This window comes from Microbulbifer rhizosphaerae (genome assembly GCF_014191725.1).
Classification (GTDB): domain Bacteria; phylum Pseudomonadota; class Gammaproteobacteria; order Pseudomonadales; family Cellvibrionaceae; genus Microbulbifer; species Microbulbifer rhizosphaerae.
In genome coordinates, this window is record NZ_JACHWZ010000028.1 from 1 (window position 1) to 55,703 (window position 55,703).

A 55,703-nucleotide genomic window follows, 5' to 3' on the forward strand; every position below is an offset into this window, starting at 1 on the left:
GTGCTGTCAAATCGGAGTTGTTGCATTATCTCGATGCCATGAAATCTGCGGCCTAGTCGCGGAAGTGTCAAAATTTATGCAATGATTGGGTTAATTCAGAATCTGCACGCCCAAATCGCGGCAGTTGGGATTGGAATAATGAGTACTCTTACTATAAAAATAAGCCAAACCGATTTGAAATATCTTTATGGAGAGGCGGTATTTTAGGAGCGCTTTGTTATGGACAAACCTCGAAGCAAGGAACAAGAGTTAGAATGAACCTAATCGAGTCTATTCCTGTTCGCCCAACCCCATTGGGTATGAGTGCATTGCCAATTTTGTCATATGCTGCTGCAGTATTTGCAGATATTATAGGCGCAGATGAGCTTTGGGTCTTAGATCCCGATCCATACTTAGAGAAGCTTTACATGAATGAAGGTTTTAGCTCAAGAACCATATATCACGGCAAGCGTGTAGGTCAAAGGAGAATACTATGATTCCTGATCCAAATACGAAAGAAGGCCGGGAAGAGATTGCGCGTAGAGCAAAGAAAAGAAAAGAAGAGGCCTCCGAAGCCAAAAGGCGCGCTAAAGATAACCCTGACGCTGAGCCTTCAGGGAAGTTAACAAATCCAAATCATACTGATAGAGTCAGAGACAGGAAATCCGATGATTAATAATCCATCAAATGGCAAAGAGAATTTGAAGCAGCAGGTCAAACAAAATAAGGAAAAAATAAAACAGAAAGCAAAGAATATAGAAAAGGCACTAAAGGAAAAAAGCACCAGAAATTCGTAGGCGTAGCCTCAGAGCTTGGTTCCGAGTTAATTAATTGTTGTACATTTTTTGCCATGCCCAGAATGAAAGAACGCAGCTTACGTAGAAAAGATATTAATATCGGTAAGGCCGAGGAATCAACCTGGATTAAATTGGTACTTGGAAGAAAGCTTTACGCACACCGTAAAATGGTAGGTGCGTCAATTTTGAGCTTTTTTGTTTCACTCTTAATGTTTCTAAATGTTATTGGTAATGGATATATAGAGGCCAAAGGTGCAAAAATTGGAGGCTTAGTAGTCTATGGTATCGTTGGTTTCTTCACGATAATTTTCGTATTTTTAGTTGTGGGAACATTCAAGGAATGGAAGGGGCCAGGAAATGTATAACCAGGCTAGGCAGCACACTCCGGCGCTACGCTCTCATGTAAGGGATTTAGTAAAACACTACGCATCAGAAATGGCTGACAGTGAAGTTTTGTCAATTTTAGAAAATGGATTGAAAAACGAAGAAGAGGCTAAGCATTTAGGTCATTTCATTTGGAAAATGATAGATCAAATGGCCGAAGATAAAGAAAACAGTAAAGTTGTTCTTGGAGGCATAAATAATACCTCCATGCTCCCAGATGTCTCATATGAAATGGATATTTTTATGGCCGAATCTGGTTACAGTAAAGTATGGGAAGAGATTTCAGACAACGCATAAGTTTAATCCAGCTCACTTCAGGGAAGCCAAAGCAATGAACATATTAATAGCTGAAGACACCCCAACTATCCAGGTATTTAATTGCACTCTACTGAGTAGCTGGGGATTCAATTTTGATATGGCATCAGACGGAGCAGAGGCTATCGGTTATGCATATAAGAATAAAGGAAAGTACGATCTCTGCTTAATGGACATTGAAATGCCAAAGATGAATGGAATAGAAGCCGCACGAATCATTCGAAGGGAGCTTCCCTACTTTCCGATAGCTGCAATCACAGCCGATCCCAGCTATCGGAGCGAGTGCCTTGCCGCAGGTATGGACGAATTTGTCCAAAAGCCTTGCACTCCTAACCGGTTATTCGCGACAATTAGAGACTTATCTATCAAGCCACTGCTGGTAAAGTTCGGCGAAGAAGACATTTCAATTGTAGAGGCCATGCCAATGAATCCTAAAGAATTACAAGAGCTGAGAGAACTCAAGAAACAAGGCCTTACCAAGTTGAAACTTTTAGGGCTCAACCATGCCTTTATCGTGCACAGAAATATTCAAAACAAAATTTCCCACGATTTAATCGGCGAGGGAAAGGAACTCTCGGAATTTATAGACCGTTCACCCTCAGAACCTGGTCGCTGCCAGCTCTATAAGGCCAATCTACATGTGACAAAAGATCTGCTTCTGCCAGAGGAGCTGGAAGAGGAAATGCATAGGGAGAATGAAATAGCAGTAAGATTCAATGGCGCTACAGAAAGATATACGCCTGATGATTAGTCCTTTTAACAAAATCACACCATAGATGAATATAAATCAGCATGAGAGATAAAATTGAATTTGATCTGCTAAGCAATGCAATTGACTCCATCGATCATGCAATTGATTTACTAGCATATGATCAAGACCTAGATCGACCAACTGTTAGTAAAAGAGCAATTATCTCATTAGCACATGCAATAGAATTGCTTTTAAAAGAGCGATTGAGACAAATTCATCCATCATTAATTTGGGAAAACGTAGATCGTTACCCTGATTTAGATGCGAGAACAGTAACAGCAGAATCTGCTCTGCGTAGACTGAAACAAATCGGAGGATTGGATTTTCCCGAAAAGGATGAGCAGCTATTAAGATCTATAAGAAAGACTAGAAATGCAATTGAACATTATAAGTGGTCAATTTCAAGCGAAGAAGCTGAATATATTACAGGTGCCTCTCTAAATTTCGCTACCGGATTTTTGAAGGAGTATTTAGGTAAGGACGTGCTTGGATACGCTGAGCGTGAAGGTGGATTACTACAAGACTTAATGGATAGAAATCGCAGCTTTGCTCTGTCTTACGAAAAACGAAGGTCTGAAGGAAAATCTTCTAAAGAAGAACGTTGTTGCGGTTTTTGCAAAGCATTATTGAAGACGGAGGATTGCGGTGCCTGCCCAAAGTGTGGGCACTGGAATTACTTCGGTTATGGAGGTTTTAGATCTAGCTTCGATGATGATATACCATTTTAGTTCTAATAAGCAGGCCAGGCGATGGGTATTGCACATTTTACAGATAAATTAAAAGATAGTAGCGCACCATTATAAGGTTAAACTATTCGGCGTTCGGTATTATTACGTATCCCCCTGTACACTCTAACCATTCGCTCACTACGTTGTGAAACAGCCTCTAGACTGGATCTACAATCGCATAACGCCCAAAGCACCCGACCAGCAAGCGTTTAACGGCCTGTCTTTGAGGCGATTGTTGCTCGCTGTGTAGGTGTGCTTTTGCTTACTATAAATTTTTCTTGACCAAAGATTCATACTCAGGGTAATTACTCCTTGGAGAACGCATAGAAATGTAGGCTTCTTTGAGATTTTCGGCGGCTTGATCGTAGGACAACAATAACTCTTGAATTTCTGCCTTGTCTCTAACTGTTTCTGACTCAAGAAGCCCCTCAAAGTGCTCAATTTGTTTTTGAACAGATTGTATGCAAATTAAAATTGTTGATAACTTTAAATCAGCCATTACTCAACTTCCTTTTTTGGGATTCTGCATTTTTCGCTAGCGCATCTAGAAGCTGGATAAACTGGTATTTAGGCATATCATAGTTAGGGCTGATAGAATAATGGGTAGCGTTAAACCTTTTGTTGTAGCTATCTTTTGTGATAATTAGTCCGTCTGGTATTTCCGTGCCCTCTGGTATTTCAAAGTATGTCCAGCTCGCCTCCCCAAATGCCCCTGGACGGTCAAACAAGGATGTTCCCTGCCCCAAAACGGATTTCACTATTTCAATGCCGCTTTGTAACTTTACAACTTCAACATCTGGAGCTCGTAAGACCCCCGCTCTTACTTCCCGCTCTTCAAAATCTGGATAAAAAGGGTTTCTGCTTTTCGAACTTTTATGAAGTGAGCGCCAAAGATATAGCTTCAAACTACCTATATAAATTCGATCCAGTTGGCCTTTCGATATTAGTAATTTTTCAATAGTTTTCATTTTTGTACTTTCCTTAGTGTTAGCGGTTATCTTTGTGACGCCTCAGTCAGCGGGCGCGGTAGCATTCCACCGCAGTGAATCGTTAGATTCATTCTTAAAAATACTCGGGGATGATCTTAATGCTAGAAACGCCAACTGCTCCATATCATTTGAAGGTTCAGTCGAAAAATGACGATAGTATTTCATGTATTTAGACCATTCTTGAATGAATCTGCTTCCACCATGAACTAGCTCGTTTCTCAAATCGAACAACCATGAAATCTTTTCTTCCCAATGACCAGCCTGAGGCAACAACGAAACCCCACATTTAATGGAGTCTTCTACCGCGCCTCTCCTGCCAAACAGTGCGTCTAGGGCTACAAAATAGTGAATATATGAGTCTATATCATCAGTATTCATCCCTTTGTTTATAAAATGTGCACATTTACTAATTCGATTCTTCTGCTCGGCCGGAAGGCCGGCCTCCAGTGTATACCAATTTAATATCTCTTTGACCTCCCTTTCCCCTAGAACATTATCGTTGGCATAATACGGTAGTAGTTCACCGATTTCAGACATGGCAATAGTACTAATACCGGATGATTTATTTGGTATTTGAAGTGAGACGGAATAGGGTTTCGCTGCTACTTTAGTGCGGGAACTACCGCTAGTAATGGAGTAAATTACAGACAGCAATTTCCTTAATTTTAAAGATGACGTGAATTTGCTCCCCTGCTGGGTACCATATACTCTCGCTATCAAATAGTAGTCATAAGTCTGATTGGTAAATGCTGTGGTTCTACCATCACTAAAGCTACCACTTTCTTGATTCAGTTCTCTCAAAAGGTATCCCTGCTCTTCAAGGCTTTTCCAAGTATGTTGATCCCTCTTATTTACTACATTGATTTCTTCTGAATCTACAGAAAATGACTCACCTACCAATCTTGGCACGGTATAAATAACACACCAATCAGAAATGGCAGACCTGATATTACTCAGGAAAAAGTTAAGAATATACTGAGCATACTCCGTAATATCGCCATCTTTTCTACACTCAAACAAAGAACTTTTTCTGGAAAAAAAAACATCATCTCCACGAAATACTTTTTCATCCATACATATTTCATGAAGAGTGGATCTAACAATATCCTGTATTGTTTTGTGATCGCACTCTGCAAACTCTTCAAGCTCATTAGTGATTATAAAAGAAATATTCTCGACCAACTTAAAAGTAGTTTTTGTATACCACCATGAGATCCCAAACCCGCCACCAAGCATGAATGAATCTCTTTTTCCAGCAAAGAATTGCTCCATCCCGTAGTTGCCGTCACCAGGATTTCTCAAGTGAATATTTTTTGTTAGAGCAATTACTTGATCCAATAACTTCTTCATAAATATTTATCTGCAGTAGCAACGTGGGAATCTAATTCCGAGCTTAAGGCAGCGAATTGTTAGATTTTTCTTTCGATATATTTGATGGACTCATCAAGCTCAGCTTGCAGCCGAGATCTCTTTTCTTCTGGCCCATACTCTGTCCACGACTCCTTTAACCCTTTTAGTATCCTAAGAGAAACAGGAAAGTAAGATTTATAGTTTCTTAGCTCAAAAATTATTGCTATTTGACGATCTAGCATCATTGGCTGGCTTGGATCTTCCCTCTGTACAAGAGATTTTATTAATCCATGATACGTCTCGAACTGCCGATGTTTAATCTCTTGCTTCTTAGCCCAAAGATATTGAATCGCAGCCCAAGCAATAGGAACAACGGCTATTAACAGCGCAAGCTGGTCTTTATTTTTCCCAAGCCAACTCCAAAATTCCATGAATCATCCTTCAATAGTTTTATTCATGAGCCACTGGCTCATTATCACCAAGCGCTTGTACACTGGCGCACAATTCCACAGGGAAAATTTTTCTATTAAAATCAAATAGATAATCAATATTTCTTCTTCGTATTCAAAGTAAAGCGAGCCATGCGCTCTGTAATTCTTATCAGCCTTTGGCTCAAAGTCTCAGCGTTACCCCCTTTAAAGTCAATCACTGAGCAGGGGCTTGCCGATGAACAAGAGCCATTGGCTTCTGAAATACAGCCTTCAGGTCAGCCCAGTCTCTGCGGGGAAGCAGCGCCCCCGAAACAGATCAGGGCTCAAGCACCATCAGTTCGATCTTCTCAAACACGGTGGGGTGGCTTTCCGCCTGAATCGCGATATAGCCTTCCCTGAGTAGAAGGTCTTCGCCGGTGATCAGCTTCTTTGCATCGGCATCTTTGGGATCGAGTTGCGGCTTTTCGTACTCCATCATCACCTCGCCGTCGACGATATGGCGGATGACGTCGCCGCCGCACACTTCCATTTCGGCGGTGACCAGTTGATCGCCGTGGAAGGTTTTCTTGACGGTGGCGGGGATGCAGTGGTCGGTGATGAGTTTGCCGTCCATGACGATGTTGGTGCCGGGCGTGCAGGCGTTGAGTGAGGCGCGTTCGTTTTCACCGTCGCCGCCGAGCAGTTGCACTTCAATGGAGACGGGGAAATTCTGGTTGATGTCCATGGTGTTCGGCGGTTGGCTGTGGAGCATCATGCCGTTGTTGCGCAGCGCCCAGGGCGGGCCGTTCTCGACCTGCTCACCGACGATGCGGTACTGCACGCGCAGGCGGTAATGGGAGAATTTGTCCTTGTAGAAGAGATGGCCGAACTCGCTGTCGAATTTGTCCCATTCGTCGTAGGAGACCACGAGCGCACCGTTTTCGACGCGGAAGGTGTTTCGGTAGTTTTCGCCCAGTTCGTGCCCGCGGAACTTGGGTGTCCAGCCGTCCAGGTCCTTGCCGTTGAATAGTTGTATCCAGGTCCCGTTGGCGGCCGCCGGTTGATCGGGTTCTGCACCTGCACAAGGGGTAACCATGGAGACGGCGAGGGTGGCGGTCGCGATGAAGAGGGTGAAAGGTTTGAGCATAGGGATGTTTCCTTGTCGGAATGCCGCTATTCGGGCTTCCGACCTGTATGATTTTTGAACAAAATTCTCGACATGGCGCTGGCAATCCCTTATAGTGCGCGCCCCGCTGTACGTCTCCACTATGGCGAAGTCGGGTAACTACTCACCCACAGGGAACCCGCACCGGTTTAAGGGAACCACCTTGTAGGAGCCTGCTTGCAGGCGAACAAGGACAGAGCTCCGTAGCCTTTCGCCTGCAAGCAGGCTCCTACAAGGGGTGAGTAGTTACGAAGTTGGTTTAACGCCGCCCTTTTTGCAAGCTCCCAGGAATACGCTCTTGATCTCCACCGCGAACATTACCATGCAGTTCGGCGCTAAGCCGCTGTTTGAAAACATCTCCGCAAAGTTCGGTAATGGCAACCGTTACGGCCTTATCGGGGCGAATGGCTGCGGCAAGTCGACGTTTATGAAGATCCTCAGCGGCGCTTTGGCCCCCTCTGCCGGCAATGTCTCGATTGCGCCCGGGTGTACTGTGGGGACATTGAGCCAGGATCAGTTTGCTTTCGAGGAGTACAGTGTTGTTGATGCTGTGATCATGGGAGACACGGCCCTTTGGGCCGTAAAGCAGGAGCGTGACCGCATATACTCGCTTCCCGAAATGAGTGAAGACGACGGGATGCGCGTCGCTGAGCTGGAAGTCCAGTTTGCGGAGATGGACGGCTATAGCGCAGAGAGCCGTGCGGGCGAGATTCTGTTGGAAGCCGGAATAGACGGAGCGCTGCATTTTGGCTTGATGAAGCAGGTTGCGCCCGGTTGGAAGCTGCGAGTATTGCTGGCACAGGCGCTGTTTGCCGATCCCGATATCCTGCTGCTGGACGAGCCGACCAACAACCTGGATATCCACACCATCCACTGGCTGGCGGAAATCCTGAACCAGCGCAAAAGCACCATGATCATCATTTCCCATGATCGCCACTTCCTGAACTCTGTTTGCACGCACATGGCCGATATCGATTATGGTGAATTGCGTATCTTCCCCGGCAACTATGAGGATTTTGTCGCGGCTTCGACGCTGATTCAGGAACAATTGCACTCGGAGAACGCCAAGAAGAGTGCGGAGCTGGAAGAGCTGCAGAGTTTTGTTAACCGATTCTCCGCGAATGCGTCCAAGGCCAAACAGGCAAGTTCCCGTGCCAAGAAGATGGAAAAGATCAAGCTGGACGAAGTAAAGCCGTCCAGCCGGGTTTCCCCGTACATTACCTTTAAACAGTGCAAGAAGTTACACCGACAGGCGCTGGTTCTGGAGGGCGTATCCCACGGCTTTGAAGAGGGGCCTCTGTTTAACGGCGGAGAGATGATTCTGGAAGCCGGTGCGCGACTGGCGGTAATCGGTGAGAACGGCGTCGGCAAAACCACATTCCTGCGCTGCCTGGTCAACGAGATCCAGGCCAATAGCGGTGAAATCAAGTGGTCTGAAAATGCGGCTGTGGGTTACTGCCCGCAGGACAGCAGCGCGGATTTTGACTGCGATCTCACCATATTCGAGTGGATGTCGCAGTGGCGCACCCCCAAGCACGATGACCTGGCGGTGCGGGGGATTCTGGGCCGGCTGTTATTTACCGCGGATGATGCCAACAAGAAGGCAAAGGTTTGTTCCGGTGGTGAGAAAAACCGCCTGCTGTTCGGCAAGTTGATGATGATGGACACCAATGTGCTGGTTATGGATGAACCGACCAACCATTTGGATATGGAAGCGATTGAAGCGCTGAACAATGCCCTGGCGAAATACGAGGGCACATTGATTTTCGTGAGCCACGACCGCCAGTTTGTGTCGTCATTGGCGACCAGGGTTGTTGAAATCAAGGATCAGACACTGATCGATTTTCAGGGAACCTACGACGAATATCTGGCGAGCCAGTCGCAGCCTGGTTTACAGGTTGCCTGACGTGCTGAATGATGACGAGACCGGCTGCGCCGCCGAGGTGGCGCAGCCATACTGAAATGAATTGTTCGACTAGAGCTTCCTCACTCCCGCACTCCGATCCCGAATCGCCTTGAATTCCGAACCCTCCTTCCACTCCGGCCAGCGGGTCGAGCTGCCCAGGTCACTCATAATCATGCGAATCGCGGAGATATCCTGCACGGCGCCGGTGAGGTCCCAGTTCGGGTCCCAGGCGTCGCAGGTTTTGTGATAGCAGTTGCTCACATAGTCGGCGATCCATTTTTCTCCGGCTTCGCGGCCGCCCTCCACCAGGTCCGCGCCGCCGGCGATGCCCATGATCAGCAGCACCGGTACGCCCTGCCGGGCCATGGAGAAGTGGTCCGCGCGGTAGAAGAGGCCGTTTTCGGGCAGGGATTCCGGGGTGACCGTGCGGCCCTGGCTGCGGGCGGCGCGGGCCAGGTCGTCTTCCAGTTCACTCTGGCCTTCGCCGACCAGTATCACATCCCGTGCGGCGCCGGCGGTCTGGAGGATATCCAGGGTGAAGTTGGCAACCGTTTTCTCCAGGGGGTAGAGCGGGTTAGCCGCATAGGCCTGGGAGCCGAGCAGGCCGCTTTCCTCGCCGGTCCACACGGCGAACAGCACGCTCCTGTCCAGCGCCGGTCCGGCTTTCAACACCCGCGCCAGTTCCAGTACGCCGGCGGTGCCCAGCGCGTCGTCGTTGGCACCGGGACGCACGGTGCGGCCTTGGGCGTCGGGTTCGCCCGTGCCATAGGCGTCCCAGTGGGAGGAGGCCATCAGGATTTCATCCGGGCGCTCGCTGCCGGGAAGGATGGCCAGTACGTTGCGGCTCTCGATGTTTTCGACGGTTGTGGCGAGATCCGCGTTGAAAGTGATTCCTTCCAGATCGAAGGCTTCAAATTCGGGGGAGCGGGCCTCGACGCGCAGCTTGTCCAGATCCAGGCCGGCGCGCTTGAGCAGGCGGGCAGCGGCATCGTTATGCAACCAGCCTTGCAGGGAGACGAGCGGGGTGCTCTCTCCGCTTTGCGCCAGCGCGTAGTTTTCCCCCGGCGATGAGGAGGCCACACTCCAGGGATAGCCAGCCGCTTCCGTCTCGTGGATAACCAGCGCCGCGAGAGCACCGCGCCGCGCGGCCTCCTCGAATTTATAGGCCCAGCGCCCGTAATAGGTCATGCGCCGGTCGCCAAACCGGCCCGCCGCCGGCTCGCCCGGGCCCGCGGCGAAATCGGGATCGTTGACCAGGAACAGGGCGACCTTGCTCTTGAGGTCGATATTGCCGAAGTCGTTCCAGTCCCGTTCCGGGGCGTCCACACCAAAGCCGACGAAAGCGATGGGCGCATCGGCGATCTCGATGCGATCGAGATTGCGCAGGGTGCTGACTTCGATATCCGCACCCTGTGCCAGCGGGAGACGTTCGCCACCGGTACTCAGGAACATGGGGGCGGGTGTATTGATCTGGGTGTGGACCATGGGCACGGTCTGGGTCCAACTGCCGTTTTCACCGCCGGGTTCCAGGCCCAGTGATTTGAACTCTTCGATCAGGTAGGCGACGGTTTTCTCTTCGCCTGGCGTACCGGGCGCCCGGCCGCCGAACTCCTCGGAAGCGAGTACTTTCACGATGTTGGAGAGGCGCTCGGGATCGATTTGCACTGTGTTCTCTTCAGGCTTTGAGCACGCGGCCACCGCCAGGATGGACAGGAACAGGCAAACTGCTCGGTAGATCATTATGGCTCTCATTTTTTGCGGAGGGGATAAAGGTGGTTCGGGCAACCATACCATTAGCTGCAACGTCGCGTGAAACACTCCAGAGCCGCCGTAGGGTGCGCCGTGCGCACCGAACATGGCCGGAGATCGCGGCGATGCCGGCTGGTGCGCACGGCGCACCCTACGTGCTGATGTGATCGGTATGTGCCATTGGCAGAGCCCCGATCGCGGCCAGACGCTCAGGCGTTATGAAACCGCTATCAGTCTTTTTACACGCCGAGTGATGGGCACCACATACATGCGCCTTTCAAAGCATTAATGTGCCAATGCACCGCAGTGGTGCACCTCGCCCCCGGGCCGGCGAATGGTAGAACCTGCAAATATGGCGCACCGTTGTCGCGGGATGGCACAGAACTTGCCTCAATATTTGTGGGCATCGCACTTGCATTAGCGCTGTCCAACACAAAAATCAGTTTCCATGGACAACGGCGTCCTCCAACCCTGCTGCACAGCCAGCGGGGCGGGAGACGCTGTTTTTTGTGCGCCGGGAAAAATACCCGGCCACTGGCGGTATCGATTGGAAACTTCCAGCTATTCGGAATTTGGGGGCAACACTATGGCTTACCTATTACCATCGGAATTCGCGACCAAAATGGTCGACGCCGGTGAAGCAAAAATCTTCATGTCCACGCGGGATACCCTGATCAGGGCTTATATGGCGGGGGCTATCCTGGCGCTGGCGGCGGTGTTCGCAGTCACCATCACCGTGACCACCGGCAGCCCGCTGCTGGGCGCGGTACTGTTTCCGGTCGGCTTCTGCATGCTGTACCTGATGGGCTTCGACCTGCTTACCGGTGTGTTCGTGCTGGTGCCGCTGGCCTGGCTGGACCGGCGGCCCGGGGTCACCATCAAGGGTATTCTCAGGAACTGGGGCCTGGTTTTCCTGGGCAACTTTGCCGGGGCGCTGACAGTGGCCTTGATGATGGCCTTCGTGTTCACCTACGGTTTCTCGGTGGAGCCCGGTGTTGTTGGGCAGAAGATCGCCGGTATCGGCGAGGCGCGCACGCTGGGTTACGCGCAGTACGGTGCCGCCGGCTGGTTCACCATTTTTATTCGCGGCATGCTGTGTAACTGGATGGTGTCCATGGGTGTGGTGGGCGCGATGATTTCCACCAACGTGAGCGGCAAGGTGCTGGCCATGTGGATGCCGATCATGCTGTTCTTCTTCATGACCTTCGAGCACTCGGTGGTGAACATGTTCCTGTTCCCCTCGGCCATGCTGATGGGCGGCGGTTTCTCGATCATGGATTATTTCCTCTGGAACGAGATCCCCACCGCGCTCGGCAACCTGGTGGGCGGCCTCGCCTTTACCGGCCTGACCCTGTACAGCACCCACGTGCGCACCGCGCCTAAGCGCAACCTGGGCGGCGACAGCGCGAAGCCGGCGCTGGCCAGCTGATCGAAATGAACGCAGCACAACCCCGGCCGGCAACCGCCGCCGGGGCAAACGTCCGCGAGTCCACTGGCCAGCTCAGGGTTTCCATCGGCCAGTGCACCAGCGAGGGGCGCAAGCCCCTCAACCAGGACTTTCACGGCGCCGTGGTGCCCGGACAGCCGCAGCTGTCACTGAAAGGCGTGGCTCTGGCCATGGCGGACGGTATCAGCAGCAGCGACGTCAGCCACGTCGCCAGCGAGACCGCGGTCAAGAGTTTCCTCGAGGACTACTACAGCACCTCCGAGGCCTGGTCGGTGCGCACCGCCGCCACCCGGGTGATCGCGGCCACCAATGCCTGGCTCGACGCGCAGACCCGGCAGAGCCACTACCGCTTCGAGCGGGACAAAGGCTATGTCTGCACTTTCAGTGCGCTGGTATTGCGGGGCGATACGGCGCACCTGTTCCACCTGGGCGATACCCGTGTCTACCGCCTGCAGGGCGAGACGCTGGAACAGCTGACCAACGATCACCGCCTTTGGGTCTCCGCCGAGGAGAGCTATCTCAGCCGGGCGCTGGGCGTTGACGCCCATATGGAACCGGACTACCAAAATTTTCCGCTGCGCGAGGGACAGCTCTTTATCCTCGCCACCGACGGCGTGTACGAACATGTGCGCGCGGAATTCATCATCGAACAATTGCGCAAGTCCGCCGGCAACCTGGATGCGGCGGCCCGGACTATCGTCGATGCGGCCATTGCCAACGGCAGCGGCGACAACCTGTCGATCCAGATTGTGCGCGTGGAGGAATTACCCGGCCGGGAGACGCTGGCACTGCTGCAGCAGGCGGACACGCTGCCGCTGCCGCCGCCACTGCGCCCCGACGACGAGTTGGACGGCTATCGCATACTGCGCGGGATTCACGCCTCCAGCCGCAGCCACGCCTACCTGGCCGAGGACACACAGACAAATACCCGCGTGTTGCTCAAAACCCCTTCCATCGACAGGAGCGGCGATCCGGCCTACCTGGAACGTTTCCTGATGGAGGAATGGATAGCCCGGCGGGTCAGCAGCGTGCACCTGCTCAGGGCGGCGCCCGCGGACCGGGAGCGCCGTTATCTCTACACCGCCACCGAATACATCGAGGGCCAGACACTCGCCCAGTGGCTGCGCGACAACCCGAAACCGGACCTGGAAAGCGTGCGCGGCATTATCGAGCAGATCGCCCGCGGCCTGCAGGCCATGCACCGCATGGAAATGCTGCACCAGGACCTGAAGCCCGACAACATAATGATCGACCGCGGCGGCACGGTGAAAATCATCGACTACGGTGCCACGCGGATCGGCGGCCTGGGTGAACTGGCCGGCGCCAGCGGCGGCGACCAGTTGCAGGGCACCGCCCTCTACGCCGCGCCCGAATACTTTATCGGCGAGACTCCCTCGGCCCACTCGGATTTGTTTTCCCTCGGGGTGCTCACTTACCACATGCTGTCCGGGCGTTTTCCTTACGGTCCCGACGTTCCCCGCGCGCGCAGCCGCGCCGCCCAGCGGCGGCTCTCTTATCGCAGCGTGCTGGACGAAGACAGCGAGATCCCCGCCTGGGTGGATACCACCCTCAAAAAAGCCGTGCACCCGGACCCGCTGAAACGCTACCAACATCTGTCGGAGTTCCTCTACGACCTCCGCCACCCGAATAAGGCCTTCCTCGCCAACAGCCGACCACCGCTGATAGAGCGCAACCCGGTGGCCTTCTGGCGGGGCCTGGCCCTGTTGCAGTTCCTCGCCATCCTGGCGCTCCTCTACCAACTCCAATAATTTCTTCCAAGGAGAAGATCATGATCAACAGCCGCGAAGATGTAACCCGGATGATCCAGTCCGCCAAAGTCCGCAAGGGCATCACCTGGACTCAAGTGGCCGACGCCGTCGGCCTGTCGAAGGAATGGACCACCGCCGCCTGCCTGGGCCAGATGACCTTCGACGAGCAGCAGGCCAAAATCGTGGGTGAGATTTTCGATCTGCCGGAAGAAGCCCTGGCCTGGCTCCAGGCAGTCCCCTACAAAGGCTCACTGCCCACGGCGGTTCCCACCGATCCGCTGATCTACCGCTGGTACGAGGTGGTAAATGTCTACGGCAGCACCATCAAGGAACTGATCCACGAGGAGTTCGGCGATGGGATTATGAGCGCTATCGACTTTTCGCTGGATATCGAGCGGGAGGAGGACCCCAAGGGGGACAGGGTGAAGGTCGTGTTGTCTGGGAAGTTTTTGCCTTATAAGGCGTATTGAAAGCGCCTGCAAAGCGTCTGACAATTCCTTTACCACAGGGTGCGCACGGCGCACCCTGTGATCGCATGTCCTGCATTGGGCATTCAGGTACAATTGGAAAATGTACAATAGCCTGATAAAGATCAATCTTATCGCACGCCTGGGATTGGCGTTTGTCTTTTTCTACCACGGCCTGATGCCGAAGATACTCTGGTTAAGTCCAATCGAGAAGGAGCTGGTCGATCTTCACAACCTGGGTATTCCCGCCGCGATACTTTCCCCGCTTGCAGGGCTTTCGGAAATCCTTCTGGCCCTGGCAATTGTCTTCTACAGAAAGTCACTTCTTCCAGTCTATGCCGGGGCGGCGCTGTTGGTTGCGCTATTGCTGGATGTGGCGCTGGTAAAACCGGGGCTTTTAATCGAGGCCTTCAATCCGGTATCGATAAATATCGTCACCCTGGTGCTGTGTTATCTGGTTGTGATAACTCACCGGGAAATTGAATTTGGTGGGAAAGGGGCCAGTGGCCATCAGGGCTTGAGTTGAATGGCACGGAGATAAGCCGCTTCTTTCTGTAGGATGGGCAAAGCGTAGCGTGCCCATCTTCCGGGCTTGATGGGCTTAGGGCCATTGGGGCTTGAGTTGTTCGCCTGCAAGCAGGCTCCTACGGGGAGGAGCCTCCCGAAGGGGGAGGCCACGGTCATTAGCAGTTACTGCACAACCTTTTTCGCCCCGGCTTTCGGCTTCAGCTCCGCCAGCATCATCTTCATCTGCTGGTACTCGTCCTCGTTGGTCAGCTCCAACAGCAGCGGCTGGGCCACACGGGCGAAGTACTCGGCGTCTTTCTGCTCGTACAGCTCCATCGCCAACCACTGGGAAATTTCCACTTGGCGCGGGGCGCGCATGTAGGCCTGCTCAAGCATTTGGGTGTATTTCTCCCGCGGGTAATCGAGCATTTCCATGGCCATGGCCAGGCCGTACCAATGGAAGGCGTTGTCCGATTCGTTGTTGACCAGGAATGTGAATTTGTCGCGCGCCTTTTTCAGCCGCTGGCGATCGCGCGCCGGGCCGGGTTTGAACATCTCGCGGTTGACGCCCAGCCAGGCGTCGGTGCTCTGGTACCAGAATTTGTCGCGCTCGGACACGGGAACCGTAGCCAGCAGGCGCTCGGCGCGGTCGAAATTTCCCAGCCTGGTTTCCGCCTCCGCCTGCACCGAGATCAGTTCCGGGCTGGCTATGTTCTTAGCGCGGGCGTATTGCACCAGCGAGTGCAGCTCTCCCAGGTTATAACCGGAGAGCACCAGGAAGCGACCCACTTCCACCATTGCGCGCTGCGGCAGAAGCCGGTGTACCTTCGGGTAGACCTCGCGGAAATCCGCCGGCACCGCGCCGCCGGCCAGGCCGAACTTGCCTTCCTCGAACAATCTTCTGTATTCGCGATCTATCTCCGCCAGAGTCATCCCGAGAGCGCGTTCCAGCGACTTCACCGGGTCGGCGCCATTGTTGTAGGCCTTCACATACTCCTTGAATTCCTCCGCCTTGCCGCTCTCCATGATCACCCAGTGGGCCAGCATCCAACCGCTGGCGTAAACGCGGCCTTTCTCCTCGTCCGGAATATTCTGCACGGTAGCGCGCAGCAGTTGCTCCAGGGGGAGCGGCTCGGTGTAGAGCAGGGTCATGGCCCGCTCTTCCGGGATTCCACCAATCTCATAGTGGCCCTGGGCGGGGAAGTCCATGGTGGACATGAACTCGGCAAAGCCCTCGCTATACCAGTAGGGGTAGTGAATGGTGGTGCGGTTGTAGCTGAGGAAGTGGGTGTACTCGTGGAAGAGGAACTCCCGCGCCGCCAGCTGGCGCTCGCCGCTGCGGCCGTCCAGATTCACCAGGGCGTAGCTGCCCTGGGCGGTTGTGTCGTACAAGCCGTTGGTGAGTTCCCCCAACTCCGCGCCCACCAGGCTGCCGTAGGTCTGGCGATCGGCGGCGGCGTAAATGGTGAGCTTTTGGCCCGCTTTACTTCCAGGCATCAGTGTCAGAGCCACGGCGCGGTAGCGCTCGAGGTCCGAGGCGAGGATTTTCACAGCCTCCGGATTACCGTTGGTGATAATGCGGAAGTGGGTGCTGTCGACCTGATACCAGGTCTCTTCGCCCAGGTTTTGCTGGGCGCCGCAGGCGAAAAGGGCAAAACTGAAAAAAATTACCAGGAATGCGAGTGCACGGGAAAACATATTTCTGACCACCGGGTTACTTCTTCTGGACCCTCCGTGGCAAAAAGTGGAAGCACACAGTAACCGTTTTTATTGATCAAAAAAAGAACAATTTTAGACCAAAACCCACTATCCATCGGGTTTTCTGGGACTGAAAGGTCCGTACAAGTCAGCTTTTACTGCGATCTCTTAAAGTTCCTCCATACGCCAATGACCGGGAACTGCTTCTCAGTTTTCATTCACGAAGGCATCGAGCGGCAGTTCCAGACCTTATAGTTGGCATGTGACCAGTGAATACCGGCCGGTCACAGATAAACATAATAATTGCGATGAGAGAAACCCATGAAAACTTCCCCGCTCCTGGCGCTGCTCGGCGGCGCCCTGCTGGCGGCGCAGAGCCTTGCCGCCCCCACCTTTATCCACGACCTGGATATCACCACCTTCGACGGCACCGAGCTGGACGCCAACCTGTTCGTGCCCGAGGGCCCAGCACCCGCCGACGGCTATCCCACGGTGCTGTTCACCAACAGCTGGGCGCTGGAGAAGCACCAATACCTGCTGCAAGCCGCCGAGTTGGCCGATAACGGCTATCTGGTGATGAGCTATTCCACCCGCGGCTTCGGCCAGTCCGGCGGCTTGGTGGATGTGGCGGGCAGCCACAGCATTGCCGACGTGGGCGTGCTGATCGACTGGCTGGAGGACCGCTACCCGGTGGGCAAACTGGGCCTGGCCGGCATCTCATACGGCGCCGGCGTCTCGCTGTTGGCCGCGGCGGCGCATCCGCGGGTGGACGCGGTGGCGGCGCTTTCCGGCTGGTCCGACGTGGTGGAGGGGCTCTACCCCAACGAGACCGTCAACCTGGTGTGGGGCACGCTGCTCACCGCCTCGGCGCTGAACCTGGACCCGCAGGTGGATCGCATCTGGAGCGACCTGCGCAGCGGGCAAAATATCGGCGGCGTGCTGGAATTCGCCGCGCCGCGCTCGGCGCTCAGCTTTGTGGACCAGTTGAATACCAACGGCACCGCGGTGCTGATGTCGAACAACTTCGCCGACTACCTGTTCAAGCCCAACAGCATGATCGACCTCTACACCCTGCTGGAGGGCCCGAAAAAACTGCTGCTCAACCCCGGCACCCACGCGATTACGGAAACCCTGGGCGGCAATGACGGCCACATCTGGGCCACCGGCTTCCGCTGGTTCGACCATCACCTGAAGGGCGTCGACAACGGCATCGACCGCGAGCCCAAAGTGGACATGACGGTGCGTATCAGCAACCGCCTGGAGCAGTTCGAGGATTTCCCGGTAACCGGGAACCGCAGCACCTGGTACCTGCACCCGCGGCTGAGCTATTTCAACAGCGGTGGTCTGAAGAGCGGCGCCTACTCCGGCTGGAACTGGGAGAACCGCTTCCACGGCGGCGCCGACACCCTGGCCGGCACCGGTATCCCGCTGATTTCCGACGCGCTGGAGGGCTTCGGCATTCCGGTGTACACCAGCATGCTGGGCATCAACGGCTATCACGCCATCGAGTACCACTCGCCGCTGCAGTGGAGCACCCTGAAAATCCGCGGCACCCCGCAACTGGATCTGTGGATAGTGCCCAGCAAGCCGGAGGTACAACTGCAGTTGCACCTCTACGACACCGACCTGCTGGGCCTGGGCCGCCTGATCACCCACGCGCCGGTCACCCTGCACAATGCGGTGGTGGGGCAGGCGCAGAAAATCAGTGTGGATTTCTTTACCACCAGCTACGACGTGCCGGCGGGACACCTGGTAACCCTGGCGATCGACACCGAGGGGGCGATTTACCAGAAGCCGGAGGACACGAATTACCGGATCGAGGTGCCCTATCGCAGTAATCGCCAGTCCAAACTGACGATTCCGCACTTATAACCGCAGTCTTTTTTTGTAGGAGCGGCCGCTGGCCGCGATCGGCCGTGCTACGTAGCTCATATCGATCGCGGCCAACGGCGGACGGCCGCCCCGCCGCTCCTACAGGCAATATCCACGCCTCACAGGCAATCCCCAAATGAATCAGTACAATGGCAGCTTTTGCCAAACACCGATCCGCTATGAAAACACTGATTCTGCGCTGTCTGCTGGCCCTTCCCCTTCTGGTGCTGGCCGGCTGCAGCCCCGCTGAAAACTCCACCGCAACTGCCGATAGCAAGGCCCCGGCGGGCAAGCTTCCGGAGGGCGTGCGCCCCCAGGCCTACCGCCTGGACCTGCTGCTGGACCCACGCCGGGACGACTTCTCCGGCACCGTGGAGATCGATATCCAACTGGACAAAGCCGCGGAGCAGATCTGGCTGCACGGCAAAAACCTCCAGGTAAGCGAGGCCATCGCAATCCTCGCAGAGCGGGAAATTCCCGCGGAATACAAAGAGATGCTGGACAGCGGCGTGGCCGCGGTGAAATTCACCGAGGTGTTGCCTCCAGGCAAATTCACCCTGCGCCTGGCATACAGCGCGCCCTTCGATCGCAACCTGGCGGGCCTGTTCAAGGTGGAGGAGCAGGGAAGCGCTTACGCTCTGGCCAAATCCGAATCCATCCAGGCGCGCAAGTACCTGCCCGGATTCGATGAGCCCGGCCTGAAAGCCACCTTCGATATCAGCCTTACCGTGCCCGCCGGTTACGCGGCCATCGGCAACGGCCCGGAAGTCGCGCGGGAAGCGGCCGGCGAGGGCCTGGAGAAGGTGACCTTCGCCACCACCCGGCCCATGTCCACCTATCTGCTGTCCCTGGCGGTGGGGCCTTTCGATATCGTCGAGCGCGCGGCGATCCCCGCCAACGAATTCCGCTCCGAGCCCATTCCCCTGCGCGGCTTTGCGCGCAAGGGCCGCGGCGGGGATATGAATTACATCCTCGATATCACTCCGCGCTTGGTGGAGATTTTTGAGCGGGAACTGCGCCGCCCCTATCCCTTCGAGAAGCTCGATATCATCGCCGCGCCCCAGTGGCCCAGTGGCGCCACCGAACTCTCCGCGGCCATCACCTACCGCGAGCAGCGCATCCTGGTGGGCGACAAGCCGGCCCCCGGCGCGCGCCTGGATCTGCTGGGCGTGCACGCCCACGAGATCGCCCATATGTGGTTCGGCAATCTGGTCACCCCGCCCTGGTGGGACGACCTGTGGCTGAAAGAGGGCTTCGCCACCTGGGGCACGCCGCTGGCGCTGACCCTGTTCGAACCGAAGGGCGGCCACGACCTGAACGCGGCGGTACGCGCGATCAGCGCCATGCAACTGGACTCCCTGGCCAGCACCCGCGCCATTCGCGAACCAGTGAGCGACAACAACAATATCCGCAACGCCTACGATGCCATCACCTATTCCAAGAGCCTGGGTGTGATCCATATGGTGGACCGCTACTTCGGCGCGGAGCGTTTCCGCCCGGCGCTGGGCCGCTATATCGAGGCCTTCGCTGAGAGCGAGGCGGATTCGCCGGACTTTTACCAGGTGATCGGCGAGGAGACCAAGACTCCGGAACTGACCGAGACTTTCCGCAGCTTCGTGGAGCAGAAGGGCGTGCCGCAACTGGCCTTCACGCTGCACTGCGATGCCGACAAAACCCAGGTGCAAATCCGCCAGAGCCGCTACAAACCTCTCGGTTCGCCCATCGAAGACGCGGGCCAGCAATGGAGCATTCCGCTGTGCTTGCGCACGGACTCCGGCTCGGAACAGTGCCTAATGCTCAGCGAAGCGCGGCAGAGCCTGGAACTGAAAAGCGAACAGTGCCCGCAGTGGATACTGCCCAACGCCCAGGGCAGCGGTTACTACCGCTGGACCCTGAACGAGGCCCAATGGCAGGCGCTGCTGGCGCAGTTCGCCGGCTTCGGCCCCACCGAACAGCTGTCCATCATCGACAGCGCCTTCGCCGCCTTCGAGGCGGGCGGGCTGCCGGAATCCACCCTGCTGCAACTGGTGCGGCAGTCCGCCGCCGCGGACAAGCGCCAAGTGGTCACCGCCCCCCTGCGCTACCTGGAGAAATACCGCCGTAACTATCTGGGCGGCGAAAACCAGCCGGCATTCCTTCAATTTTCGCAGGGCCTGTATCAGCCCCTGCTGCAACAGACCGCCGGCAGCGGCGACAGTGAAAAACAGCTGCTGCACAGCGAACTGCTGGAATTTATGGCGCTCACCGCCGGGGACCCGGCCGCGCGCAAACAGCTGGCGGAAAGGGCGATGGCCTTTACCGGCTTCAAACAGGAACGGGATGAAAAGGCGCTGGTCTCCGACCTCTATGAAGCCGCGCTCACCGTCACCGTACAGGACTCCGGCGATGATTTTCTGCAGCACCTGATCGCGGTGCGCGGTGAACTGGACGACCCGCTGTTCGAGAACGCCAGCGCCAACGCCATCGGCCGCAGCGACAACGCCGGGCAACTGGAGCGGATTCACCAGCTGGCGCTCAGCGAGCAGCTGGGCGCTCGCGAGGCTTTCGGCTTGATCGCCAACGCACTCGCCGAACCGGCGTTGCAGCAACAGCACTGGCAGTGGCTGCGACAGAATTTCCCCCAGGTGGTCGACAAGATTCCGGAACAGTGGCGCCGCCATACCCCGGCCTTCGCCCGCGCCTTCTGCGACGCGGACCAGCTCGGCGAAGTGCAGCGGCTTTTTGCGGACCTGGGCAAACTGGCGCCCGGCTATCAGCGCAGCCTGGCGCAAACGGAGGAGCAGATTCAGTTGTGTATGGCGCTGCGGGAGAGGGGGCTTGGTTTGGGTGGGGCCTTGCGAACCTCAGCGCTGTAGAAACTATGCTAACTCACGCCATCCCTGGCGCTCGCCCTTCGGGCGCCTTCGGCGTTCAAATCGGCTATCCTGCCGATTTGTCGCGGCCAGCGGCCGTTCCTACAAGTGTGTAAAAAACCTTGTAGGAGCGGCCGTTGGCCGCGATCCCAATTCTGTTTTTTGCGATGACTACACCTTCTTCTCCGTTTTCTCCACACCCTTATGGTGCTTACGCAAACGAAGGGCCAGCCAGATCAGCAGCAGTCCGAAGGCAAAGGCGTAGACCCCGATCAGCCATACCAACGCCAGTGCCCCGGCACCGGGAGCGACCAATACCGCCACGCCAAAAATCACCGACAGAAAGCCGATAAAAATCAGCAGCCACTCGTTGTCGATTTCCTTGCGCAGGCGCACCGCGCCGACAATTTCGAACACCCCGCGCACCAATGCCCAGGCGCCGATAAACAAAATCAACACCAGCGCGGTGACCTGGGGATAGAGGAAGATGAGCACACCGACGGCGACACTGACCAACCCGCCGATAATCAGCCACCACAGCGGCGTGGACCTGTGCCGTCCGCGAACCGCCGCCACCAGCGCCAGCACACCGTCGACCAGCACATAGATACCGAAGAGCACCACCAGGGTGAGCAGGGTGAGCCCCGGCCAGGCGAAGGCCAGCAGGCCGAAGATCACCGCGGCGATACCGCGCAGGAGCAACAGCCACCAGTTTTCGGTGAGAACCCGCAATATCGGGCGGGTGGCAAAGATGGAAGTTTCGTCGGTAGGCATAGGGCGCTCCCAATCAGCTACTACTTTCGGTAAGTGTAGCTGGCGTCCTACATCACGCTAGTGCACTTGCAATTTACTGTAGGAGCGGCCGTTGGCCGCGATCAAACCAGTCGACTCTGCAAGATTCTGATCGCGGCCAACGGCCGCTCCTTCCAGTCTAGTCTGTGAATCTCAGGCCAGCGACCCGATCACCCCCCGCAGCTTCTCCACAATCGTATCGATTTCGTGCGCCTCGATAATCAGCGGCGGCGACATGCAGATGGCATCGCCGATACCGCGCGCCATCACCCCGGCCTCCCAGGCCATTGCGGAGGCCTTGCCGCCCACCTTGCCCTTGAGGTTTTCCGGCGCGCGCAGCTCCACGGCGCCCGCCAGTCCGTAGTTGCGCACATCGATCACATTGTCCATGTCCGCCAGGCTGTGCAGGGCGTTTTCCCAGTGCTTGCCAATATCGCCGCCGGCGCGGGTGAGCAGGCCCTCGCGCTCGTAGATATCCAGGGTGGCCATGCCCGCGGCGCAGGCCACCGGGTGCGCGGAATAGGTGTAGCCGTGGAAGAATTCCACCGTGCCCTCTGGGGCTGCGTCCATCACCGTGTTGTAGATTCCGTCCTTCACGAACACCGCGCCCAGGGGCACCGTCGCGTTGGTGATGCCCTTGGCGGAGGTGATCATATCCGGGATGACGTCGAACTCGATGGATGCGAAGGCGGAACCCATGCGGCCCCAGCCGGTGATCACTTCGTCGAAAATCAGCAGCAGGTCGTGCTTGTCGCAGATTTCGCGCAGCCGCTTGAGATAACCCTTGGGCGGCAGTATCACACCGCCGGCGCCGGCGAAGGGTTCCACCATCACCGCGGCGATGCGTTCGGCACCGTGGAAATTCACCAGGCGCTCCAGCTCGTCCGCCAGCTCCACCCCGTGTTCCGGCAGTCCGCGACTGAAGGCGTTGCGTTCGATATCCAGGGTGTGGGGCAGGTGCGCCACCTGCAGCGGCTGGCCGAAAGCCTGGAAATTCGGCGGCAGGCCGCCTACGGAAATACCGCCGAAATTCACCCCGTGATAACCCTTCTCGCGACCGATCAGTATTTTGCGCTCGCCCTTGCCCCGCGCGCGCTGATATTGCAGGGCGATTTTCAGCGCTGTCTCCACCGCCTCGGAACCGGAGTTGCCGAAGAAGACTTTATTCAGGCCGTCGGGCGTGTGCTTGATCAGGCGCTCGGCGTATTGGAAGCCCAGTTCGTGGCCGAAATTGAAAATGGAGCTGTAATCCAGGGTCTGCGCCTGGCGATGAATCGCATCGGCGATCTCCGCGCGGCAGTGGCCGGCGTTGCTGCACCAGAGGCCGGCGGTGGCATCGATAATCTGCCGGCCGGTGTCCGTGGTCAGGTAGATCCCCTCGGCGCGCTCGACGATGCGCGGCGCGGCCTTATAGGCGCGGTTTGGGGTAAAGGGCATCCAGAAGGCATCTGTGTTGAGTTCGGACATGGTTTTGCTCCGCGGAATTAGAAGAAATGATAGAACGGATACGGATAAAGAATTTTTCCCTGTAGGAGCGGGGGGGCGGCCATCCGCCCATGCCCGCGATCAGGCTCCGATCGCAGGCATCGCCCGCTCCTGCAAATACACTGAAATCAGTCAGTAGACCGGGCGGGCCTTCGGCCCGCAATGCCGAGCTGGGGCTCGGCGCTCCCGGCTCAAACACCAAAACAGCAGTATTTGGTTTCATAAAACTCCGCCATCCCCTCGACGCCGCCCTCGCGGCCGATGCCGGATTCCTTGCAGCCGCCGAAGGGCGCCACGGTGGTGGAAAACACACCGGCGTTGCACGCCACCATACCGTAGTCCAGCGCTTCCACCACGCGGTTGGCGCGGCGGATATTCTCGCTCATCACATAGGCGGCGAGGCCGTAGGGAGTGTCGTTGGCACGGCGGATCACCTCCGCCTCGTCGCTGAATTTCTGCACCGGCGCCAGCGGCCCGAAAATCTCCTCCTGCGCGATTCGCATTTCGTCGCGCACACCGGTAATCAGTGTAGGCGCAAAGTAGTTTTCGCCGTGTGACAGGAAGTCGCCGCCCAACTCCACTCTCGCGCCGGCCGCGATCGCGTCCTGCACCAGGTCGTTGACCCGCTCCGCCGCGCGGCGGTGGATCAGCGGGCCGACGGTAACGCCCTCGTCGCAGCCGTGGCCGACTTTCAATTCAGTGATTGCCGCGCGCAGCTTTTCCACGAATGCGTCGTGCATCGCCTCGTGCACATAGATGCGGTTGGCGGACACACAGGTTTGGCCGGCGTTGCGCATTTTAGTCGCCACGCAAGCGCTCACTGCGGTGTCCAGGTGCGCATCGTCGAACACGATAAAGGGCGCGTTACCGCCCAGCTCCATGGACATTTTCTTCACGCCACTGGCGCACTGGGCCATTAGCAGCTTGCCCACCGCGGTGGAACCGGTAAAGGTGAACTTGGCCACCCGCGCATCCTGGGTCAAGACCTTGCCGATCCCAGGGGCGTCGGAACCCACCACCATATTGATGGTGCCGGCGGGCAGGCCCGCCTGTTCCGCCAGGGCACAGAGCGCCAGCGCGGACAGCGGCGTCTCCATCGCCGGCTTGATCACCACGGTACAGCCGGCGGCCAGCGCCGGTGCCGCCTTGCGGGTGATCATCGCGTTGGGGAAGTTCCACGGGGTGATGCAGGTGACCACACCCACCGGCTGGCGGATGGTGGACAGGCGCATGGCCGGGTTGTGGGTGGGGATGGTCTGGCCGTAGGCACGGCGGCATTCCTCCGCGTACCACTCGATATAGGAGGCACCGTAGGCAATCTCACCCTTCGCCTCCGCCAGCGGCTTGCCCTGCTCCAGGGTGAGGATGCGAGCCAGGTCGTCGGCGTTCTCCAGGATCAGTTGGTGCCAGCGCTTCAGCACCGCGGCGCGCTCGGCGGCGGTTTTGCTTTTCCAGGCCGGGAAGGCAGCGCTGGCCGCGGCCACCGCAGACTTTGCATCCGCGGCACTGCCATCGGCCACCCGGGCCAGCAGCTCGCCATTGGCCGGATCCCGCACCTCGATGGCAGACGCCCCGTCACGCCACTCGCCACCGATATAGTTCTGATTCTTCAACAAGTCCTGATTGGCCAGTCGCACCGCAAATCTCCTTGCAATTATGGGTCTAAACAGCTGTTGCGGCGATTCTGGCCTCCGTCGACGACGGTGAATAGTGGTATCTCTCCAACTAAAATTTACCTCTATCAAACTTTCCCCTAAGCTAGACAAATCCCTTTGTAGGAGCGGCGGGGCGGCCATCCGCCCATGGCCGCGATCCCGGGACCGCGGAGCTCCAGCTCCGCCAGCGGGCCACAGGCCCGCCTTTACGGCCACCGGCCAACCCAAATCAACGGGCTCCGAAACCCCATGAGCAAACCAAAAACCGCCCTAACCGGCCGCCTGACCGACATGGACCTCCGCCTCCTGCGCGTCTTCCGCGAAGTAGTCCGCGCCGGCGGCCTGGCCCCGGCGGAAGTGGCCCTGAATATCAGCCGCTCCACCATCAGCGTACACCTCTCCGACCTGGAGGCCCGTCTGGGCATGCAGCTATGCCTCAGATCCCGCGGCCGCGCCGACTTCAAGCTCACTCAAGAAGGCGAGGCACTCTTCCAGGCCATCAACGAACTGGACGGCCACCTGGATAACTTCAAGAGCCAGGTCAACGCCATCCAGTCCCAGCTCACCGGCAGCCTGCGCATCGTACTGCCGGACGACGTACTGGAAATCCCCCAACTGGACCTCCCCGCCACCATCGCCCGCATCCGCGACCAGGCGCCGCAACTGCAACTGGACCTCCAACTCGCCGCCCCCCAGGAACTGGAACTGGAAATCCTCGCCGGCCGCGCCGACGTAGGCATCAACCCCCTCCACTCCCACCGCCCCGGCCTCGACTACCAGCCCCTGTTCCACCACCAGTCCCTCCTCTATTGCGGCAGCCAACACCCACTGGCAGCGGCGAAGGGCGTAAGTGAGGAATTGCTAACCCGACAGGAACTCGCCGCCCCCAGCCACGCGGTACTCTCCGGAGCGGCGCACCTGTACCGATTGTTCCCCCACAAATCCACCGCCAACCATATGGCCGCGCGGCTGGCGATGATATTGTCGGGGTGGTTTGTGGGTTTTCTGCCGGAGTATCTGGCGGAACGGTATGTGCAGGACGGGGAACTGGTGGCGCTGCACCCGGAGCGGTTTCGGTATCGGATTCAGAATGCGGCGACGTTTAAGAGGAGTGCGGCGGAGCATGCGGCTGTACGGTTGTTTTTAAAGGCCATAGTGATCAGGGAATAAATCAGACCAACCAAATCCGGCCTAAAGAAAAAATTAAACGGAATCAGGTTTTGGAGATAGACATGGAATTTGAATTGCCAAAATTAATTGAGAAAGAAATTTCCATTGGCCTCAATGGGATTATCACTTACTCAAACCTTCAATCAAAAGATGAACAATTAGGATATTCTATATCTATAGATGGAGAACCCTTATTCGGATTCGAAGAAGGTGACTGGCAGGAGGGCTGGTATGTAATTGGACGCGATACATTATGTGGAGATCCTATCTTTGTAGACCTCAATGGTAGAGATATTCCCGTTTTCACTGCTATGCATGGCATGGGTGAATGGCAGGAAATATGCATTTCAGGCACTTATGAGGGATTCCTGAAATCTCTGTCAAAGCTGGAGGATGAATCTGACAGAAACCTGTCAGACAATGATACGAGAATCGTGCTAAAAGAAATAAAAAATTATATCGGAGATGCTCATCTGGAATTTTGGGAAAGAATAATAAGGATAAAAATCTAATATAGACATCTTATATGAAAGTGAAAAACCAAATGAAAGAATTGAGCTTGCTGGCTTTGTCGGGAAGTCTGCGCAGAGAATCCTACAACACCGCAGCCCTTCAAGCACTGCAGGTACTGGCACCGCAACCGATAGAAGTTAAATTGGGAAGTATAGATCGGCTTCCCTTATACAACCCGGACCTGGAGGACGAGAACATAGCAGCAGTAAACGAGCTGAAGTCCAATCTCAGGAAATCCGATGGTTTGATCATCGCCAGCCCGGAATACGCGCACGGAATCAGTGGCCCGCTGAAGAATGCGCTTGACTGGCTTGTGAGCGGTACGGAATTTCCGTTCAAACCGATTATGCTTATAAATACATCGCCGCGGGCACACCACGCCTTGGACTCTTTGAAAGAGGTTCTTCTAACCATGTCGGGCACTATTGTGGAGAAGTCATTTGTCTCCATTCCACTTTTGGGCAGCAATCTGTATGCGGAGGGCATCATTGCAGATCAGAATATATCTGGCGCTCTGCGCAAAGGATTAGACGAATTTTCGTTGGAGATCCGATCTCAAAAGCGTGATTGAAAAACCAAAGGGGTCAAGTCTAAAAACCAAAGAGGTCATAAAAACCAAAGAGGTCAAGTCTTGACATTAGAAATTAAAAAATAGACATGGCTATTAAAGCGGAAGGCCAAAGAAATCTGTAATGCCAAGACTTGCTTCTACGCCGCCTCATCACGCATCCGCGCCCGTTCCTGGTTACCAGCAGTTTACTCCTTGGCTACTGGTCGCCATCCGATTGGCACTGGGCCCGCTGTCCATTCTTATGGTGTATCTCGACCTACCGCGGTGGATATGGACCACCCAATTTCTATTGGCAATTCTCTCCGATATTTACGATGGAAAGCTGGCCCGCCAGTGGGGCACGGCTTCTGCAGGCTTGCGCAGAGCGGACAGCATTACGGATATCTTCTACGCCTTTTCCTGTCTCGCCTGTTTCTGGATGGCAGAGCCTGATACCATTTCCAACCATGCCGCCGGCATCGCAATTGTTGTCGCTCTGCAGCTAGCCAGAATGGGGATAGACTGGCTGCGATTCGGCAAACTCGCCAGCTATCACGCATTCAGTATGAAGCTTTTCGGCCTGACTCTGATTCCCGTCGGAATTCTCTTGATGGGTTTTTCAGAAGTTTACTGGATAATGTGGTTATCCCTGGCCATGGGAGCGGCAGCTCAGGCCGAAGCGATGACCATGTCTCTGATACTTCCCCGCTGGACTTACGATGTGAAACATATTGGCATTGCTCTATCCATCCGCAAACAATACTGCACTACGCCACAAAATCAGCTTTAACCCCCAAAAGCCAAAACTCGCCCGAAGCAGGCCACTTGTGCGAAAATCATCACCCAGATAAAAGCCTATCAACCTGGATGTTCAATTATGGATAGAAAAACAAAAATTCTGAATTTTGAGTTTTCAACCAGTGCCGAGCGGCAGATTTTTTTCAAAAAAATGTCGGACTTGTACGGCTGGCCAGAAACTTTTTGCGAAAGGGCCCTGATCGAATATAAGCGCTTTATCTGTCTGGCTGCTACTTCCGGTGAACGGGTGGTGCCCTCCAGAATCGTCGATAACGTCTGGCATATGCACCTCACCTTCACCAAATCCTACTGGCACGACTTGTGCCGGGACAGGGTCGGGAAGGATATTCACCACAATCCATCCCAGACAGATGCTGAATCCAAGGCCCGCGATCTCAACGGCTACCTGAACACGCTGAATCTCTACCGCACCACCTTCGGCGCGAAGCCCGCCCATGACTTCTGGCCCGAGCCGGGCGCGTACGCGCAGAAAACCAGAAACAGAAAACTCTGGCTCCCGATGATCGGCTCCACCGCGCTGCTTGCGGCCTGTTCGACCCTCTCCGATTTTGATGGGTCGATGCTTTTCCCGGGGTTCATCGCTCTGATCGTTCTGCTTATGATCATCAACAGCCTGCGCTCCGGCGGGGACAAGAAGAAAAAAAGAGGTAAAAGGCGGCGCGGCAGCTCCGGCGCCGCCACTGGAGGCGGCTGCAGCGATTGCAGCAGTTGTAGCAGCTGTAGCAGTTGCGGAGGCGGTGGGGACTGACGAAAACAGGCGCGGCTGCCGCGATGAGGCCGACTCAAACACCGGGGCCGGAGAGCCCATAGCCGATATCGGATGCGATATTGACCAGCGCATCTTCCAGGGCCGGGTCCGCCAGCATTCGGTGGAAGCTCGGTTTCGCGGGCACGCAGTCCTCGGCGCGTTCGAAAAACGCCACTGCGGGACTGTTGGCGTACATGCTCGATGGATAGAGGATACCGTCGATCCGGGAGTAGGCCTGGTAGAACTGCTGCGCCCAGCGCCGCGCCCTCGCCCGCGGGCCGCTGTTGATTGCCATGGAACAGCCCGCACGGGTAGGCCAGGGGCCAGTGAGGCCCAGCAGTTCCAGCTCTCGCGTTAGAGCGAAGGCGGAAAGGCAGGGGCGTTTATTGGTTCTGTCTATAAAGCGGGTATTCTGGAATATCTCGGCGAGGCAGGTGGGAACAGCGCCGGCACCGATTGCGCCATAGAGAATCTTGCGGTTCTGTGCTTGAGGAAGCCCTTTCACATCAGGGAGCTGGTGGTCGAAGCGGCTCCTCGTCGGCCCCCTCTCTGTCAGGATAAATGTGCGCCACTGACGCCAGCTACAGGGGTGCTCCCCACCGAGAAAATGCACCCGCCACACGAGCTCACCCGCCGGCAGGTGCCGAAGCGCCGGAGAAATCGCCTCCAGGCGGTCAGCGCCGGAGGTTCGGGAAATTTCGGCATCAGGTATCCTCGGCCAGCTTCAACATCGGCTCCAGGCTGCCGCCGCTAATCAGCCAGTCCCGCACGGACATGGGATTGCTATCCGCGTCCTGCAAGTCCGCGTTGGGCATACCGAAAAAGCGAAATACCCGCAACGGGTGCGCCTCCGCGCCCAGGGTGCGCAGTATCGGTGCCAGATGCGGCAGTGACTGGCCACCCTCGAACTGAAAGCGCGGCAGAAGCCTCTCTCCCAAGTGCTGGATCGCAAACAGGCTGCCCTCAAGCAACCGCTGCCGCACCCGGCTCTGGGAAACGCCGAGGTAATCCGCCGCCTGTTGCTGGCTCAGGGCGTCCGCACAAATGACACCGTATTCAGCGCTCATGCGCAAAACCAGCCGTCGCCTGACCGCGGGATCTGTCACCACCCTGGCGCCGCGGCGGCTCAGCAGCTCTACCTCATCAGCGGACAACTGGGCAGACTGGTCCCAGTGCTGGGCGTGGATGCACTCAGCGGCGCACTCCAGCAGCTCTTCTGGGTTTATCCCCGCATCTCGCAGGGGAGCTGTGTTTGAAGCCATGCCTAACAACCTCTCTCCGGGATAGGTTTTGTTAGATATTGGGGTGCTGTGGCGACATCGTCAATCTGAATCGCCGCCGATGGCAAGAGCGTGAACCACGCGGGCTACTTTCGGGATGAAGAAGGACCAGCCCCAAGGCAGTCCTATAGGTTTGTAAAATACGGGCACTTGCGCTAAAAAGCCCCGCTCACTCTACATCTCACCATAAGGCCCCTACCGATGCGCTATTTAACCGCATTACTGGCCCTGTTGGTGTCCACAAGCGGCTTTGCCGTGGATACCCAGCGCCCGCAATTCACCTTTACCGCCATCCCCGACCAGAACGAAGCCGAGCTGGTGCGGCGCTTTGGGCAGGTTGCCGACTACCTGTCCGAACAGCTGAAAGTGGACGTTGAGTACATTCCGGTCAAGAGCTATCCCGCGGCTATCACCGCGTTCAGGAACAATCAGGTTCAGCTGGCCTGGTTTGGCGGGTTGTCCGGCGTTCAGGCGCGCAGGGCCGTTCCGGGTTCCGAGGCCATTGCCCAGGGTTATGAGGACCAGTTCTTCAAGAGCTATTTTATCGCCCACAAGAGCACCGGTATTGAAGCCGGCGACGGGTTGCCGCAAGCCGTTGCCGGCAGGACCTTTACCTTTGGTTCCAAGGGCTCCACTTCCGGGCGGCTGATGCCGGAGTTCTACATTCGGGAGGCCTTTGGCGAGGCGCCAGAAGAGGTGTTCTCCCGTGTCGGCTTCAGCGGCGATCACAGCCGCACTGTCGCCCTGGTGCAGTCCGGGGCTTTTGAAGTAGGTGCGGTGAATTACGCCGTCTGGGAAAAGGCCGTTGCTAATGGCGACGTAGACGCGGACCAGGTATCAGTTATCTGGACCACGCCGGAATACGCCGATTACCAGTGGACGGTGCGCGGCGATATCGACCAGCAGTTCGGGGCTGGCTTTAAAGAAAAGTTGACCCGGGCACTGCTGGCCATTGACGACAAGGCGATTCTGGATAGCTTCCCCAGATCCAGATTCGTTTCGGCGGACAACGATGTCTATCGGGCCATAGAGCAAACCGCCCAGGCGATCGGCCTGCTCGACGATTTTTGATGAGCGCTCTGCTCGAGCTGAAAGACTGTCGGCTGACTTATCCGAGTAACGCCAGGAACGAAGCGGACAAATTGGCCCTGGCTATAGATCACCTGACTATCCGGGAAGGGGATCGTATCGCGTTGCTCGGAAAAAGTGGAGCAGGGAAGAGCACCCTGCTGCGCCATATCCGCCACCAGCTGGCCGATCGGGCCAGCTGGTGCCCTCAAGACGCGTCCCTGGTGCCGCAGCTCAAGGTCTTCCACAATATCTACTCCGGGGCTCTGGATCGCCATTCGGGTTTTGTGAACCTGACAAACCTGCTGCTGCCGTCCTCCCATTTCGAGGCTGAGATCACCGCTCTGGCGGAACCGCTCGGCATTTCCGAATTGCTCTGGACCAAGGCCGATGAACTCTCCGGCGGCCAGCAGCAGCGGGTCGCCATCGCCCGCGCGCTCTATCAACAAAAGCCCATCCTGCTGGCCGACGAGCCGGTATCGGCGCTGGACAAGCTACAAGGCAGGGAAATCCTCGAACTTCTGGTGAGCCGCCACGACACGTCAGTAATCGCCATGCATAACGCGCAGCTGGCTTTGACGGTGTGCAACCGGGTGATCGGACTGAAGGATCAGAAGCTATTCCTCGACTGCCCCGTCGATCAGCTCAGTGCCGACTCCATCGGGCAGCTGTATCAGTGATGCACTTTTTCAAGCACTTTCTCCAGCAAAGACGCAGCCTGAGAAGACTCACCTTTTATTTTGCTGCGATCGCTCTCGTCTGCCTGGCATTTGCGGATATCGTCATCAGTACCCGGAGCCCGGGCCACGAGTTGTGGCTGATGGCGAAGGGGCTGGTAACGCCCCGGATTGAAGATTCGCATCAGTGGCTGGATGCCGTCATCTATACCCTGACCTTCTCGCTGCAGGGCGTTATCCTGGCCGCCGGCCTAGGTTTTGTTCTTTCCATCTTCTACCATCTGGCCTGGGTGCGGGTGCTCGGCGCCTGCCTGCGCTCGGTGCACGAGGTTTTCTGGGCGCTGATCTTTATACAGATCTTTGGCATTTCCACCCTTGCGGGCGTGCTCGCAATTCTGCTGCCCTTTGGCGGGACTATAGCGAAGGTCTATGGCGAGCAGCTGGAGGAGAGTGACCCGTCGCCTGCCAGGGCCCTGCTGCCGGGCGGGGGCACGAGTATCAGCCACTTCTTCTACACCAGGCTGCCCCTGGCGTTCCACGCCATGCGCAATTACACCGCCTATCGCATGGAATGCGCCATTCGCTCATCTGTGGTACTGGGTTTTATCGGCCTCCCCACCCTGGGATTCCACCTGGAAACCGCGTTGCGCACCGGCGACTACTCCTCGGCAAGCGCCCTGTTGCTGACCCTGCTGGCACTGGTCTACTCACTGCGGTTTTGGTTCAAGGCGAAATGGCTCTGGATACTGGTGCCGGCAGCCTTTATCGCCAGGCCGCTATCCGCGCAGTGGAGCGCCGCCAACCTGGGCCAGTTTCTATGGGACTGTGTGCCGGGACCGATCCGGCAGGACTGGCCCCTGGAGAAAACCCTGCGCTGGTTGCTGTGGCTCGGTGAACAGATCGCCTCCGGCGTCTGGAATACCGCCCTATTGGCGCAGATCGTACTGGTGCTGACCGGTATTTTCGCCCTGCTGGGGTCCACCCTGAACTCTTCGCATTTTGTCGCCGGCATGGCGAGAAGCACCGGCGACGGGTTCCTGCTGATCCTGAGATCTTTGCCCGAATACCTGTTGAACTTTATCGGCCTGATTGTACTGGGGCCATCCATGCTGCCGGCGATTATCGCGATGACGCTGCACAACGGCGCCATTATTGGGCACCTGCTGGGCGGGCACAGCGACGAAATCGAGCCCGCCGCTATCCCCTCCGGCCCGCTCTGCCGATTCGCCTACTATTATGTTCCCACCCTGTACCAGCGCTTCCTGGCCTATTGTTTTTACCGCTGGGAGATTATTATCCGGGAGACCGCCATGCTTGGAATACTGGGAATTCCGACGCTGGGTTTTTATATCGACTCGGCATTTGAGTTTCTGCGTTTTGATGTCGCTTTGATATTGATCGCCGTCAGCGCCGGGATGACGCTTTCGGCGGACTACATCTCAAGAAAACTCAGGCACCAGTTCCTGAAACCCGATCTGCGGCCGGCGCATGGATCACAAATACAAATGGCGCCATTAACATTTAGGAATCCATGAAAAATATATTTTCATCACTGCCCGAAGACCTCAGCGCAGAAGTTTTCGAGGATATCGTCAGCAGTGAAAGCGTAAGAATCGAGCGCATCGTCTCGAAAGGTCACACTTCCCCCGAAAGCGGCTGGTACGACCAGGAAGAGAGCGAGTGGGTTATAGTCCTGCAGGGCGCGGCGAGGCTGTTGTTTGACGATGGACGAGAAGAGAGCCTCGACACTGGCGACTTTATTAATATCCCTGCCCATATCAAGCACAAGGTCAGCTGGACGGACCCGTATAGCACCACCATTTGGCTGGCGGTATTTTATAAATAATCGTCCAAGCAAGCGTAGGAGAACCAGATGGGCAGGCTATAAACCTGCCCGTCAATTAAGGTGCGATTTTTACTCGACGTGTATGGAGAGACCGGAATTTTCCGGTGCAATATCATCCCGCAAGGTGCATTCCGGTATTTTGTAGGCGCCGGCATTTTGCGGGCGAAAGGGTATCGGCGCAGTCTGCCAAAGATGGTCGAGGCGCTGCCCGAGTTCGCCGCAAACCTGCGCAAACCTCGCTTCGTCGACCCGGCCGGTCCGGTAGACCAGGTACGGCGGCAGCACGTCGAATCCGGGGTAGTACAAAATCCCGTGCTGGATGGGGAAAAGAATATCGTCGATGGGGCCGTTGATGCCCCGCGGGCTGTAATGGGACTCCCAGCCGCCCGTGGTGACGATCAACATCGCCCGCTTCCCTTTCAGTTTGCCCTCCCCGTAGCGATCGCCCCAGTGGGTGTCGGAGTGCTCCCCCACGCCATAGGCAAGGCCATACGCATAGACCCGTTCCACCCAGCCTTTCAGGATCGCCGGCATCGAGAACCACCACATGGGAAACTGCAGAATCAGGGCATCCGCCCACATCAACTTCTCCTGTTCCAGCTCGATGTCTTTGCTCTGCCAGCCGTTCTCCAACGCGATCTTGGAGTCGAGGGCCGGGTCAAAGCGCGCATCGGCCTGCCTGTTGGTGTTGTCGTCTGCGTCGAGGGTTGCCTTCCATTGCATGGCGTACAGGTCCGATACCTGGACCTCATGTCCGGCCTCTTCGAGGCGTTTGACCGCAAAGTTCTTGAGAGAGCCATTCAATGACCTGGGTTCGGGGTGGGCATAGACGAGAAGAATATTCATAGCTGGATCTCCAATAATTGCCAGGAGAAGGCAGGATAGGAATCTCTCAGGTATAGTTGAAATGAATTTCTGATATTCCAGGTATTACCATGAGTAATCTCAGGCGGCTGGACCTCAACCTGCTGCTAACGCTCGATGTTTTGCTCTCGGAACACAATGTGACCCGCGCGGCACAGCGCCTGAACCTCTCCCAGCCCTCAGTGAGCGTTCATCTCGCCAAGCTCAGGGATATCTTCGGGGACCCGCTGTTGCTGCCCGGGCCGCGGGGTATGCGACCCACCAAGCGGGCCGAGGCGTTGCGCGAGCCCTTGCGGCAGGCACTCGAGTCTCTCGAGCGCGCGGTGTCCCCTTCCACGCCCTTCGATCCGGTCGGGGCCAGCGATACCTGGCACCTGGCCGCCTCCGACTACAGCGAATCCACGATCCTGCAGCCCGCTCTGTCCGGGCTGCGTTCGGCAGCACCCGGCACCCGGCTGGCATCGGTTCAAGTTGTTCCCTCACGCATCGCCAGGCAGACGGAGCGGGGGGAGATCGACCTCGCGTTTCATACCAGCGAGGAGTCTCCGGCCGGCCTGCGTCGGCGGATTCTGTTTGCGGAGCACTATGTTCTGGTGGGCCGCGCTGGCCATCCGCGGCTGAAACGGCGGCCAACACTTGCTCAGTTCTGCAAGCTCGACCACGTGATCGTATCGCCGGATGGCGGGGGGTTTAGTGGCGTCACAGATAAGGTGCTCTCGAAGATGGGGCTGACGCGCCGGGTTGTGCTGTCGGTTCCGCACTTTCTGTTTGTGCTATCGGCTGTGGCGAACACCGACCTGGTGGCGATGCTGCCTTCACGTCTGGTCCGCGACAGCGATTCACTGCGGGTTGTCGAACCGCCAATTGAAGTACCGGGCTTCGAGATGGCGATGCTCTGGCACGAGCGCTGCCATCGCGATCCCGCGCATCAGTGGCTGCGGGAGCATATCGTGAGTTCGGTATAATCAAGAGCTTTGATGGGCACGTCGCTGCGCTCCTTTGCCCATCCTACGAAAATTGCCGGCTGGTGCTTATGCGGGCTGAACCCGACATTTTATGTCTATGCCTCTCAGCTCTTTTATCCGGTATATTGGTTCCCAGGTTCCATCATGAACGGGGAGAAACAACCATGGCCGTAGCCCTGAAAATTTCCGACGAATCCGCCGGCGGCGAGAAGATGTTCGAAAGCCTGCTGCACTTTCCCGCCGAGACCATTTCGGTGCGGGAGTTGATCGAGGTGCGGGTTCAGACCGAGGTGGAGCACTATAACGCCTCGGCCAGGCAAAAGTTTATGGGACTGATCCAGCCCAGCGACTCCGAGCGGGACTTGAACGGCTATAGAGTGCGCAAGAACCGCAGGGTGGATGTGGACGCTCAGCAAGAAGTCGCCATTAACGCGTTCCAGAGCAACGGCTTTTTTCTGCTGGTGAACGACAGACAGGTCACCGGGCTGGACGAGCAGATCATTATTACTCCCAATACCTCGGTGGTGTTCCTGAAGCTGACGCCACTGGTCGGCGGCTAGGATACGGAACTCGCTATGGGCATCTTGGATATTTTCAGGCGCGCCAAACCGAAATCAGGCAATCCCGAGAGCACGGCTACAGAATCCCCCCGGTCTGAGTACGACGCGCTGATCGAGCGCTATATCGCGCACGAGGTGCAGAACAATCGCTTCCTTTTCGACCTGAAGCTCGGCCGCTCCGAAGCCGGCAAGGCGATATTGGGGCTGGATACCGAACAAAGTGTGGCGATGCTGATGCTGTGCATGCCCCGCTTTATAGACGCCTTCCGCAAGCTGGACAAACAGCGCATACAGGTTTTTTCCTCCACCCCGGACTTCGCCTCCAGAGCCCCGAGCCAGAGCGACCGCTGCGCCTGTTATGAGGCCATTGTGCGCGCATTGCTGCGACGCAAGCTGCCGCTGAGCCAGGAGCAGTTGCACCAGCTACTTGACGGCCTACTGAAAGTCGGCGGCTCCAGCCTCCAGCGGCTGCCGCTGACGGGCGTGGTGGCGGCGACCGAGCATTACGCCGGTTCCCAATCCCTCGACGACCGCTTTACCGGCAAGCTCGAGCAGCTGCGGGAACAAATCGAAGAGCAGTACTCAACCCAGGAGCTGCGTAATATCGCCGGCCGTATCCGCGCGTTGACCGGTGCCCGGCAGGCGCTGCCGCTGGCACAGGGGGAGGCCTGGAGCGATGCGGCCATCGCCGACTGCCAGTCCCTTCCCGAACATGGGAATACACTGCTGGAACTGTTCAACCTCTGCCAGCAGGCCGGGAGCAGCAAGCCTTCGAAAAAATGGCTGAACAGTGTCTCCCCACTGATCGACGCGTTCGGCCCGAAGGAGTTTTCCACGCGGCTGATATCGTGGCTGGCGCTGGTGGACAAACCGCGAACCATTCCCGTCAGCCGCAGCTACGAATGGCAGCCGGACCCGAACCAGCTTCTCGATGAGCGCAACGCCGACATTCTCAAAGGTTTGATCTGGTGCGGCAGCCTGGAGGAGAACGCGGAGCTGGCGCGGGCGCTGGTGAAGGCGGCCCTGAGCTTTTTCCGCAAGGTGCCCGGGCTGGGCCCGCGGGCGGTGCGGGTGGGCAACGCCTGTATCTATACCCTGGCGAACATGCCGGGGCGCTCCGGGCTCTATCAGCTGGCGGTGCTGAAGGTGAAGATCAAGTACCGCAGCGCGCTCAATATGATCAACAAGGCACTCACCGCGGCTGCGGAGCGGGAGGGCATCACCGTCGACGAACTGGAGGAGATGGGGGTACCCAGCTATGGGCTGGACCGGGTGGGTTACGGCGAGGAACCGGTGGGGGACTTTACCGCAGTCATCACCGCACCTTCCAGCCGTCAGGTGGAACTGAGCTGGCGCAATGCCGCGGGCAAGATCCAGAAATCTGTGCCGGCGCGGGTCAAGGAACAGCATGCGGGGGAATTGAAGGAACTGCGCGGCGCCCTCAAGGATATCAAGGCCATGCTGGGAGTTCAGAAGGAACGCCTGGAGCAGCTGTTCCTCAAGGAAAAGACCTGGCCCTTCGATACCTGGGTGGAGCGCTATCGCGACCATCCCATTGTCGGCACCACCGCCCGCAAATTGATCTGGCGCTTTGTCGGTGAGGATTCTGTGGCGCTTGGCATTTATCACAATGACCAGTTGGTGGATTGCGCGGGCAATGCGCTCGCGCTACCCGATGCGCCGGTCGAGGTCAGCCTGTGGCACCCGATCATCAGCGGGGCGGCCGAAATCAAGACGTGGCGCGAGTGTATCGAGCGCCTGGAAATCGTGCAGCCATTCAAGCAGGCCCACCGGGAGGTATACCTGCTCACCGATGCGGAGGTGAACACCGGCGTCTACAGCAACCGCTTCGCCTCGCACATTATCAAGCAGCACCAGTTCAATGCGCTGGCGGCCACGCGCGGCTGGCGCTACAGCCTGCAGGGCGCCTGGGACGGCGGCGACCAGATCGCCCAGCTGGGCCTGCCGCAGTTCAACCTGTGGGCGGAGTTCTGGGTGCACGGCATCGGCGAGTACGGCAATGACACCACCGAGGCCGGCGTCTTTACCTATATCAGCACCGACCAGGTACGCTTCTATCACATTCGCACCAGCGCGGAAAATCTCGACGAGGGCAACATTCACGGGGATACGCCGGCGGATCTGCGCGAGGTGCCGGCGCTGGTACTGTCGGAGGTGTTCCGGGATGTGGACCTGTTCGTCGGCGTCTGTTCCGTGGGCAATGATCCGGAGTGGTCCGACGGCGGGCCGGAGGGCCGCTTCCGCGACTACTGGCACAGCTTCAGCTTCGGCAAACTCAATGCCAGCGCCCACACCCGCAAGGCGATCCTGGAGAAGCTGGTACCCAAACTGAAGATTGGGCCCCAGTGCAAATTTATCGACCGCTTCCTGGTGGTCGAGGGCCAGCGGCGCACTTACAAGATCCACCTGGGTTCGGGCAATATCCTGATGGAGCCGAATAACCAGTACCTGTGCATCGTTCCCGACAGCCGCAAAAAGACGGCTGCAGACAAGGTGTTTCTGCCGTTCGAGGGGGACAATACGCTCTCGGTGATTCTTTCCAAGGCGGTGTTGCTGGCGGAAGACAGGAAAATCAAGGACTCGACGATCAATTCGCAAATTGATCACTATCGGTGACCCTATGATCAGAAAAAGTCAGGATGAATTCTGAGTTTATCGGAACCTACTCGATGCTATTTCATCTGATATATAAGGCAGGGAGCAGAAATTACAGGCTTATTTGGAGGCCATAAAATCCGACGCTATAAAGCCCGGAATCTTTGGGGCGAATCGATCCCCTCAAAGAGTCCGGTGCGTGGCATGAAGACTTCCGCAGTATGACCGATGACCAACAAGTCCAGAACAGCAATCCTGATTCCCGGTATTTTTGACCGCGGAAAGTCCATGCTCAGGATGAGGCAGGCCCTGGAATCGAAGGGATTCTCCGCCCATTGCATCAATCTGCAATACAACTCCGGCTGGCATGGCATGGAGCACCTTTCCCGACAGCTCAAAGATCAGGTGGACGCACTCGCAGAGGGGAACAGCAGCTGTTCGCTGGTGGGTTTCAGCATGGGCGGCATAGTGGCGAGACACTATCTGCAGAGGCTGGATGGGGTCGAGCGGGTGCACAAGTTCATATCCATATCGAGCCCTCATTACGGCAGTTTCTGGGCCAAATTCCTGCCCTACAAGGGTGGCCGGCAGTTGAGTATCGGTAGTGATTTCCTGAATACGCTCAATGAGGATGTGCAGAGCCTCGCGGACATCTCGCCGGTATCCATCTGGACCCCGTACGACATAACGATAGTGCCCCACACCAGCTCCCGGCTGCCGATCGGCAAGGCCTACGAATTTCCGGTCAAGTTGCACCGCTGGATGCCGCTCGACCAGGCGGTAATTTCCGCGGTAGCGGCGGAACTCACCGAGGCGCTGACATAATCAGAAACCGCTCTTACGAACTCAAGTTTCGGTGTCTGCTGTGGGAGCCTGCCCTACAGGCAAAAAGACGGTGCTAAATGGCAACGCCATTATTCGCCAGCAGGGCTGGCTCCCACAGGGTGGGGTACAGTACTAAGGCTGATTCCGCGAACTCCGAAACTTGAGTTACGAAAATCAGCCCGCTTCCGTCCCGTCCTCGCGCAACGGCTTGTGCAAATGTACCGGCTTCGCCTGTTTTTTCCGCAAACGCAGGTTGAGCATTTCCACCCCCACCGAAAACACCATGGCGAAATAGATATAGCCCTTGGGCACATGCACGTCGAAGCCCTCCACGATCAGGGTCAGGCCCACCATGATCAGGAAGGAAAGGGCGAGCATTTTTACCGTGGGGTGTCGGTCGACGAAATCGCCAATGGGCTTGGCTGCCAGCATCATCACCAGCACCGCCAGCACTATGGCGATCGCCATAATGGAGATCTCTTTCACCAGTCCCACCGCGGTGATCACCGAGTCCAGGGAGAAGACGATATCCAGGATTGCAATCTGTACCAACACCATGCCGAAACTGGCCGCGGCCACGGTGGTGCCCTTGCCCTCCACACCCTCCAGGCTGTTGTGGATCTCGTGGGTGGCCTTGGCGAGCAGGAAGAGGCCGCCGCCGATCAGGATGATATCCCGCCCGGAGATTTCCTCGCCCAGAATGCTGAACAGGGGTTCGGTAAGCCCCATCACCCAGACGATGGAGAACAGCAGTGCCAGGCGGGTTAGCATGGCCAGCGCCAGGCCGACAAAGCGAGCCGTCTCCCGCTGCTTTGGCGGCAGGCGGCCGACGAGGATGGAAATAAAGATGATATTGTCGATGCCCAGGACAATTTCCAGCGCGGCCAGTGTCGCCAGCGCAACCCAGGCCTCGGGACTGGTTAGCCATTCGAACATGAAAAGTTCCTTTTTGGAAAAGCGGATTGATTGCACTGGGCGTTATTCTATGCCGCCTTGTCCAGCAGGTGTAGGGTGGATAGCGGTGACGATTCGGGTCGGCTCTATTCTATGCCGCCTTTTTTATGTTCAGCCAGGCCATCGCTGACTCTTCGTTTTCGAAGTAGCGCGCCTCGCCTCCGATCATCAGGCTACCCGCCCTGGTCATCAGTTCCAGCCAGCGCTTGCTGCCCACCACCGCCACGCGGTTGAAGTGGCGGCCGTGCTTGAGGCCCAGCTTGAGGTCGTCCCAAGCGGCGCGGGGCTCCCAGCCCTCCATTTCAACGGCATTCATAAAGACATCGATCTTCGGATTCTCTTCCCCGGCGATGGCGGACTCCAGCATGGGCACTATCGCCTCGTAGTCTTCGTGGGTCAGCTTGCCGCGGACATGCAGGGACAGCAAGACTCCGCTGTTGCTGCGCTCCAGGCCTACGGAAACACCGTGATGCTCGGCACTCATAGGTACGCCCCGATGGTGGCTATGGTTCCGGTTATAGTGTGCCGGCGGGGTTTTACCAATCCGGCCGATAGCGGAGGAGAGATTCCCTGCAGAGCAAGAACTCTGCAGGGACACGGTCAGTGAGAGAGAATATCCACGATCTCGTGGGTGGCGTGAACCAGGCGCACTAACTCGCCTTCGATTCTGATGGTCACAAAGCCGAACTCGTCCACCGGCCTGACGATAACCCCGTGCCGGTAGATTTCCGGTTCCAGGATAACGCCCTTTTGTAGTTTCTTTCTCCAGCCTGGCGGCAGTTCACCGCCCCGCTGTGCTTTTTTCTCCAGCCCCGGTGGCAGGCTGCCCCCCTTGCCCGGGTTTGCCGCAGCGCTGGTCGCAGCCAAGGCGATGATCACGGATAGGCCCGCTGCCGCAGTCAACTTATTCATACTTCTTTCCTCAATCAGACAAATAGTATTCGATGATTTCCTTTAGGAGCTGCTTGCAGACGAACGGTGCGGGCAACAGGCTTCCAGTTGCCATCCATGGCGAGACGAAAGCGCGTTCGATCGGGCCCCGGCCCCGCCATCCCTGGCGGGTCGCCAAACCGCGCACAAAGCGATGCTTTGTAAACGCGCGGCTTGGCCCTGCAAGCAGGCTCCTACAGGTGGCCTTCGCCGACGCCGGCACAAGGATTCGAACACAAGGTTCGCCGCTCCGCGCTGAATGCCGGCTGAATATTACGAGCAGATCTCGTCGTAGCCGCGCCCGCGGAACTCCAGCAGGCAGAAGCCGTGGCCGAAGGGGTCGGACAGGCCGGCAACGGCACCCCAGCTATCAACCCGGATTTCTCCCTCCAGTTTCGCGCCGGCGGCGATCGCGCGTTCCACCGCGGCCTCCACGTCGTCCACCACCATATCCAGGTGCACCGGCGTCCAGTGGCGCCGGTAGTCCCGCTGACGGCCTCCGGCGGTTGTGGAACCGGCCTCCTTGGCCAGCAGGTAGAGAGGGGCATCGCCGCCCAGCATTTCCATTCCGGCATCGCCGAAACTCCGCCCCGGGCGCAGGCCAAACGCATCCCGGTAAAAGGCGACGGCGCGCTCCAGGTTGTCGACGTCGATATTGATCAGGAATTGCATATGGTCAAACCTCAGGCGGGCCGCGACTGCTGGCAGTTCCAGCAGTAATCGAAGGCCGCGCCGTTTTCCTCGCCGCAGTCGCGGCAGCGCCAGGACCGCTGCTCCACCTCGGCGTCCGCCAGCAATTGCCGCGCGCGCTCGTAGTCCCGCTCCCGTTCGAGCCAGAGTTCCGGCCAAGTCTGGTGCGGCGCCAGGTCTCCGGAACCACCCTGGGCGAATTCGTTTTTCAGGAATACCGGGATGCCGGCGACTTCGAGCCTGCTTTTTGCCAGCTCTACCAGCAGGCGGTTTTCGTGGGTGTAGATCAGTTTCATCGGGGGCTGCCAATTAAAAAGGGCCGCAATCGCGACCCGAGGGTATCAGCCCCGACCGGCAAATCAAATTGGTAGCTTCACGAAATGGGCTCGGGAAATCAGTCGTTGCCCGCTGGCCTGCAGTCACCATCACCGCAGGTGTCGCTGGCGCTCAGGGTACCGATTTCCAGAATGGTGTTGGAGCTGCCGGGCGCGATGCGCCCGGTGATGGTCACTTCGCCGTCCGCTCCGGAGATGTATTCCTGCACCACGGTGCCCCGGGCGTCCCGCTGTACCGCCAGCTTCTGTCCGGCCGTTACTTTTTCACCGGGGCATACGAGCAGCTGTATCCACTCTTGGGCCCGCTCCCGTTCGGGTGTTACCAGGCTCTCGATTTTGCCGAATGGTTGAGGCGATGCCGCCCCGGCCGGAGCGGCGCCTGCGAACAGCAGTACAACCAGAAACAACGGAGCAGATCTCAACTGTTTCCTCCTGTGCAGTTGCATAAACAGCGCGACGGAGATATCGCCGGAAGCCCTTCGACAGGGGATGGTTTAGGTATAGACGAGAACGGAAACAGGCGCCATCTGCCAGCTACAATCCGCAACGGACCACCCCGCCAACAATAAAAAGGGGCCGCAATTGCGGCCCCTCCGACGAGATCAAATATTGAAAAACGCCTAACTCAGATCGATCCAGGTCGACTTCAGCTCGCAATATTTGTCCAGCGCGTGCAGCGACTTGTCGCGGCCGTTGCCGGACTGCTTGAACCCGCCGAAGGGCACGGTGATGTCGCCGCCGAAGTAGTTGTTGATCCACACGGAGCCGGCGCGCAGGTCGCGAGCCAGGCGGTGGGCGCGGCCGATATCCCGGGTCCAGACGCCGGCGGCGAGGCCGTAGATGGAATCGTTGGCGATGCGCAGGACCTCGGCTTCGCTGTCGAATTCGATCACCGACAGCACCGGGCCGAAGATTTCCTCGCGGGCGATGGTCATATCGCCGGTGACGCCGCGGAAAACCGTGGCCTCGTAGTAGTGGCCGCCGGCCACCGCCTCCGCCGGCGCACCGCCGCACACCAGCTGCGCGCCCTGTTCCAGGCCCTTGGCCACATAGGATTCCACCGTGTCGAACTGGCTGCGATCGATCAGTGCGCCCATTACCGTATTGGGGTCCTGCGGGTGGCTCGGCTTGAAGCGCTCGCTGGCTTTGCGCACCTTTTCGATAAACTCATCGGCGATGGATTTTTCCACCAGCAGGCGCGAGCCGGCGGTGCAGGTCTCGCCCTGGTTGTAGAAGATCGCCAGTGCGGCGGCGCCGGCGGCCTTGTCCAGGTCCGCGTCGGCGAAAACGATATTGGGGCTCTTGCCGCCCAGCTCAAGAAAAGTGCGCTTGAGGTTGGACTGGCCGGCGTATTCGGTCAGGGTCTTGCCCACCTCGGTGGAGCCGGTAAAGGTGAGGCAGTCGATATCCATGTGCAGGCCCAGGGCCTTGCCCAGGCTGCTGCCGGGGCCGGGCAGCACGTTGAGCACGCCGTCCGGCAGTCCGGCCTCTTTCGCCAGTCCGGCGAGGCGGATGGCGGTGAGCGGGGTGTTGGAGGCGGGTTTGAGGATCACGCTGTTGCCGGTGGCCAGCGCCGGGCCCAGCTTCCAGGCGGTGGTGGAGAGCGGGAAGTTCCAGGGCACGATGGCGGCCACCACCCCCAGGGGCATGCGGGTGACCAGGCCCAGTTCGTCGGGGCCGGTGGGGGCCACTTCATCGTAGATCTTGTCGATGGCCTCGCCGCTCCAGCGGATGGTGGTGACCGCGCCGGGGACGTCCACGTTCATGGTATCGCCGATGGGCTTGCCCGCATCCAAACTCTCCAGCAGGGCGATTTCCTCGCGGTTCCGCTCGATCAGTTCGGCGAAACGCACCAGGATCTTCTTGCGCTGCATCGGCGGCATTTTGGACCAGGCGCCGGATTCGAAGGTCTCGCGGGCCACCTTCACCGCCCGCTCGGCGTCTTCCGGGCCGCAGCTGGCTACCTGGGCCAGTTCCTTTCCGTCCGCCGGATTGACCGTGGGGCGGGTGGCGCCGGAGAGGGCGTCCACATAGTCGCCGTTGATAAAGGCGCGGCCCTCGATCTCCAGGCCGTCGGCCATGGCCTGCCACTCTTGCAAGGTCTGCGGGGTCTGCTGTTCTGACATGGCTCACCTCCGTTAAAATGTGATCACAAATCAAAGAATATCAGAAACCCCCGGGCCGGTGCCATGTCGGGCCTGGGCGAACCTTGTGTTCGCCCGCGGAGATCAATTGACGGCAACCGCCTCGAAAGTGCCCGTCTCCCGGTTCTTGCGCACTCCCGGCACCGGGAATACCCGGTTATGGAAGGCGATATAGAAGCCCGGCGACAGCAGGCGTGCGGCCAGCAGGGCCTCGGTGACATTCTGGCGCGCGTCCGAGTCGATAAAGCCCATGGGCTTCATGGCGCCGGTGAATACCACCGCCACCGGGGGCCTGCCCAGCGCCCGGTGGCAGTATTCGGCGGTGTCGGACATGGTGTCGGTGCCGTGCAGCACCACGATCGGCTCCCCCTGTCCGGCAGTGCGGGCGATGGCGTCGGCAATCAGCTGGCGGTCGCTGTCGTCCATTTCCAGCGAATCCTTGTTCAGCACGCTCTCCAGTTCCAGGTGAGTGTAGGGCAGCCGCAGACTGGCGATCAGGCCGTCGCGGATAATGGAGGCGCGGTTTTTCAGTGTGCCGTCGGCCTCGGAGTAACTCTTCTCGATAGTGCCCCCGGTGGTGAGGATGCGGATGGTGCTGGTGGGGTTGAGGTCGGTCATCGCGTCTCCAGGTCAATGCCAATGCCGGCGGCATCATAGTGGCGCCAGCAGGTCTCCACAAGGCGGGGGCCTCTAGGCCCAATACTGGCGAGTTAAGTCCGGCACCCTGTAGGAGCAGGCCATGCCCGCTCCTACAAAAGTGATCTGACTCAACTGTATTGCCTCTAGGCCACCTGCGTTTCCACCCGCAGCCAGTCGTCCTCCAACTGCAATACCAGCCTGTCTCCGCTGAGCAATTCCCCAACCCCTGCGGGGGTGCCGGTGAGCACCACGTCCCCGGGCAATAGGGTGAAGTGGCTGCTGATATAGGCCACCAGGTCGAGGATCGGGGTGAGCATATGTCCGGTCTTGCCCCGCTGGCGCAGTTCGCCGTTCAGCCACAGGGAATAGGTGAGGTTGTCCCAGTCCGGCTGCCAGTCCAGTTTGACAAAGGGGGACAGCGGGCAGGCGCCGTCGAAGCCCTTGGCCTTTTCCCAGGGGTGCCCCTGTTTCTTCAGCTGTCCCTGCAGTTCGCGCAGGGTGAGGTCCAGCGCCAGGCCCAGACCGGCGATGGCGCCGGGAATATCCGCCGGGTTGGCCCCGCTCAGGGGGTCGCCGATCAGCAGCGCCAGTTCCCCCTCGAAATGGCAGCCACCGCGGCCGCGGGGCAGGCGGATCGGCTCGGCCATGGGCACCGCTGCGGTGGCGGGTTTGATAAACAGCAGCGGCTCCTCCGGAACCGGGTTGTCCAACTCCGCGGCGTGGGCGGCATAGTTTCGCCCCACGCAGACGATTTTGCCCGTCGCCAGATCACACGGGGTTCTACAGCTAAACTGGTGTCGGTACATAACTGTTTTCGATGGTTAGGATAGGGATTTCGAATAAAGCGCCACAGGGCGCTTGTGGTATGATCGCGCCCTCGCCGGGCTCCCGGCTTCCCGGCTTCCCGGATTTTACCGCCAATCCTGTCGCCCACAGTCAAGAGAGTGTATATGGCTCCGCCCACCCACCAAAAAGAGTCCCTGAAAAAAGACAAGATCCACATCCTGCTGCTGGAAGGGGTCCACCAGTCCTCGGTGGATCTGCTGGCTTCCCGCGGTTACACCAATGTGGAGTACCTCAAGACTTCGCTGCCGGAAGAGCAGTTGATCGAGAAAATTGCCGACGCTCACTTTATCGGCATCCGTTCGCGCACCCAACTGACCCGCAAGGTGCTGGAAAACGCCCCCAAGCTGATCGCCATCGGCTGCTTCTGCATCGGCACCAACCAGGTGGACCTGCAGGCAGCTACTGAGCTGGGCATCGCGGTGTTCAACGCGCCCTACTCGAACACCCGCAGCGTGGCGGAGCTGATTATCGCGGAGAGCATCCTGATGCTGCGCGGCATCCCGCAGAAGAACGCCGTCTGCCACCGCGGCGGCTGGCTCAAGTCCGCCGCCGGCTCCTTCGAGGCGCGGGGCAAGACCCTGGGACTCGTCGGCTACGGCGCCATCGGTTCCCAGGTGTCAGTGATGGCGGAAGCCATGGGCATGCGGGTGATCTTCTACGACGTAATCACCAAGCTGCCGCTGGGCAACGCCAGTCAGATAAACTCCCTCGACGAACTGCTGGCACAGGCGGATGTGGTCTCCCTGCACGTGCCGGAACTGCCGTCCACCAAGATGATGATCGGCGCAAAGCAGATAGCCCACATGAAACCCGGCGCGATCCTGCTCAACGCCTCCCGCGGTACCGTGGTGGATATCGACGCGCTGGCCGAGGCGCTGAAAAGCGGCCATCTGGCCGGCGCGGCCATCGATGTCTTCCCGGTGGAGCCCCGGGGCAACGACGACGAGTTCCAGTCTCCCCTGCGCGATATCGACAGCGCGCTGCTCACCCCGCATATCGGCGGCTCCACCGTGGAGGCGCAGGAGAATATCGGCACCGAGGTGGCGGAGAAGCTCGCCCACTATTCCGATAACGGCACCACCACCAGTTCGGTGAATTTCCCCGAGGTGGCACTGCCCGGCCATGTGGGCGCGCACCGGCTGCTGCACATTCACAAGAACGTGCCCGGCGTGCTCGGCGCCATCAACCAGGTATTCTCGGAAAACAAAATCAACATTTCCGCGCAGTTCCTGCAGACCAACGAGACCCTGGGCTATGTAGTGATCGATGTGGATGCGGAGTACTCGGACTTGGCGCTGGAGAAGCTGAAAAATATTCCCGGCACGCTGCGCTGCAGGGTGCTTTTCTGAATATTTTCGCCCCGTAGGAGCGGCCGTTGGCCGCGACAGGGATTGATCGCGGCCAACGGCCGCTCCTACAATTGCCGCGCTTCCTCACTTCCTTGCATCCAAGGTGTACCTCCTTGCGCAACAACGACTCCGCCGCGGCCGGCCTGTTCGCCGGTATCAGCGCATTCCTGTTCTGGAGCGGCAGCAGCAACCTGTTCAACAACAACTGGCAACTGAACGGTCTGCTGTTGCTGGCCGGCCTGATAACCCTGATCCCGCTGCTGCTGTTCAATATCGCCACGCGCCGGCTCAACCTCTCCACGGTGGGATTCCTGCAGTACCTGGCACCCACCCTGCACCTGTTACTCGCCACGCTGGCGTTTGGCGAGCCTTTCGGCGAGGGCAAGATGGTGACTTTCGGCCTGGTGTGGCTGGGGCTGGGCCTCTATTCGCTGGATGCACTGGCACAGCGGCACAGCGGCACAGCGGCACAGCGGCACAGCGGCACAGCGGCACAGGTTGCAGCAGCAGAGCAAAGCTGTCGCTTAAGCGGATCTCCCTGTAGGAGCAGCCGTTGGCTGCGACAAATTTGTCTGGAACAAATTGGACGCCGAAGGCGCCCGAAGGGTGAACGCCAGGGATGGCGTGAATCAGCGATGGTGGTTAACCCATAGACCTATCGCGGCCAACGGCCGCTCCTACAAAACTAGGAATTCAGCCACTCGTCCATTGCCTGCAGTATCCGGTGCCGGTAGGGCTGGGTCTCGTTGATCATCTGGTGGCGCGCGCCGCGCACTATCACCCGCTTGCTGTTGGGAAAGCGGTCGCGCACGACGCGCATGTTGTAGCGCCAGGAGACGGTCTCGTCGCCGGTGCCCTGCAGCACCAGAATCGGTTTGGGATTTTTCGCGGTCTTGGGAAAGGTGTTGAGCCAGTCCACCATGGCGGTGAGCCAGCGCATGGACATCACCGGAGACTGAAGCGGGTCCCGGTGTGCCTGGCGGCGGGCGAACTCGGCATCGTGGGTATTGATGTTGAAGCCGCGGTCTGGATTCGCCAGAAAGAAGCGGCCCAGGTAATACCGCCACTTGCGCAGCTGCCAGCGCGCCGGGCGCACCAGCGGCGCCAGCAGGAAGATTTTGTCGAACGGCTGCCAGCAGCTGTATTGCAGGTAGGCCAGCAGCGCGGCGCCGCCGGTGCTTTGCCCGAGGGCGTGCCAGGGGCCCGGCAGCTTGTCGCGGGCGATATGCAGCAGTGCCTCCAATGCCTGCCGGTACTGCAAAAAGGTATCGATGGCCACCGGCTCGCCGCTGGAAAGACCGTGGCCCGGGAAATCGAAGATCACCACATTGAGCTCGCGCTCCAGGCCGAAGCGAATGGCCGAACCGTAAATGCCGGTATGATCGAAATAGCCGTGGCAGATAAACAGGGTACCGCGGGGCTTTTCCACCAGCCAGTACTGGGCCACCAGCTCAAAACCCGCCGCCTCGAAAGTGCCCACCCCGGTTCTGTGGGCCAGGGGAAACTGCAGGTCGTAGTAGTTGCGGTACTCCTGCAGGGCCGGCAGCAGCGGGCCCTCATCGTTGCCGCTGAAATCCAGCTCGGGCAGTTGCTCGCGCAGGGCCGAATAGTCCGGGCGCTTGATGACCGGGCTGTGTTCGACGGTGGTGATATCTTGCAGTAGGTCCATTGGATCAATGGTACTGCATTAGCGGGCCTGCGGCCCGCTTTGCGGAGCTGGAGCTCCGCGGTCCCAGGAGGCCCCCTCCCCCAGCCCCTCCCCCGCAAGCAGGAGAGGGGAGCTGATCTTTCAGGGGGATTACTTGATCTGCGGCTCCAGCTCGCCGGTCTCGTAGCGCTTGGACATATCCTCCAGGCCAACGGGGCGTATCTTGCTGGCATTGCCGGCGGTGCCGAAAGCCTCGTAGCGGGCCATGCAGATGTCCCTCATGGCCTCTATGGTGGCTTTGAGGAATTTGCGCGGGTCGAACTCGGAGGGGTTCTGGGCCAGGAAGCGGCGGGTTGCGCCGGTGGAGGCCAGGCGCAGGTCGGTGTCCACATTCACCTTGCGCACGCCGTGCTTGATGCCCTCGCAGATCTGCTCCACCGGCACGCCGTAGGTCTCGGGAATCTCGCCGCCGAATTCATTGATGATGGCCAGCCACTCCTGGGGCACCGAGGAGGAGCCGTGCATCACCAAGTGGGTGTCGGGAATCCGCGCGTGGATTTCCTTGATGCGGTCGATCGCCAGAATATCGCCGGTGGGCGGGCGGCTGAACTTGTAGGCGCCGTGGCTGGTGCCGCAGGCGATGGCCAGCGCATCCACCCGGGTCTTCTGCACGAAATCCGCCGCTTCTTCCGGGTCGGTCAGCAGCTGGTCGTGGGACAATTTGCCCTCGGCCCCCACGCCGTCCTCCTCGCCGGCCATACCGGTTTCCAGCGAACCCAGGCAACCCAGCTCGCCTTCCACGGACACGCCGCAGGCGTGGGCCATTTCCACCGCGCGCCGGGTGACGTCCACATTGTATTCGTAGGAGGCCGGGGTCTTGCCGTCCTCCTGCAGGGAGCCGTCCATCATTACCGAACTGAAACCCAGTTGGATGGAGCGCTGGCACACCGCCGGGCTGGTGCCGTGGTCCTGGTGCATCACCACCGGGATTTCCGGGAACTCCTCGATGGCGGCGAGGATCAGGTGGCGCAGGAAGGGCGCGCCGGCGTATTTGCGCGCGCCGGCGGAGGCCTGCACGATCACCGGCGAATCGGTCTGCTTCGCCGCCTCCATGATCGCGCGCATCTGTTCCAGGTTGTTGACGTTGAACGCGGGCACGCCGTAGCCGTATTCGGCAGCGTGGTCCAGCAGTTGGCGCAAGCTGATTAGGGCCATAAAAAATTCCTGTCTCGTCTCGGTGCGAAATGCTAAAAGCTAATAATTATTTTTGATGGTTTGTTTGTAGGAGCGGCCGCTGGCCGCGATCGCGGCCAGCGGCCGCTCCTACAGGAAACATATCGGTCAGTCTTGGGCGCGGGATTCGAGAATCTCCACTGCGGGCAGTGTCTTGCCCTCCACATATTCCAGGAAGGCGCCGCCGCCGGTGGAGATGTAGGAGACCTTGTCGGTGATACCGTACTTGTCCACCGCCGCCAGGGTGTCGCCGCCGCCGGCGATGGAGAAGGCATCGCTCTCGGCGATGGCTTTCGAGAGGCGCTCGGTGCCACCGCCGAACTGGTCGAATTCGAACACTCCCACCGGGCCGTTCCAGATAATGGTTTTCGCCCCGCGCAGTATTTCCTCGAGCTTTTCCGAGGATTGCGGGCCGATATCGAAAATCATATCGTCCGCGGCCACCTCGTCGGCGGGTTTGGTTTCCGCTTCGGCGGATTCGCTGAACTCCTTGCCGGTCACCACGTCCACCGGCAGCGGGATATCGCATTTCTGCATCAGGCTGCTCGCGGTATCCACCAGGTCGTGCTCGCACAGGGACTTGCCCACCGGCTTGCCGGCCGCGGCGAGGAAGGTGTTGGCGATGCCGCCGCCCACGATCAGCTGGTCCACTTTATCTGCGAGGGTCTCCAGCACGCTGAGCTTGGTGGAGACCTTGGAACCGCCGACGATCGCCACCATCGGCCGCGCGGGATTGGCCAGGGCCTTCTGCAGCGCATCCAGTTCCTCTGCCAGCAGCGGGCCGGCACAGGCCACCGGGGCATATTTGGCCACGCCGTGGGTGGAGGCCTGGGCGCGGTGGGCGGTGCCGAAGGCGTCCATCACAAAGATATCGCACAGGCTCGCATAGGCGCGGGCCAGTTGCTCGTCGTCCTTCTTCTCGCCGGGGTTGAAACGCACATTTTCCAGCAGCGCCACTTCGCCGTCGGCCAGCTCTACACCTTCGCGCCACTCCTTGACCAGCGGCACCTCGCACCCCAATAGTTTCCCCAGATGAGCGGCCACCGGGGCCAGGGAGAACTCTTCCTCGTATTCGCCCTCGGTGGGGCGGCCCAGGTGGGACATCAGCAGCACCCTGGCGCCGGCGTCTACAGCGGCCTGAATAGTGGGCAGGGCGGCGCGAATACGGGCGTCGGAGGTGACCGCGCCGTCTTTTATCGGCACGTTCAAGTCTTCGCGAATCAGCAGGCGCTTGCCTTTCAGGTCCAGATCCTTCATCAGTTTGACCGCCATTGCCAGTCCCCTCTGTTCTGTGGAAAAAGTGGGCGCGGATTATACCAACTGCGCCGGCCCGCCGCCGCCCCGGTGGCACCTGATATCGTTACCACGCGGTGTGGCCGCAAAAGACCGGCTGAAAGGCCAATTGCCCCGCCGGCCACCGCTCCCTACCATTGCCCGGAAACGGACAGGGAGATACTTCCATGGGCAGGCGGCACAAGGTGACCTTTCCCGGCGGCAGCGGCGCGCGGCTGGCCGGCATACTGGAAGTTCCGGCGAAGGGGCCGCAGCGCGCCACTGCTCTCTTCGCCCACTGCTTTACTTGTGGCAAGGACGTGCTGGCCGCCTCGCGCATCGCCCGCCGGCTGGCGGAGCTGGGCTACGCGGTGTTGCGCTTCGACTTCACCGGGCTGGGGAATAGCGAGGGGGACTTCGCCGACACCAACTTCTCCTCCAATGTGGCGGATCTGCTCGCCGCCGCCGAATTCCTGCGCCGCGAGCAGCGGCCGCCGGAACTGCTGCTGGGCCACAGCCTGGGCGGCGCAGCGGTACTCGCCGCGGCCGGCGCGATTCCCGAAGCCCGCGCCATCGCCACCATCGCCGCCCCCGCCGATGCCGAACACGTCACCCGCCAGTTCGCGGACTCCGTGGATACCATCCTGCGCGAGGGGCAGGCGGAAGTGCAGCTGGGCGGGCGGCCCTTCGTGATCCGCAAGCAGTTTCTCGACGACCTGCAGCGGCGCAGGTCCGGCCATATCCGCAACCTGGACCGGCCGCTGCTGATCTACCACTCGCCGCTGGACAATATGGTCTCCGTGGACGAGGCGGCGGAAATCTACAACCGCGCCATGCACCCGAAGAGCTTTATCAGCCTGGACGACGCCGACCATCTGCTAACCCGCCAGAAGGACGCGGATTACATCGCCGACACCCTGGCCGCCTGGGTCGGACGCTACCTGCCACAGCGAGGAACCACAGAATGATCCCGGGACTGGAAGAGCATCGCGCCAGTTGCCCTTATTGCGGCGAACCCATCACCCTGGTGGTGGACCGCTCCGTGGGCACGCAGACCACTATCGAAGACTGTTCAGTGTGCTGCCGCCCGGTAGTGGTGGTCGTCAGCGAAGACAGCGACGGCAACCTGCAGTTGGCCGTGCAGAGCGAGGACGACGCTTAGCCCCAATGCTGTGTTAGGAAAAACCTCCCCGCCGCTCCTACAAAAGTGACCTAACTCGACAGTATTGCGCTTAGCCCCCGTCGCAGTTTGCCAGCAACGGCGACGGCCGGTATAAAGGTCCGGGAAAATAACCAGGAAAAAGGAATTCGCCATGAAAAGTTTTTCCCGCAGCTGCCTGGCTGTCGCACTGCCACTGTTGCTGAGCGCCTGCGAAGAGCCCCGGCAGTCCGCCACACCCGCCAGTACTGAGGCAACCCCGGCCGCCGCCCCGGCTGTCGAAACCAAGGCCCCGGAATCCCTCTCCATTGCCTACGAAAAATTCACCCTGGACAACGGCCTGCGCGTCATCGTGCACGAGGACCCCAAGGCGCCGATCGTCTCCGTGGGGGTCTGGTACCACGTGGGCTCCAAGGATGAAAAGCCCGGGCGCACAGGCTTCGCGCACCTGTTCGAGCACCTGATGTTCAACGGCTCTGAAAACTACGACGACGAATTCTTCAAGCCCTTCGAGCAGGCCGGCGCCACCGGCATGAACGGCACCACCTGGCTCGACCGCACCAACTATTTCGAGACGGTGCCCAAGAACGCGCTGGATATGGCCCTATGGATGGAGTCCGACCGCATGGGCCACCTGCTCGGCGCCATCACTCAAGAGAAACTCGACGAGCAGCGCGGCGTGGTGCAAAACGAGAAGCGCCAGGGGCAGAATCAGCCCTACGGGAAAGTCTGGGAGCAGATGCAGAAGGCCATCTTCCCCGAGGGACACCCCTATTCCTGGACCACCATCGGCTCCATGGAGGACCTGAACGCCGCGTCACTGGACGACGTGCACCAGTGGTTCAAGACCTACTATGGCGCTGCCAACACCGTGCTGGTGCTGGCCGGCGATATCGATGTGCAGACCGCGAAGGAAAAAGTAGGCAACTACTTCGCCGATATTCCCGCCGGCCCGCCCCTGGTGAAGAAGAAAGCCTGGATCGCCAAACGCGACCAGTCCTCCCGCGAACAGATGTTCGACCGCGTGGCCCAATCGCGCCTGTACAAGGTGTGGAACACCCCCAACCTGAGCCACGCGGACGCCAACGCGGTGGCTCTGGCCGCGGCGGTGCTGGGCGAGGGCAAGAATTCGCGCCTGTACAAGCGCTTGGTCTACAAAGATCAGCTGGCCACCAACGCTTCGGTCAACCTGTATGAATTCGAGCTGGCCTCGATCTTCCAGGTGGTCGCCGATGCCAAGCCCGGCGTGGAGCTGGCCGAGGTGGAGAAGGCCATCGATGAGGAGGTGGCGCGCTTCCTGGAAGAGGGCCCCACCGCCGAGGAACTGCAGCGGGTCAATATGAGCGCCTACGCCAGCGTCGCCCGCAGCCTGGAACAGATCGGCGGCTGGAGCGGCAAGGGAGTCACCCTGGCCCGCGGCGAACTCTACCTGGGCGATCCCAACGCCGCCCTCAAGGCCCTGGCCGAGAAGCAGCAACTGACCCCGCAGCAGGTGCGGGCAGCGGCGCAAGAGTGGCTGTCCAGCGGCGACTACAACCTGGAAGTGCATCCCTTTCCCGAGTACAAGACCGCCGCCGCCGGCGCCGATCGCTCACAACTGCCGCAGCCGGGGGAATTCCCCTCGGTGCCTTTTCCGGAGCTCCAGACCGCGGAACTGGCCAACGGTCTGAAGGTGGTATTGGCGGAGCGCCACGCGGTGCCGGTGGTGGATCTACAGATATTGTTCGACGCCGGCTACGCCGCGGACCAGGGCAAGAAGCTGGGCACCGCCAGCTATGCCATGTCCATGCTCAAGGAGGGCGCCGGCGAGCTGGGCGCGCTGGAAATCAGCGAGCGGGAGGAACTGCTGGGCGCGCAGATCGGCGCGGGGGCGGATATCGACACCTCCACGGTGCGCCTCAACGCGCTGGCCGACAACCTGGACGAATCCATGGCCCTGTTCGCCGACGTGGTGTTGCGCCCGCAGTTTTCCGAAGAGGAAATCGAGCGCAAGCGCGGCCGCTGGCTGGCGGGCATCCAGCAGGAGAAGACCAAGCCGATACAGATGGCCCTGCGCAGCCTGCCGCCACTGCTCTACGGCGAGGACCACGCCTACGGCGTGCCCTTTACCGGCAGCGGAACCGAGGAGTCCATCCAGTCCCTGACCCGCGACGACCTGGTGCAATACCATGAGACCTGGTTGCGCCCGGACAACGCCACCCTGCTGGCGGTGGGCGATATCACCATGGACGCGCTCAAGGCACAGCTGGAAAAGCACTTCGCCGACTGGCAGAAACCCGAGACCCCGCTGCCGCGGAAAAACCTGGCGCAGATCGCCCATCCGGACAGCGCCCGCGTCTACCTGATCAACAAGCCCGGCGCCGAGCAGTCGATCATTATCGGCGGCCTGCTCGCACCTTCGGAGAAAATGCCCCGGGCCGAGGCCATGCATATGATGAACGACATCATCGGCGGCACCTTTACCGCGCGCATCAATATGAACCTGCGCGAGGAGAAGCACTGGGCCTACGGTGCCTACTCCTTCCTGACCGGTGCCGTGGGCCAGCAGCCCTACCTAGTGTACGCACCGGTGCAGACGGACAAGACCAAGGAGTCCCTGGCGGAACTGCAGAAGGAGCTGAATGCCTATATCGCCGATCGGCCGGCGCAGCAGGACGAACTGGAGAAAATCAAAAGCAAGCGGATCAACGAACTGCCCGGCCGCTTCGAGACCATCGCCGCGGTGGCCGGCGCCGCAGCGAATATCGTCATCTACGGGCACCCGCTGGACTACATGGACGGCTACGCGCAGCGGATTCGCGACATAGACCTGGAGCGGGTGCACCAGCTGGCGGGAGAGGTGATCAAGCCCGACCACTTCACCTGGGTGATCGTCGGCGACAAGGAGAAGATCGCCGCCGGCATCGAATCACTGGATATCGGCCCCGTGGCTGAGC

General features: G+C 58.6%; 57 protein-coding genes (1 of these 57 running past the window's edge). 32 read left to right on the plus strand and 25 right to left on the minus strand.

Going from position 1 to position 55,703, the window contains the following annotated elements; translation table 11 throughout:
* Positions 1-254: 254 nt before the first annotated feature.
* The 7 genes from FHS09_RS20225 (at position 255) to FHS09_RS20250 (ending at position 2,954) form a co-directional block, all read left to right on the plus strand.
* Complete coding sequence (locus FHS09_RS20225; RefSeq protein WP_183463329.1) at positions 255-476, plus strand: hypothetical protein; 222 nt, start codon at positions 255-257, stop codon at positions 474-476.
* Positions 473-655 carry a hypothetical protein gene (locus FHS09_RS20230; protein ID WP_183463331.1) on the plus strand — a complete coding sequence of 61 codons (183 nt, stop codon included), beginning with the start codon at positions 473-475 and terminating at the stop codon, positions 653-655. The genes FHS09_RS20225 and FHS09_RS20230 overlap by 4 nt, the downstream gene beginning before the upstream one ends.
* Positions 648-776, plus strand: coding sequence for a hypothetical protein (locus FHS09_RS23175; protein ID WP_281383194.1), 129 nt, complete (start codon positions 648-650; stop codon positions 774-776). Before FHS09_RS20230 ends, FHS09_RS23175 begins: the two co-directional genes overlap by 8 nt.
* 62 nt (positions 777-838) lie before the next feature.
* Positions 839-1,141, plus strand: a complete 303-nt coding sequence (locus FHS09_RS20235; protein ID WP_183463333.1) for a hypothetical protein — start codon at positions 839-841, stop codon at positions 1,139-1,141.
* Entirely contained in the window at positions 1,134-1,457 is a 324-nt protein-coding gene (locus FHS09_RS20240; RefSeq protein WP_183463335.1) for a hypothetical protein, read from the plus strand. The genes FHS09_RS20235 and FHS09_RS20240 overlap by 8 nt, the downstream gene beginning before the upstream one ends.
* A 34-nt stretch (positions 1,458-1,491) precedes the next feature.
* Complete coding sequence (locus tag FHS09_RS20245) at positions 1,492-2,226, plus strand: response regulator (protein ID WP_183463339.1); 735 nt, start codon at positions 1,492-1,494, stop codon at positions 2,224-2,226.
* Between the two features lie 41 nt (positions 2,227-2,267).
* Positions 2,268-2,954, plus strand: a complete 687-nt coding sequence (locus FHS09_RS20250) for a hypothetical protein (protein WP_183463341.1) — start codon at positions 2,268-2,270, stop codon at positions 2,952-2,954.
* A gap of 265 nt (positions 2,955-3,219) precedes the next feature.
* Here the strand turns inward: FHS09_RS20250 and FHS09_RS20255 are convergent, their stop codons facing one another.
* The 5 genes from FHS09_RS20255 to FHS09_RS20275 form a co-directional block, all read right to left on the minus strand.
* Positions 3,220-3,453 (minus strand): Tsi2 family anti-toxin, encoded by a 234-nt coding sequence (locus tag FHS09_RS20255; RefSeq protein WP_183463343.1) that lies wholly within the window; start codon positions 3,451-3,453, stop codon positions 3,220-3,222.
* Complete coding sequence (locus FHS09_RS20260) at positions 3,446-3,922, minus strand: Tse2 family ADP-ribosyltransferase toxin (protein WP_183463345.1); 477 nt, start codon at positions 3,920-3,922, stop codon at positions 3,446-3,448. Before FHS09_RS20260 ends, FHS09_RS20255 begins: the two co-directional genes overlap by 8 nt.
* A 42-nt stretch (positions 3,923-3,964) precedes the next feature.
* Positions 3,965-5,293, minus strand: a complete 1,329-nt coding sequence (locus tag FHS09_RS20265; RefSeq protein WP_183463347.1) for a HEPN domain-containing protein — start codon at positions 5,291-5,293, stop codon at positions 3,965-3,967.
* 59 nt (positions 5,294-5,352) lie between these two features.
* Complete coding sequence (locus FHS09_RS20270; protein WP_183463349.1) at positions 5,353-5,724, minus strand: hypothetical protein; 372 nt, start codon at positions 5,722-5,724, stop codon at positions 5,353-5,355.
* A gap of 316 nt (positions 5,725-6,040) precedes the next feature.
* Positions 6,041-6,850, minus strand: a complete 810-nt coding sequence (locus tag FHS09_RS20275) for a 3-keto-disaccharide hydrolase (RefSeq protein ID WP_183463350.1) — start codon at positions 6,848-6,850, stop codon at positions 6,041-6,043.
* 316 nt (positions 6,851-7,166) lie between these two features.
* Here FHS09_RS20275 and FHS09_RS20280 point away from each other — a divergent pair, with 316 nt between their 5' ends.
* Positions 7,167-8,774, plus strand: a complete 1,608-nt coding sequence (locus tag FHS09_RS20280; protein WP_183463351.1) for an ABC-F family ATPase — start codon at positions 7,167-7,169, stop codon at positions 8,772-8,774.
* A 69-nt stretch (positions 8,775-8,843) separates the two neighbouring features.
* Here the strand turns inward: FHS09_RS20280 and FHS09_RS20285 are convergent, their stop codons facing one another.
* On the minus strand, positions 8,844-10,514 hold the full coding sequence (locus FHS09_RS20285) for a M28 family peptidase (protein ID WP_183463352.1): 1,671 nt from the start codon (positions 10,512-10,514) through the stop codon (positions 8,844-8,846).
* A gap of 595 nt (positions 10,515-11,109) precedes the next feature.
* On the opposite strand from FHS09_RS20285, the gene FHS09_RS20290 reads away from it, so the two are divergent.
* The 4 genes from FHS09_RS20290 to FHS09_RS20305 all read left to right on the plus strand — a co-directional run bounded on the left by FHS09_RS20290 (position 11,110) and on the right by FHS09_RS20305 (position 14,732).
* Positions 11,110-11,952 (plus strand): formate/nitrite transporter family protein, encoded by an 843-nt coding sequence (locus FHS09_RS20290; protein ID WP_183463353.1) that lies wholly within the window; start codon positions 11,110-11,112, stop codon positions 11,950-11,952.
* Between the two features lie 5 nt (positions 11,953-11,957).
* Positions 11,958-13,739, plus strand: a complete 1,782-nt coding sequence (locus FHS09_RS20295; protein ID WP_183463354.1) for a bifunctional protein-serine/threonine kinase/phosphatase — start codon at positions 11,958-11,960, stop codon at positions 13,737-13,739.
* Between the two features lie 20 nt (positions 13,740-13,759).
* A complete protein-coding gene (gene cynS / locus FHS09_RS20300; RefSeq protein WP_183463356.1) occupies positions 13,760-14,209 on the plus strand; it encodes a cyanase in 450 nt (149 codons plus the stop codon).
* 100 nt (positions 14,210-14,309) lie between these two features.
* The gene (locus FHS09_RS20305) at positions 14,310-14,732 is read left to right on the plus strand and encodes a DoxX-like family protein (RefSeq protein WP_183463357.1); all 423 of its coding nucleotides are present in this window, start codon (positions 14,310-14,312) and stop codon (positions 14,730-14,732) included.
* Between the two features lie 164 nt (positions 14,733-14,896).
* Here FHS09_RS20305 and FHS09_RS20310 read toward each other — a convergent pair whose 3' ends face one another.
* Positions 14,897-16,423: a hypothetical protein gene (locus tag FHS09_RS20310; protein ID WP_343057532.1), complete on the minus strand. Its 1,527-nt coding sequence runs from the start codon at positions 16,421-16,423 to the stop codon at positions 14,897-14,899.
* A gap of 309 nt (positions 16,424-16,732) precedes the next feature.
* Between FHS09_RS20310 and FHS09_RS20315 the strand changes: the two genes are divergently transcribed.
* Positions 16,733-18,283: an alpha/beta fold hydrolase gene (locus FHS09_RS20315; protein ID WP_183463359.1), complete on the plus strand. Its 1,551-nt coding sequence runs from the start codon at positions 16,733-16,735 to the stop codon at positions 18,281-18,283.
* A 179-nt stretch (positions 18,284-18,462) separates the two neighbouring features.
* Complete coding sequence (locus tag FHS09_RS20320) at positions 18,463-21,138, plus strand: M1 family metallopeptidase (protein WP_183463361.1); 2,676 nt, start codon at positions 18,463-18,465, stop codon at positions 21,136-21,138.
* A gap of 168 nt (positions 21,139-21,306) precedes the next feature.
* On the opposite strand, the gene FHS09_RS20325 is transcribed toward FHS09_RS20320, so the two are convergent.
* The 3 genes from FHS09_RS20325 to FHS09_RS20335 all read right to left on the minus strand — a co-directional run bounded on the left by FHS09_RS20325 (position 21,307) and on the right by FHS09_RS20335 (position 25,049).
* Positions 21,307-21,909: an HdeD family acid-resistance protein gene (locus tag FHS09_RS20325; RefSeq protein ID WP_183463363.1), complete on the minus strand. Its 603-nt coding sequence runs from the start codon at positions 21,907-21,909 to the stop codon at positions 21,307-21,309.
* A gap of 171 nt (positions 21,910-22,080) precedes the next feature.
* Positions 22,081-23,394: an omega-aminotransferase AptA gene (gene aptA, locus FHS09_RS20330; RefSeq protein ID WP_183463365.1), complete on the minus strand. Its 1,314-nt coding sequence runs from the start codon at positions 23,392-23,394 to the stop codon at positions 22,081-22,083.
* A gap of 209 nt (positions 23,395-23,603) precedes the next feature.
* Complete coding sequence (locus FHS09_RS20335) at positions 23,604-25,049, minus strand: NAD-dependent succinate-semialdehyde dehydrogenase (RefSeq protein WP_343057533.1); 1,446 nt, start codon at positions 25,047-25,049, stop codon at positions 23,604-23,606.
* Between the two features lie 267 nt (positions 25,050-25,316).
* On the opposite strand from FHS09_RS20335, the gene FHS09_RS20340 reads away from it, so the two are divergent.
* The 5 genes from FHS09_RS20340 (at position 25,317) to FHS09_RS20360 (ending at position 28,867) form a co-directional block, all read left to right on the plus strand.
* Positions 25,317-26,237, plus strand: coding sequence for a LysR family transcriptional regulator (locus FHS09_RS20340; RefSeq protein ID WP_183463370.1), 921 nt, complete (start codon positions 25,317-25,319; stop codon positions 26,235-26,237).
* 62 nt (positions 26,238-26,299) lie between these two features.
* Positions 26,300-26,749, plus strand: a complete 450-nt coding sequence (locus FHS09_RS20345) for a hypothetical protein (protein WP_183463372.1) — start codon at positions 26,300-26,302, stop codon at positions 26,747-26,749.
* Between the two features lie 14 nt (positions 26,750-26,763).
* Positions 26,764-27,321 carry an NADPH-dependent FMN reductase gene (locus tag FHS09_RS20350; RefSeq protein ID WP_221192162.1) on the plus strand — a complete coding sequence of 186 codons (558 nt, stop codon included), beginning with the start codon at positions 26,764-26,766 and terminating at the stop codon, positions 27,319-27,321.
* Between the two features lie 121 nt (positions 27,322-27,442).
* Complete coding sequence (locus FHS09_RS20355; protein WP_183463374.1) at positions 27,443-28,090, plus strand: CDP-alcohol phosphatidyltransferase family protein; 648 nt, start codon at positions 27,443-27,445, stop codon at positions 28,088-28,090.
* A gap of 87 nt (positions 28,091-28,177) precedes the next feature.
* Positions 28,178-28,867, plus strand: coding sequence for a glycine-rich domain-containing protein (locus tag FHS09_RS20360; RefSeq protein WP_183463376.1), 690 nt, complete (start codon positions 28,178-28,180; stop codon positions 28,865-28,867).
* 34 nt (positions 28,868-28,901) lie between these two features.
* Here FHS09_RS20360 and FHS09_RS20365 read toward each other — a convergent pair whose 3' ends face one another.
* Positions 28,902-29,489 (minus strand): RES family NAD+ phosphorylase, encoded by a 588-nt coding sequence (locus FHS09_RS20365; protein WP_221192163.1) that lies wholly within the window; start codon positions 29,487-29,489, stop codon positions 28,902-28,904.
* A gap of 82 nt (positions 29,490-29,571) precedes the next feature.
* On the minus strand, positions 29,572-30,129 hold the full coding sequence (locus tag FHS09_RS20370) for an RNA polymerase sigma factor sigma-70 region 4 domain-containing protein (RefSeq protein WP_183463377.1): 558 nt from the start codon (positions 30,127-30,129) through the stop codon (positions 29,572-29,574).
* A gap of 219 nt (positions 30,130-30,348) precedes the next feature.
* Here FHS09_RS20370 and FHS09_RS20375 point away from each other — a divergent pair, with 219 nt between their 5' ends.
* The 4 genes from FHS09_RS20375 to FHS09_RS20390 are packed head-to-tail and all read left to right on the plus strand — an operon-like array spanning position 30,349 to position 33,738.
* Positions 30,349-31,218, plus strand: coding sequence for a putative selenate ABC transporter substrate-binding protein (locus FHS09_RS20375; protein WP_183463379.1), 870 nt, complete (start codon positions 30,349-30,351; stop codon positions 31,216-31,218).
* On the plus strand, positions 31,218-31,895 hold the full coding sequence (locus tag FHS09_RS20380) for an ATP-binding cassette domain-containing protein (RefSeq protein WP_183463381.1): 678 nt from the start codon (positions 31,218-31,220) through the stop codon (positions 31,893-31,895). The genes FHS09_RS20375 and FHS09_RS20380 overlap by 1 nt, the downstream gene beginning before the upstream one ends.
* Entirely contained in the window at positions 31,895-33,427 is a 1,533-nt protein-coding gene (locus FHS09_RS20385) for a PhnE/PtxC family ABC transporter permease (RefSeq protein WP_183463383.1), read from the plus strand. The genes FHS09_RS20380 and FHS09_RS20385 overlap by 1 nt, the downstream gene beginning before the upstream one ends.
* Positions 33,424-33,738 (plus strand): cupin domain-containing protein, encoded by a 315-nt coding sequence (locus FHS09_RS20390; RefSeq protein WP_183463385.1) that lies wholly within the window; start codon positions 33,424-33,426, stop codon positions 33,736-33,738. Before FHS09_RS20385 ends, FHS09_RS20390 begins: the two co-directional genes overlap by 4 nt.
* A gap of 69 nt (positions 33,739-33,807) precedes the next feature.
* Here FHS09_RS20390 and FHS09_RS20395 read toward each other — a convergent pair whose 3' ends face one another.
* The gene (locus FHS09_RS20395; RefSeq protein ID WP_183463387.1) at positions 33,808-34,584 is read right to left on the minus strand and encodes an NAD(P)H-dependent oxidoreductase; all 777 of its coding nucleotides are present in this window, start codon (positions 34,582-34,584) and stop codon (positions 33,808-33,810) included.
* Positions 34,585-34,673: 89 nt separating this feature from the next.
* Between FHS09_RS20395 and FHS09_RS20400 the strand changes: the two genes are divergently transcribed.
* The 4 genes from FHS09_RS20400 (at position 34,674) to FHS09_RS20415 (ending at position 39,568) form a co-directional block, all read left to right on the plus strand.
* Positions 34,674-35,567 (plus strand): LysR family transcriptional regulator, encoded by an 894-nt coding sequence (locus FHS09_RS20400; RefSeq protein WP_183463389.1) that lies wholly within the window; start codon positions 34,674-34,676, stop codon positions 35,565-35,567.
* A 164-nt stretch (positions 35,568-35,731) separates the two neighbouring features.
* Positions 35,732-36,127: a hypothetical protein gene (locus FHS09_RS20405; protein WP_183463391.1), complete on the plus strand. Its 396-nt coding sequence runs from the start codon at positions 35,732-35,734 to the stop codon at positions 36,125-36,127.
* A 15-nt stretch (positions 36,128-36,142) separates the two neighbouring features.
* Positions 36,143-38,764 (plus strand): DUF4132 domain-containing protein, encoded by a 2,622-nt coding sequence (locus FHS09_RS20410; protein ID WP_183463393.1) that lies wholly within the window; start codon positions 36,143-36,145, stop codon positions 38,762-38,764.
* Positions 38,765-38,971: 207 nt separating this feature from the next.
* Positions 38,972-39,568: an esterase/lipase family protein gene (locus tag FHS09_RS20415; protein ID WP_183463395.1), complete on the plus strand. Its 597-nt coding sequence runs from the start codon at positions 38,972-38,974 to the stop codon at positions 39,566-39,568.
* Positions 39,569-39,742: 174 nt separating this feature from the next.
* Here FHS09_RS20415 and FHS09_RS20420 read toward each other — a convergent pair whose 3' ends face one another.
* From FHS09_RS20420 to FHS09_RS20460, 9 genes are all read right to left on the minus strand, one after another.
* Positions 39,743-40,504, minus strand: coding sequence for a TerC family protein (locus tag FHS09_RS20420; RefSeq protein ID WP_183463396.1), 762 nt, complete (start codon positions 40,502-40,504; stop codon positions 39,743-39,745).
* A gap of 109 nt (positions 40,505-40,613) precedes the next feature.
* Positions 40,614-41,006, minus strand: a complete 393-nt coding sequence (locus tag FHS09_RS20425) for a SpoIIAA family protein (protein ID WP_183463398.1) — start codon at positions 41,004-41,006, stop codon at positions 40,614-40,616.
* A gap of 116 nt (positions 41,007-41,122) precedes the next feature.
* Positions 41,123-41,434 (minus strand): hypothetical protein, encoded by a 312-nt coding sequence (locus tag FHS09_RS20430; RefSeq protein WP_183463401.1) that lies wholly within the window; start codon positions 41,432-41,434, stop codon positions 41,123-41,125.
* A gap of 291 nt (positions 41,435-41,725) precedes the next feature.
* Positions 41,726-42,124, minus strand: coding sequence for a VOC family protein (locus FHS09_RS20435; RefSeq protein ID WP_183463403.1), 399 nt, complete (start codon positions 42,122-42,124; stop codon positions 41,726-41,728).
* Positions 42,125-42,135: 11 nt separating this feature from the next.
* A complete protein-coding gene (locus FHS09_RS20440; protein ID WP_183463405.1) occupies positions 42,136-42,438 on the minus strand; it encodes a putative signal transducing protein in 303 nt (100 codons plus the stop codon).
* A gap of 98 nt (positions 42,439-42,536) precedes the next feature.
* Positions 42,537-42,899 carry a hypothetical protein gene (locus tag FHS09_RS20445; RefSeq protein ID WP_183463407.1) on the minus strand — a complete coding sequence of 121 codons (363 nt, stop codon included), beginning with the start codon at positions 42,897-42,899 and terminating at the stop codon, positions 42,537-42,539.
* 198 nt (positions 42,900-43,097) lie between these two features.
* The gene (locus FHS09_RS20450) at positions 43,098-44,603 is read right to left on the minus strand and encodes an aldehyde dehydrogenase (protein WP_183463409.1); all 1,506 of its coding nucleotides are present in this window, start codon (positions 44,601-44,603) and stop codon (positions 43,098-43,100) included.
* A 102-nt stretch (positions 44,604-44,705) separates the two neighbouring features.
* Positions 44,706-45,239: an asparaginase gene (locus tag FHS09_RS20455; RefSeq protein ID WP_183463411.1), complete on the minus strand. Its 534-nt coding sequence runs from the start codon at positions 45,237-45,239 to the stop codon at positions 44,706-44,708.
* A gap of 164 nt (positions 45,240-45,403) precedes the next feature.
* Positions 45,404-46,066, minus strand: a complete 663-nt coding sequence (locus tag FHS09_RS20460) for a fumarylacetoacetate hydrolase family protein (RefSeq protein ID WP_183463413.1) — start codon at positions 46,064-46,066, stop codon at positions 45,404-45,406.
* Positions 46,067-46,210: 144 nt separating this feature from the next.
* Between FHS09_RS20460 and serA the strand changes: the two genes are divergently transcribed.
* Together serA and FHS09_RS20470 are read left to right on the plus strand one after the other, a co-directional pair.
* Positions 46,211-47,455, plus strand: a complete 1,245-nt coding sequence (gene serA, locus FHS09_RS20465; protein WP_183463414.1) for a phosphoglycerate dehydrogenase — start codon at positions 46,211-46,213, stop codon at positions 47,453-47,455.
* A 113-nt stretch (positions 47,456-47,568) separates the two neighbouring features.
* The gene (locus FHS09_RS20470) at positions 47,569-48,108 is read left to right on the plus strand and encodes an EamA family transporter (protein WP_246395177.1); all 540 of its coding nucleotides are present in this window, start codon (positions 47,569-47,571) and stop codon (positions 48,106-48,108) included.
* Between the two features lie 32 nt (positions 48,109-48,140).
* Here the strand turns inward: FHS09_RS20470 and FHS09_RS20475 are convergent, their stop codons facing one another.
* From FHS09_RS20475 to FHS09_RS20485, 3 genes are all read right to left on the minus strand, one after another.
* Complete coding sequence (locus FHS09_RS20475) at positions 48,141-49,124, minus strand: alpha/beta hydrolase (RefSeq protein WP_183463418.1); 984 nt, start codon at positions 49,122-49,124, stop codon at positions 48,141-48,143.
* 129 nt (positions 49,125-49,253) lie between these two features.
* On the minus strand, positions 49,254-50,318 hold the full coding sequence (gene fba, locus FHS09_RS20480) for a class II fructose-bisphosphate aldolase (RefSeq protein ID WP_183463420.1): 1,065 nt from the start codon (positions 50,316-50,318) through the stop codon (positions 49,254-49,256).
* A gap of 126 nt (positions 50,319-50,444) precedes the next feature.
* Positions 50,445-51,608: a phosphoglycerate kinase gene (locus FHS09_RS20485; RefSeq protein ID WP_183463422.1), complete on the minus strand. Its 1,164-nt coding sequence runs from the start codon at positions 51,606-51,608 to the stop codon at positions 50,445-50,447.
* 188 nt (positions 51,609-51,796) lie between these two features.
* Between FHS09_RS20485 and FHS09_RS20490 the strand changes: the two genes are divergently transcribed.
* The 3 genes from FHS09_RS20490 to FHS09_RS20500 all read left to right on the plus strand — a co-directional run.
* A complete protein-coding gene (locus FHS09_RS20490; RefSeq protein WP_183463424.1) occupies positions 51,797-52,576 on the plus strand; it encodes an alpha/beta hydrolase family protein in 780 nt (259 codons plus the stop codon).
* Positions 52,573-52,770, plus strand: coding sequence for a CPXCG motif-containing cysteine-rich protein (locus FHS09_RS20495; RefSeq protein ID WP_183463426.1), 198 nt, complete (start codon positions 52,573-52,575; stop codon positions 52,768-52,770). The genes FHS09_RS20490 and FHS09_RS20495 overlap by 4 nt, the downstream gene beginning before the upstream one ends.
* A gap of 151 nt (positions 52,771-52,921) precedes the next feature.
* On the plus strand, positions 52,922-55,703 hold the 5' portion of the coding sequence (locus FHS09_RS20500; RefSeq protein WP_183463428.1) for a M16 family metallopeptidase. Its footprint extends 53 nt past the window's final position; only the first 2,782 of its 2,835 coding nucleotides appear in the window; it begins with the start codon at positions 52,922-52,924; the stop codon falls past the right edge of the window.

What these genes read in the sequence shown, in the direction of transcription:
- FHS09_RS20340 (WP_183463370.1), top strand. Translation starts at nt 25,317, where the DNA reads ATGAGCAAACCAAAAACCGCCCTAACCGGCCGCCTGACCGACATGGAC.
- FHS09_RS20350 (WP_221192162.1), top strand. Translation starts at nt 26,764, where the DNA reads ATGAAAGTGAAAAACCAAATGAAAGAATTGAGCTTGCTGGCTTTGTCG.
- FHS09_RS20440 (WP_183463405.1), bottom strand. Translation starts at nt 42,438, where the DNA reads ATGAAACTGATCTACACCCACGAAAACCGCCTGCTGGTAGAGCTGGCA.
- FHS09_RS20460 (WP_183463413.1), bottom strand. Translation starts at nt 46,066, where the DNA reads ATGTACCGACACCAGTTTAGCTGTAGAACCCCGTGTGATCTGGCGACG.
- FHS09_RS20400 (WP_183463389.1), top strand. Translation starts at nt 34,674, where the DNA reads ATGAGTAATCTCAGGCGGCTGGACCTCAACCTGCTGCTAACGCTCGAT.
- FHS09_RS20355 (WP_183463374.1), top strand. Translation starts at nt 27,443, where the DNA reads ATGCCAAGACTTGCTTCTACGCCGCCTCATCACGCATCCGCGCCCGTT.
- FHS09_RS20240 (WP_183463335.1), top strand. Translation starts at nt 1,134, where the DNA reads ATGTATAACCAGGCTAGGCAGCACACTCCGGCGCTACGCTCTCATGTA.
- FHS09_RS20320 (WP_183463361.1), top strand. Translation starts at nt 18,463, where the DNA reads ATGAAAACACTGATTCTGCGCTGTCTGCTGGCCCTTCCCCTTCTGGTG.
- serA (WP_183463414.1), top strand. Translation starts at nt 46,211, where the DNA reads ATGGCTCCGCCCACCCACCAAAAAGAGTCCCTGAAAAAAGACAAGATC.
- FHS09_RS20345 (WP_183463372.1), top strand. Translation starts at nt 26,300, where the DNA reads ATGGAATTTGAATTGCCAAAATTAATTGAGAAAGAAATTTCCATTGGC.
- FHS09_RS20260 (WP_183463345.1), bottom strand. Translation starts at nt 3,922, where the DNA reads ATGAAAACTATTGAAAAATTACTAATATCGAAAGGCCAACTGGATCGA.
- FHS09_RS20370 (WP_183463377.1), bottom strand. Translation starts at nt 30,129, where the DNA reads ATGGCTTCAAACACAGCTCCCCTGCGAGATGCGGGGATAAACCCAGAA.
- FHS09_RS20485 (WP_183463422.1), bottom strand. Translation starts at nt 51,608, where the DNA reads ATGGCGGTCAAACTGATGAAGGATCTGGACCTGAAAGGCAAGCGCCTG.
- FHS09_RS20420 (WP_183463396.1), bottom strand. Translation starts at nt 40,504, where the DNA reads ATGTTCGAATGGCTAACCAGTCCCGAGGCCTGGGTTGCGCTGGCGACA.
- FHS09_RS20380 (WP_183463381.1), top strand. Translation starts at nt 31,218, where the DNA reads ATGAGCGCTCTGCTCGAGCTGAAAGACTGTCGGCTGACTTATCCGAGT.
- FHS09_RS20405 (WP_183463391.1), top strand. Translation starts at nt 35,732, where the DNA reads ATGGCCGTAGCCCTGAAAATTTCCGACGAATCCGCCGGCGGCGAGAAG.
- FHS09_RS20415 (WP_183463395.1), top strand. Translation starts at nt 38,972, where the DNA reads ATGACCAACAAGTCCAGAACAGCAATCCTGATTCCCGGTATTTTTGAC.
- FHS09_RS20250 (WP_183463341.1), top strand. Translation starts at nt 2,268, where the DNA reads ATGAGAGATAAAATTGAATTTGATCTGCTAAGCAATGCAATTGACTCC.
- FHS09_RS23175 (WP_281383194.1), top strand. Translation starts at nt 648, where the DNA reads ATGATTAATAATCCATCAAATGGCAAAGAGAATTTGAAGCAGCAGGTC.
- FHS09_RS20475 (WP_183463418.1), bottom strand. Translation starts at nt 49,124, where the DNA reads ATGGACCTACTGCAAGATATCACCACCGTCGAACACAGCCCGGTCATC.
- FHS09_RS20490 (WP_183463424.1), top strand. Translation starts at nt 51,797, where the DNA reads ATGGGCAGGCGGCACAAGGTGACCTTTCCCGGCGGCAGCGGCGCGCGG.
- FHS09_RS20295 (WP_183463354.1), top strand. Translation starts at nt 11,958, where the DNA reads ATGAACGCAGCACAACCCCGGCCGGCAACCGCCGCCGGGGCAAACGTC.
- FHS09_RS20430 (WP_183463401.1), bottom strand. Translation starts at nt 41,434, where the DNA reads ATGAATAAGTTGACTGCGGCAGCGGGCCTATCCGTGATCATCGCCTTG.
- FHS09_RS20375 (WP_183463379.1), top strand. Translation starts at nt 30,349, where the DNA reads ATGCGCTATTTAACCGCATTACTGGCCCTGTTGGTGTCCACAAGCGGC.
- FHS09_RS20425 (WP_183463398.1), bottom strand. Translation starts at nt 41,006, where the DNA reads ATGAGTGCCGAGCATCACGGTGTTTCCGTAGGCCTGGAGCGCAGCAAC.
- FHS09_RS20290 (WP_183463353.1), top strand. Translation starts at nt 11,110, where the DNA reads ATGGCTTACCTATTACCATCGGAATTCGCGACCAAAATGGTCGACGCC.
- FHS09_RS20325 (WP_183463363.1), bottom strand. Translation starts at nt 21,909, where the DNA reads ATGCCTACCGACGAAACTTCCATCTTTGCCACCCGCCCGATATTGCGG.
- FHS09_RS20410 (WP_183463393.1), top strand. Translation starts at nt 36,143, where the DNA reads ATGGGCATCTTGGATATTTTCAGGCGCGCCAAACCGAAATCAGGCAAT.
- FHS09_RS20275 (WP_183463350.1), bottom strand. Translation starts at nt 6,850, where the DNA reads ATGCTCAAACCTTTCACCCTCTTCATCGCGACCGCCACCCTCGCCGTC.
- FHS09_RS20305 (WP_183463357.1), top strand. Translation starts at nt 14,310, where the DNA reads ATGTACAATAGCCTGATAAAGATCAATCTTATCGCACGCCTGGGATTG.
- FHS09_RS20285 (WP_183463352.1), bottom strand. Translation starts at nt 10,514, where the DNA reads ATGATCTACCGAGCAGTTTGCCTGTTCCTGTCCATCCTGGCGGTGGCC.
- fba (WP_183463420.1), bottom strand. Translation starts at nt 50,318, where the DNA reads ATGGCCCTAATCAGCTTGCGCCAACTGCTGGACCACGCTGCCGAATAC.
- FHS09_RS20230 (WP_183463331.1), top strand. Translation starts at nt 473, where the DNA reads ATGATTCCTGATCCAAATACGAAAGAAGGCCGGGAAGAGATTGCGCGT.
- FHS09_RS20435 (WP_183463403.1), bottom strand. Translation starts at nt 42,124, where the DNA reads ATGCAATTCCTGATCAATATCGACGTCGACAACCTGGAGCGCGCCGTC.
- FHS09_RS20455 (WP_183463411.1), bottom strand. Translation starts at nt 45,239, where the DNA reads ATGACCGACCTCAACCCCACCAGCACCATCCGCATCCTCACCACCGGG.
- aptA (WP_183463365.1), bottom strand. Translation starts at nt 23,394, where the DNA reads ATGTCCGAACTCAACACAGATGCCTTCTGGATGCCCTTTACCCCAAAC.
- FHS09_RS20265 (WP_183463347.1), bottom strand. Translation starts at nt 5,293, where the DNA reads ATGAAGAAGTTATTGGATCAAGTAATTGCTCTAACAAAAAATATTCAC.
- cynS (WP_183463356.1), top strand. Translation starts at nt 13,760, where the DNA reads ATGATCAACAGCCGCGAAGATGTAACCCGGATGATCCAGTCCGCCAAA.
- FHS09_RS20390 (WP_183463385.1), top strand. Translation starts at nt 33,424, where the DNA reads ATGAAAAATATATTTTCATCACTGCCCGAAGACCTCAGCGCAGAAGTT.
- FHS09_RS20270 (WP_183463349.1), bottom strand. Translation starts at nt 5,724, where the DNA reads ATGGAATTTTGGAGTTGGCTTGGGAAAAATAAAGACCAGCTTGCGCTG.
- FHS09_RS20235 (WP_183463333.1), top strand. Translation starts at nt 839, where the DNA reads ATGAAAGAACGCAGCTTACGTAGAAAAGATATTAATATCGGTAAGGCC.
- FHS09_RS20245 (WP_183463339.1), top strand. Translation starts at nt 1,492, where the DNA reads ATGAACATATTAATAGCTGAAGACACCCCAACTATCCAGGTATTTAAT.
- FHS09_RS20360 (WP_183463376.1), top strand. Translation starts at nt 28,178, where the DNA reads ATGGATAGAAAAACAAAAATTCTGAATTTTGAGTTTTCAACCAGTGCC.
- FHS09_RS20385 (WP_183463383.1), top strand. Translation starts at nt 31,895, where the DNA reads ATGCACTTTTTCAAGCACTTTCTCCAGCAAAGACGCAGCCTGAGAAGA.
- FHS09_RS20495 (WP_183463426.1), top strand. Translation starts at nt 52,573, where the DNA reads ATGATCCCGGGACTGGAAGAGCATCGCGCCAGTTGCCCTTATTGCGGC.
- FHS09_RS20395 (WP_183463387.1), bottom strand. Translation starts at nt 34,584, where the DNA reads ATGAATATTCTTCTCGTCTATGCCCACCCCGAACCCAGGTCATTGAAT.
- FHS09_RS20225 (WP_183463329.1), top strand. Translation starts at nt 255, where the DNA reads ATGAACCTAATCGAGTCTATTCCTGTTCGCCCAACCCCATTGGGTATG.
- FHS09_RS20255 (WP_183463343.1), bottom strand. Translation starts at nt 3,453, where the DNA reads ATGGCTGATTTAAAGTTATCAACAATTTTAATTTGCATACAATCTGTT.
- FHS09_RS20315 (WP_183463359.1), top strand. Translation starts at nt 16,733, where the DNA reads ATGAAAACTTCCCCGCTCCTGGCGCTGCTCGGCGGCGCCCTGCTGGCG.
- FHS09_RS20450 (WP_183463409.1), bottom strand. Translation starts at nt 44,603, where the DNA reads ATGTCAGAACAGCAGACCCCGCAGACCTTGCAAGAGTGGCAGGCCATG.